The organism is Loktanella fryxellensis, assembly GCF_900110065.1.
Lineage (GTDB): Bacteria > Pseudomonadota > Alphaproteobacteria > Rhodobacterales > Rhodobacteraceae > Loktanella > Loktanella fryxellensis.
In genome coordinates, this window is the sequence record NZ_FOCI01000011.1 from 1 (window position 1) to 56965 (window position 56965).

Annotated in this window: 53 protein-coding genes and 1 pseudogene (1 of these 54 cut by a window edge); 30 read left to right on the forward strand and 24 right to left on the reverse strand. The window is 67.0% G+C overall.

Annotation, left to right across the window (positions count from 1 at the left end):
* On the reverse strand, nucleotides 1-269 hold a 269-nt coding region (locus tag BMX16_RS09660), incomplete at its 3' end, for a transposase (protein WP_177174627.1).
* Nucleotides 270-892: 623 nt separating this feature from the next.
* Between BMX16_RS09660 and BMX16_RS09665 the strand changes: the two genes are divergently transcribed.
* Complete coding sequence (locus tag BMX16_RS09665) at nucleotides 893-1216, forward strand: arsenate reductase family protein (RefSeq protein WP_089902405.1); 324 nt, start codon at nucleotides 893-895, stop codon at nucleotides 1214-1216.
* A gap of 114 nt (nucleotides 1217-1330) precedes the next feature.
* On the opposite strand, the pseudogene thrS reads toward BMX16_RS09665, so the two are convergent.
* Nucleotides 1331-3271 (reverse strand): annotated as a pseudogene (gene thrS, locus BMX16_RS09670) (threonine--tRNA ligase); the annotation flags it as partial.
* Between the two features lie 160 nt (nucleotides 3272-3431).
* On the opposite strand from thrS, the gene BMX16_RS09675 reads away from it, so the two are divergent.
* Both BMX16_RS09675 and BMX16_RS09680 read left to right on the forward strand, forming a co-directional pair.
* Nucleotides 3432-4166, forward strand: a complete 735-nt coding sequence (locus BMX16_RS09675) for an alpha/beta hydrolase (RefSeq protein WP_089902409.1) — start codon at nucleotides 3432-3434, stop codon at nucleotides 4164-4166.
* A gap of 110 nt (nucleotides 4167-4276) precedes the next feature.
* Nucleotides 4277-5011, forward strand: coding sequence for an alpha/beta fold hydrolase (locus tag BMX16_RS09680; RefSeq protein WP_089902411.1), 735 nt, complete (start codon nucleotides 4277-4279; stop codon nucleotides 5009-5011).
* Nucleotides 5012-5018: 7 nt separating this feature from the next.
* Here the strand turns inward: BMX16_RS09680 and phaZ are convergent, their stop codons facing one another.
* Complete coding sequence (gene phaZ, locus BMX16_RS09685; RefSeq protein WP_089902414.1) at nucleotides 5019-6383, reverse strand: polyhydroxyalkanoate depolymerase; 1365 nt, start codon at nucleotides 6381-6383, stop codon at nucleotides 5019-5021.
* 68 nt (nucleotides 6384-6451) lie between these two features.
* Here phaZ and phaC point away from each other — a divergent pair, with 68 nt between their 5' ends.
* The 3 genes from phaC to phaR all read left to right on the forward strand — a co-directional run bounded on the left by phaC (nucleotide 6452) and on the right by phaR (nucleotide 9567).
* Nucleotides 6452-8248 carry a class I poly(R)-hydroxyalkanoic acid synthase gene (gene phaC / locus BMX16_RS09690; protein ID WP_089902418.1) on the forward strand — a complete coding sequence of 599 codons (1797 nt, stop codon included), beginning with the start codon at nucleotides 6452-6454 and terminating at the stop codon, nucleotides 8246-8248.
* Between the two features lie 173 nt (nucleotides 8249-8421).
* A complete protein-coding gene (locus BMX16_RS09695) occupies nucleotides 8422-8871 on the forward strand; it encodes a Phasin (protein WP_089902421.1) in 450 nt (149 codons plus the stop codon).
* Between the two features lie 135 nt (nucleotides 8872-9006).
* Complete coding sequence (phaR, locus tag BMX16_RS09700; protein ID WP_089902424.1) at nucleotides 9007-9567, forward strand: polyhydroxyalkanoate synthesis repressor PhaR; 561 nt, start codon at nucleotides 9007-9009, stop codon at nucleotides 9565-9567.
* Nucleotides 9568-9572: 5 nt separating this feature from the next.
* On the opposite strand, the gene BMX16_RS09705 is transcribed toward phaR, so the two are convergent.
* The 9 genes from BMX16_RS09705 to rlmJ all read right to left on the reverse strand — a co-directional run bounded on the left by BMX16_RS09705 (nucleotide 9573) and on the right by rlmJ (nucleotide 17846).
* The gene (locus tag BMX16_RS09705; protein WP_089902425.1) at nucleotides 9573-10877 is read right to left on the reverse strand and encodes an NAD(P)/FAD-dependent oxidoreductase; all 1305 of its coding nucleotides are present in this window, start codon (nucleotides 10875-10877) and stop codon (nucleotides 9573-9575) included.
* Nucleotides 10878-11009: 132 nt separating this feature from the next.
* The gene (locus BMX16_RS09710; protein WP_089902429.1) at nucleotides 11010-12362 is read right to left on the reverse strand and encodes a glutamine synthetase family protein; all 1353 of its coding nucleotides are present in this window, start codon (nucleotides 12360-12362) and stop codon (nucleotides 11010-11012) included.
* The gene (locus BMX16_RS09715) at nucleotides 12359-13042 is read right to left on the reverse strand and encodes a type 1 glutamine amidotransferase (protein WP_089902432.1); all 684 of its coding nucleotides are present in this window, start codon (nucleotides 13040-13042) and stop codon (nucleotides 12359-12361) included. The genes BMX16_RS09710 and BMX16_RS09715 overlap by 4 nt, the downstream gene beginning before the upstream one ends.
* A 68-nt stretch (nucleotides 13043-13110) precedes the next feature.
* Nucleotides 13111-13917 (reverse strand): ABC transporter permease, encoded by an 807-nt coding sequence (locus BMX16_RS09720; RefSeq protein ID WP_089902435.1) that lies wholly within the window; start codon nucleotides 13915-13917, stop codon nucleotides 13111-13113.
* Complete coding sequence (locus BMX16_RS09725; RefSeq protein WP_089902438.1) at nucleotides 13914-14798, reverse strand: ABC transporter permease; 885 nt, start codon at nucleotides 14796-14798, stop codon at nucleotides 13914-13916. The genes BMX16_RS09720 and BMX16_RS09725 overlap by 4 nt, the downstream gene beginning before the upstream one ends.
* Before the next feature lie 89 nt (nucleotides 14799-14887).
* A complete protein-coding gene (locus BMX16_RS09730) occupies nucleotides 14888-15613 on the reverse strand; it encodes a transporter substrate-binding domain-containing protein (RefSeq protein WP_089902442.1) in 726 nt (241 codons plus the stop codon).
* Nucleotides 15614-15706: 93 nt separating this feature from the next.
* Nucleotides 15707-16519 carry an ABC transporter ATP-binding protein gene (locus BMX16_RS09735; protein WP_089902445.1) on the reverse strand — a complete coding sequence of 271 codons (813 nt, stop codon included), beginning with the start codon at nucleotides 16517-16519 and terminating at the stop codon, nucleotides 15707-15709.
* 64 nt (nucleotides 16520-16583) lie between these two features.
* A complete protein-coding gene (locus tag BMX16_RS09740) occupies nucleotides 16584-17018 on the reverse strand; it encodes a tellurite resistance TerB family protein (protein ID WP_089902448.1) in 435 nt (144 codons plus the stop codon).
* Between the two features lie 45 nt (nucleotides 17019-17063).
* Nucleotides 17064-17846 carry a 23S rRNA (adenine(2030)-N(6))-methyltransferase RlmJ gene (rlmJ, locus tag BMX16_RS09745; RefSeq protein WP_089902451.1) on the reverse strand — a complete coding sequence of 261 codons (783 nt, stop codon included), beginning with the start codon at nucleotides 17844-17846 and terminating at the stop codon, nucleotides 17064-17066.
* Between the two features lie 103 nt (nucleotides 17847-17949).
* Here rlmJ and BMX16_RS09750 point away from each other — a divergent pair, with 103 nt between their 5' ends.
* On the forward strand, nucleotides 17950-18708 hold the full coding sequence (locus tag BMX16_RS09750) for a MipA/OmpV family protein (RefSeq protein WP_089902454.1): 759 nt from the start codon (nucleotides 17950-17952) through the stop codon (nucleotides 18706-18708).
* A gap of 616 nt (nucleotides 18709-19324) precedes the next feature.
* Here BMX16_RS09750 and BMX16_RS09755 read toward each other — a convergent pair.
* Nucleotides 19325-20968: a CTP synthase gene (locus BMX16_RS09755; protein ID WP_089902457.1), complete on the reverse strand. Its 1644-nt coding sequence runs from the start codon at nucleotides 20966-20968 to the stop codon at nucleotides 19325-19327.
* 169 nt (nucleotides 20969-21137) lie between these two features.
* Nucleotides 21138-21506, reverse strand: a complete 369-nt coding sequence (gene secG / locus BMX16_RS09760; RefSeq protein WP_089902460.1) for a preprotein translocase subunit SecG — start codon at nucleotides 21504-21506, stop codon at nucleotides 21138-21140.
* Nucleotides 21507-21689: 183 nt separating this feature from the next.
* Between secG and BMX16_RS09765 the strand changes: the two genes are divergently transcribed.
* A complete protein-coding gene (locus BMX16_RS09765; RefSeq protein ID WP_089902463.1) occupies nucleotides 21690-22985 on the forward strand; it encodes an adenylosuccinate synthase in 1296 nt (431 codons plus the stop codon).
* A complete protein-coding gene (locus tag BMX16_RS09770; protein WP_089902466.1) occupies nucleotides 22982-23239 on the forward strand; it encodes a DUF2842 domain-containing protein in 258 nt (85 codons plus the stop codon). The genes BMX16_RS09765 and BMX16_RS09770 overlap by 4 nt, the downstream gene beginning before the upstream one ends.
* A 78-nt stretch (nucleotides 23240-23317) precedes the next feature.
* Here BMX16_RS09770 and BMX16_RS09775 read toward each other — a convergent pair whose 3' ends face one another.
* Nucleotides 23318-25861 (reverse strand): hypothetical protein, encoded by a 2544-nt coding sequence (locus BMX16_RS09775; protein WP_089902469.1) that lies wholly within the window; start codon nucleotides 25859-25861, stop codon nucleotides 23318-23320.
* 140 nt (nucleotides 25862-26001) lie between these two features.
* Here BMX16_RS09775 and BMX16_RS09780 point away from each other — a divergent pair, with 140 nt between their 5' ends.
* From BMX16_RS09780 to BMX16_RS09805, 6 genes are all read left to right on the forward strand, one after another.
* Entirely contained in the window at nucleotides 26002-26667 is a 666-nt protein-coding gene (locus tag BMX16_RS09780) for a thiamine diphosphokinase (RefSeq protein WP_177174628.1), read from the forward strand.
* 94 nt (nucleotides 26668-26761) lie between these two features.
* Nucleotides 26762-27550 (forward strand): ribose-5-phosphate isomerase RpiA, encoded by a 789-nt coding sequence (gene rpiA, locus BMX16_RS09785; RefSeq protein WP_089902475.1) that lies wholly within the window; start codon nucleotides 26762-26764, stop codon nucleotides 27548-27550.
* 97 nt (nucleotides 27551-27647) lie between these two features.
* Nucleotides 27648-29141 (forward strand): FAD-dependent oxidoreductase, encoded by a 1494-nt coding sequence (locus BMX16_RS09790; protein ID WP_089902478.1) that lies wholly within the window; start codon nucleotides 27648-27650, stop codon nucleotides 29139-29141.
* A gap of 74 nt (nucleotides 29142-29215) precedes the next feature.
* A complete protein-coding gene (gene hflK, locus BMX16_RS09795; protein WP_089902481.1) occupies nucleotides 29216-30451 on the forward strand; it encodes an FtsH protease activity modulator HflK in 1236 nt (411 codons plus the stop codon).
* Nucleotides 30451-31464 carry a protease modulator HflC gene (gene hflC, locus BMX16_RS09800; protein WP_089902484.1) on the forward strand — a complete coding sequence of 338 codons (1014 nt, stop codon included), beginning with the start codon at nucleotides 30451-30453 and terminating at the stop codon, nucleotides 31462-31464. Before hflK ends, hflC begins: the two co-directional genes overlap by 1 nt.
* A 300-nt stretch (nucleotides 31465-31764) precedes the next feature.
* Nucleotides 31765-33324: a trypsin-like peptidase domain-containing protein gene (locus BMX16_RS09805; RefSeq protein ID WP_425434020.1), complete on the forward strand. Its 1560-nt coding sequence runs from the start codon at nucleotides 31765-31767 to the stop codon at nucleotides 33322-33324.
* 29 nt (nucleotides 33325-33353) lie between these two features.
* On the opposite strand, the gene BMX16_RS09810 is transcribed toward BMX16_RS09805, so the two are convergent.
* Entirely contained in the window at nucleotides 33354-33881 is a 528-nt protein-coding gene (locus BMX16_RS09810) for a peptidoglycan-binding domain-containing protein (RefSeq protein ID WP_177174629.1), read from the reverse strand.
* Between the two features lie 164 nt (nucleotides 33882-34045).
* On the opposite strand from BMX16_RS09810, the gene BMX16_RS09815 reads away from it, so the two are divergent.
* Nucleotides 34046-34369, forward strand: coding sequence for a 2Fe-2S iron-sulfur cluster-binding protein (locus tag BMX16_RS09815; protein WP_089902490.1), 324 nt, complete (start codon nucleotides 34046-34048; stop codon nucleotides 34367-34369).
* Nucleotides 34370-34513: 144 nt separating this feature from the next.
* On the opposite strand, the gene BMX16_RS09820 is transcribed toward BMX16_RS09815, so the two are convergent.
* A complete protein-coding gene (locus BMX16_RS09820; RefSeq protein WP_089902493.1) occupies nucleotides 34514-36406 on the reverse strand; it encodes a monovalent cation:proton antiporter-2 (CPA2) family protein in 1893 nt (630 codons plus the stop codon).
* A 103-nt stretch (nucleotides 36407-36509) separates the two neighbouring features.
* A complete protein-coding gene (locus BMX16_RS09825; protein WP_089902496.1) occupies nucleotides 36510-39461 on the reverse strand; it encodes a hypothetical protein in 2952 nt (983 codons plus the stop codon).
* Between the two features lie 146 nt (nucleotides 39462-39607).
* Here BMX16_RS09825 and BMX16_RS09830 point away from each other — a divergent pair, with 146 nt between their 5' ends.
* Together BMX16_RS09830 and BMX16_RS09835 are read left to right on the forward strand one after the other, a co-directional pair.
* On the forward strand, nucleotides 39608-40354 hold the full coding sequence (locus BMX16_RS09830) for an SIMPL domain-containing protein (RefSeq protein WP_089902499.1): 747 nt from the start codon (nucleotides 39608-39610) through the stop codon (nucleotides 40352-40354).
* A gap of 151 nt (nucleotides 40355-40505) precedes the next feature.
* Nucleotides 40506-40919 carry a VOC family protein gene (locus BMX16_RS09835; RefSeq protein ID WP_089902502.1) on the forward strand — a complete coding sequence of 138 codons (414 nt, stop codon included), beginning with the start codon at nucleotides 40506-40508 and terminating at the stop codon, nucleotides 40917-40919.
* 106 nt (nucleotides 40920-41025) lie between these two features.
* Here the strand turns inward: BMX16_RS09835 and BMX16_RS09840 are convergent, their stop codons facing one another.
* From BMX16_RS09840 to BMX16_RS09860, 5 genes are all read right to left on the reverse strand, one after another.
* A complete protein-coding gene (locus BMX16_RS09840; protein WP_089902506.1) occupies nucleotides 41026-42021 on the reverse strand; it encodes a hypothetical protein in 996 nt (331 codons plus the stop codon).
* Nucleotides 42022-42129: 108 nt separating this feature from the next.
* Nucleotides 42130-43497, reverse strand: coding sequence for an alpha,alpha-trehalose-phosphate synthase (UDP-forming) (locus tag BMX16_RS09845; protein WP_089902511.1), 1368 nt, complete (start codon nucleotides 43495-43497; stop codon nucleotides 42130-42132).
* Nucleotides 43494-44231, reverse strand: coding sequence for a trehalose-phosphatase (gene otsB / locus BMX16_RS09850; protein WP_089902514.1), 738 nt, complete (start codon nucleotides 44229-44231; stop codon nucleotides 43494-43496). The genes BMX16_RS09845 and otsB overlap by 4 nt, the downstream gene beginning before the upstream one ends.
* Before the next feature lie 194 nt (nucleotides 44232-44425).
* Nucleotides 44426-45337 carry a DUF6635 family protein gene (locus tag BMX16_RS09855; protein WP_089902517.1) on the reverse strand — a complete coding sequence of 304 codons (912 nt, stop codon included), beginning with the start codon at nucleotides 45335-45337 and terminating at the stop codon, nucleotides 44426-44428.
* Entirely contained in the window at nucleotides 45334-45633 is a 300-nt protein-coding gene (locus BMX16_RS09860; RefSeq protein ID WP_089902520.1) for a hypothetical protein, read from the reverse strand. Before BMX16_RS09860 ends, BMX16_RS09855 begins: the two co-directional genes overlap by 4 nt.
* A 103-nt stretch (nucleotides 45634-45736) precedes the next feature.
* Here BMX16_RS09860 and BMX16_RS09865 point away from each other — a divergent pair, with 103 nt between their 5' ends.
* From BMX16_RS09865 to BMX16_RS09900, 8 genes are all read left to right on the forward strand, one after another.
* Nucleotides 45737-46123: a winged helix-turn-helix domain-containing protein gene (locus BMX16_RS09865; protein ID WP_089902523.1), complete on the forward strand. Its 387-nt coding sequence runs from the start codon at nucleotides 45737-45739 to the stop codon at nucleotides 46121-46123.
* A gap of 63 nt (nucleotides 46124-46186) precedes the next feature.
* Nucleotides 46187-46951, forward strand: a complete 765-nt coding sequence (gene modA, locus BMX16_RS09870; protein WP_089902526.1) for a molybdate ABC transporter substrate-binding protein — start codon at nucleotides 46187-46189, stop codon at nucleotides 46949-46951.
* A 47-nt stretch (nucleotides 46952-46998) separates the two neighbouring features.
* Nucleotides 46999-47697 carry a molybdate ABC transporter permease subunit gene (modB, locus tag BMX16_RS09875; protein ID WP_089902529.1) on the forward strand — a complete coding sequence of 233 codons (699 nt, stop codon included), beginning with the start codon at nucleotides 46999-47001 and terminating at the stop codon, nucleotides 47695-47697.
* Nucleotides 47697-48773, forward strand: coding sequence for a molybdenum ABC transporter ATP-binding protein (gene modC, locus BMX16_RS09880; protein WP_089902716.1), 1077 nt, complete (start codon nucleotides 47697-47699; stop codon nucleotides 48771-48773). Before modB ends, modC begins: the two co-directional genes overlap by 1 nt.
* A gap of 235 nt (nucleotides 48774-49008) precedes the next feature.
* On the forward strand, nucleotides 49009-50232 hold the full coding sequence (locus tag BMX16_RS09885; protein ID WP_089902533.1) for a tyrosine-type recombinase/integrase: 1224 nt from the start codon (nucleotides 49009-49011) through the stop codon (nucleotides 50230-50232).
* Nucleotides 50233-50406: 174 nt separating this feature from the next.
* Nucleotides 50407-50664: a helix-turn-helix transcriptional regulator gene (locus BMX16_RS09890; protein ID WP_089902536.1), complete on the forward strand. Its 258-nt coding sequence runs from the start codon at nucleotides 50407-50409 to the stop codon at nucleotides 50662-50664.
* Between the two features lie 146 nt (nucleotides 50665-50810).
* Complete coding sequence (locus BMX16_RS09895; RefSeq protein ID WP_143058011.1) at nucleotides 50811-53192, forward strand: DNA primase family protein; 2382 nt, start codon at nucleotides 50811-50813, stop codon at nucleotides 53190-53192.
* Between the two features lie 605 nt (nucleotides 53193-53797).
* A complete protein-coding gene (locus BMX16_RS09900) occupies nucleotides 53798-54640 on the forward strand; it encodes a hypothetical protein (RefSeq protein WP_089902542.1) in 843 nt (280 codons plus the stop codon).
* A 68-nt stretch (nucleotides 54641-54708) separates the two neighbouring features.
* Here BMX16_RS09900 and BMX16_RS09905 read toward each other — a convergent pair whose 3' ends face one another.
* Nucleotides 54709-55113 carry a hypothetical protein gene (locus BMX16_RS09905; RefSeq protein WP_089902545.1) on the reverse strand — a complete coding sequence of 135 codons (405 nt, stop codon included), beginning with the start codon at nucleotides 55111-55113 and terminating at the stop codon, nucleotides 54709-54711.
* On the opposite strand from BMX16_RS09905, the gene BMX16_RS09910 reads away from it, so the two are divergent.
* From BMX16_RS09910 to BMX16_RS09920, 4 genes are all read left to right on the forward strand, one after another.
* The gene (locus tag BMX16_RS09910; RefSeq protein ID WP_245731465.1) at nucleotides 55100-55768 is read left to right on the forward strand and encodes a recombinase family protein; all 669 of its coding nucleotides are present in this window, start codon (nucleotides 55100-55102) and stop codon (nucleotides 55766-55768) included. The genes BMX16_RS09905 and BMX16_RS09910 overlap by 14 nt on opposite strands.
* Entirely contained in the window at nucleotides 55761-56372 is a 612-nt protein-coding gene (locus BMX16_RS09915; RefSeq protein WP_089902551.1) for a hypothetical protein, read from the forward strand. The genes BMX16_RS09910 and BMX16_RS09915 overlap by 8 nt, the downstream gene beginning before the upstream one ends.
* On the forward strand, nucleotides 56372-56635 hold the full coding sequence (locus BMX16_RS17320; protein ID WP_143058012.1) for a hypothetical protein: 264 nt from the start codon (nucleotides 56372-56374) through the stop codon (nucleotides 56633-56635). Before BMX16_RS09915 ends, BMX16_RS17320 begins: the two co-directional genes overlap by 1 nt.
* 101 nt (nucleotides 56636-56736) lie before the next feature.
* A protein-coding gene (locus BMX16_RS09920; RefSeq protein WP_089902555.1) for a hypothetical protein crosses the window boundary here: on the forward strand, nucleotides 56737-56965 show its 5' end (the start). Its footprint extends 527 nt past the window's final position; only the first 229 of its 756 coding nucleotides appear in the window; its start codon is at nucleotides 56737-56739; its stop codon lies off the right edge, out of view.

The window sequence follows — 56965 nt, forward strand, 5'->3', positions numbered from 1 at the left end:
ACGACCCAGTCCAGCCCCGTGAGCCGCAGCAGGCTCTCGACGAAGCCCGTCGTCTGCCGAAGCGCCATCCCGAAAAGCACTTTCATGGTCAGACACGTCTGGATGGCGGCGTCACTGAAGGTCCGCGACCTGCCCCTCTTGCCGGAAGGTTCGGCATCCCAGTTCATCTCGGGATCGAACCAGATCGTCAGTGATCCGCGGCGCTTCAGCGCCGCGTTGTAATCAGCCCAGTTCGTCGTCTTGTAGGTAAGTGATGTCGGTTTGCTCATGCGGGCCAGCTACCACACTGGATTCACAACATGAATCCCTCTCGGATTTGTGCAACAGAGCCGGTAAATCGTACCTTGGCTGCCTTGTTTGATCCTGACCTCTCAGAGGACCAACAGAACGTCAAGGCTTCAAACATTATGGCGAAATATGATTGGAGTCTTACAACGCCGATATTTGATTTAGCCGTTCTTTGTCTTAAAAGAGATTTTACAACGTTGATTCCCGCCGCAATGCGCGCGGCCGAATCTGGCCTGAGCTACGCTGACGCGAGAACGTTTGTGGTCTTTAGAGAGGCTAGAGAAAGGGATGGCTTTTTAGAATGTTTTCCTAGATCGGCACTCATGCTTCCTTTGATAGTAGACGAGAACTGAAGAAGCTCTTAAATCCTTCACAGCTCTCCCGCCATCTTCCGCCCATCCCGTCTCTCGGCCAGCTGATACCCGATCGGTTGGTCGTGGTTAAACCGGTAATTCCGGCGCTCCACCGCTGAGAACGAAAACGTCAGGCCCGCCGCCATCGCGCCCGATGACACCAAAGTTCGTAACCGCCGCCGCAATCGCCCCTCTTGCCATCCGCCCCCACACCCCAGTCGCGATTGCCACCTTCCTCCCGAAAGCCCCCCATGCGCATCTTTGCCCTCAAATCCTGCGACACCTGCCGCAAAGCCATCAAGGCCCTCCGCGCGGCAGGCCGTGACCCGCAGATCATCGACGTGCGCAGCGACGGGCTGAGCGACGAGGACCGCACCGCGATCCTCGTCCACTTCGGGGATGCGGCGATCAACAGGTCATCGACCACGTGGCGGGCGCTGGCCGAGGCGGAAAAGGCGCAGCCGACCGCCACCCTCCTGCAGCAGCATCCGACCCTGATGAAGCGGCCCGTGATCCAGAACGGCGAGGCATGGACCATCGGCTGGAAAGCCGACGCGCAGGCGGCGCATCTGTAACGCAGCGGGGCGACCCAAGGGCCGCCCCAGCACCGCTTAGGCCAGAGCGTCGACCTCGGTCACTGGCACATCCACGTCCGCCGCGACGGCAGGCCCGTGGCCCGCACCCGCGCGCAGGTCGGGCGCCGTCGCTTCCGCAGCGAGTTGCGCCACGATCGCGTCCAGCGTCATGACGCGGGTCTGCGCCTCGCCCAGACGGCGGACGGAGGCGGTGCGCTCCTCCACCTCTCGGCCACCCAGTGCGAGGATCACGGGTACGCGGCCGACGGAGTGTTCGCGGACCTTGTAGTTGATCTTCTCGTTGCGGGTGTCCGCCTCGGCCCGGATGCCGCGCGCGCGCAAGGCCGCAACCACCTCGAACGCGTAGTTGTCCGCGTCCGACACAATGGTGGCCACGACGACCTGACGCGGGGCCAGCCAGAACGGCAGCTTGCCCGCGTGCTCCTCGATCAGGATGCCGATGAACCGCTCGAAGCTGCCCAGCACGGCGCGGTGCAGCATGACGGGGCGGTGCTTGGCCCCGTCCTGTGCGACATAGTTCGCGTCCAGACGGTCCGGCAGGTTGGGATCCACCTGCAGCGTGCCGCACTGCCATTCGCGCCCGATGGCGTCGGTCAGCGTGAATTCCAGCTTCGGGCCATAGAAGGCACCTTCGCCCGGCAGCAGGGTGAAGTCGTAGCCCGCCGCCTTGCAGGCATCGCCCAGCGCCGCCTCGACCCGGTCCCAGCTCTCATCCGACCCGATGCGCTGGTCGGGGCGCGTGGACAGCTTGATCGTCCAGTCGTGAAAGCCGAGGTCGGCATAGACGGAGGCGAGCAGCTTGATGAACTTCTCCGTCTCGGCCACGATCTGGTCGTCGGTGCAGAAGATGTGCGCGTCGTCCTGCGTGAACCCGCGCACGCGCATGATGCCGTGCAGCGCGCCGGACGGCTCATACCGGTTGCAGGACCCGAATTCGGCCATGCGCAGGGGCAGGTCACGGTAGGACTTCAGCCCCTGATTGAAGATCTGCACGTGGCAGGGGCAGTTCATCGGTTTCAGCGCGTTGACGGTCTTCTCGCGCGCGTGATCCTCGTCCACTTCGACGATGAACATGTGGTCCTGATAGTTGTCCCAGTGGCCGGACTTCTCCCACAGCACGCGGTTCACGACCTGCGGGGTGTTCACCTCCACATAGCCATCTGACCGCTGTTTGCGGCGCATGTAGTCCTGCAGCGTGGTGTAGATCGTCCAGCCGTTCGGGTGCCAGAACACCTGACCCGGCGCTTCCTCCTGCATGTGGTACAGGTCCATCTCGCGCCCCAGCTTGCGGTGGTCGCGCTTGGCGGCCTCCTCCAGCATGTGCAGGTGGGCCTTCAGGTCGTCCTTGTTGGCGAAGGCCACGCCATAGATGCGCTGCAGCATCTGGCGGTTGCTGTCGCCGCGCCAGTAGGCCCCGGCGATGGACATGAGCTTGAAGCCATCGGCGGGCACCTGCCCGGTGTTCTGCAGGTGCGGGCCGCGGCACAGGTCCTGCCAGTCGCCGTGCCAGTACATGCGCAGCGGCTCATTGCCCGGGATGCTCTCGATCAGCTCGACCTTGTAGGGCTCGGCCCGGTCGCGGTAATGCTGAATCGCGCGGTCGCGGTCCCAGATTTCCGTGCGGACATCATCGCGGGCGTTGATGATCTCCTTCATCTTCTTCTCGATGGTGGAAAGGTCGTCCGGCGTGAACGGCTCGCTCCGGTAAAAGTCGTAATACCAGCCGTCCTTGATGACCGGGCCGATCGTGACCTGAGTGTCGGGCCAGATCGCCTGCACGGCGCGGGCCATGATGTGCGCAAGGTCGTGGCGGATCAACTCGAGCGCGGGGACCGCGTCCTTGAGCGTGTTGATGGCGATGCTAGCATCAGCGTCGATGGGCCAGGCGAGGTCCCAGTGCGCCCCGTCCACGGTGGCGCTGATCGCCTTCTTGCGCAAGCTGGGCGAAATGTCGGCGGCCACGTCGGCGGCGGTGATGCCTGCGTCGTAATGGCGTGCATTGCCATCGGGGAATGTCAGGGTGATCTGGGCCATGTGTCTGGCTCCTCATCGGTTTGGCGCCCACGGAACGCCCGGTTGCGGGATATGTGTGCCGCTTCCATGCCGTGCGCGGCCAAGGGGGTCAAGAGCGGGGTCTTGCAGGTCGGTGTCCGCCATGCTGTCCTGCGCGTCCACAGCAAGGGAGGGCAGGGCCATGCCGCAGATGCTGACCACACCGCAGGGGCGCACCATCGCCCATCACCGCACGCCCGGCACAGGGCCGACCGTCGTGTTCCTTGGCGGGTTCAAGTCCGACATGGGCGGCACCAAGGCGGTGCATCTTGAAGCCTGGGCGCAGGCGCGGGGGCAGGCCTTCGTCCGCTTCGACTATTCCGGCCATGGCGAGAGTGGTGGTGCCTTCGAGGAGGGCTGCATCGGCGACTGGCTGGCCGACGCGCGGGCCGTACTCGACACCATCGACGGCCCGCTGCTGCTGGTCGGCTCCTCCATGGGCGGTTGGATCTCGCTGCTGTGCGCGCGTGCGATGCCGGAGCGGATCGCGGGGCTGGTCACGATCGCCGCCGCCCCCGATTTCACCGAGGACAGCATGTGGGCCCGGTTCGATGCGGACCAACGCGCGGCGCTGGCGCGTGACGGCCGTGTGGCGCTGCCGTCGGAATATGGCGCGCCTTACGTCATCACTGAACGGCTGATCGTCGATGGTCGCGATCATCTGGTGCTGCGCACCCCGCTGCACCTGCCGTTCCCGGTGCGGTTCCTGCAGGGGTCGGCGGATGTGGATGTGCCTGTCGGCGTGGCGCAGCACCTGCTGGACCATGCCAGCGGGCCTGACATGCGGCTGACGCTGGTGAAGGGTGCGGATCACCGGTTTTCCGATGACGCCTGCCTTAGGTTGCTGACACGGACCGTGGAACAGCTGCTGGGTTAAGCGACCTGCCGGGGCCCCGCCCGGCGGCGGTCTACACGGTGATGGACCTGCGGGTTGCGGTCCGGGCCTGTGCCTGACATGCAGGGCCTGACCGATGGACAGGACGTGACATGACGCGCGACCCACTGGTGCTGATCCCGCCGATGCTGTGCGATGCGCGGATCTTTGGTCCGATCATGGCGGGCCTGTCGCCGCACCACGCCGTGACAATCATGCCCACCGCTGGGGCCGAGCGGATCGAGGACATGGCGAGCCGCATCCTCGACTGGGCGCCTGCGCGCTTTGCGTTGCTGGGCCTGTCGATGGGCGGCAGCGTGGCGCTGGAGGTGATCCGCCGCGCCCCCGACCGGGTGACGCGCATCGCGCTGCTGGACTGCACCGCGCAGGCGGAAACGCCGCAGGTCGCCGCTGCGCGCGAGCCGCTGATCGTGGCCGCCCGGTCGGGCCGGTTCGCCGACGTGATCGCACAGGAGATCCCGCTGGCCTGCCTTGCGCCCAGCCCGTATCGGCGCGGCATCCGTGCGCTGCTGGCCGACATGGCGGCGGCACTGGGGCCGGAGGCCTATGTGGCGCAGGCCCGCGCGATGATGCGCAGACGGGATCAGGCGGCCACCTTGCGGCAGATCAGGGCGCCAGCGCTGGTGATGTGCGGCGAGCTCGACCCGATCTGGACCGTGCGCCGTCATCAGTTCATGGCCGAGATGATCCCCCGCGCGCGGCTGGAGGTGATTGCCGACGCGGGTCACCTGCCGCCGCTGGAACAGCCGGAGGCGACGCTGGAAGTGCTGCGCGACTGGCTGACGTGGCCGGTGCCGAAGCCAGGCCCACCGCCGCCCGGTCGCTGACCGCGCCTCAGGTGGCGGCGGATTTGCGCGTCTTGGCCTTTGGCGTGATCGGCGTCACGTTCGACGGCGCGCTATTGCGCTTGGCCACGGTGGTGGCCGCTGGGGCCGCGTCCGCCGCCTTGCGCACGGTGACCCGGTCGTCGCCCGCGTTGGCGTCGATGAAGGCGAGCACCAGCGGGCGGATGTTCTTGCGCCACTTGGCCCCGGCGAAGATGCCGTAGTGGCCCGCGCCCGGTTCCAGATGCGACGCCTTTTTCGCATCGGGCAGCCCGGTCATCAGGGCGAGTGCCGCAAGGCACTGGCCGGGGGCCGAGATGTCGTCCTTCTCGCCCTCGACCACCTTGACCGCGACGGTCGTGATCTTGCCGATGTCCACCGGCTTGCCCGCCACGACGAAGGCGTTGCGCGCGATATCGCGGTTCTTGAACACCCGCTCGACCGTGGAGAGGTAGAACTCTGCCGGCATGTCCATAACGGCGAGGTATTCGTCGTAGAATTCGTTGTGCTTGTCGTGATCCGACGCCTCGCCCTTGGCGGTCGCGATGATCTGGTCGCGGAACGCCTTGGTGTGCAGTTCGCGGTTCATCGAGATAAAGGACGACAGCTGCAGCAGGCCCGGATAGACCTTGCGGCCCACGCCCTTGAACTTGAAGCCGACGCGCTGGATCATCGCGCTTTCCAGTTGTCCCATGCTGACCGAATGGCCGAATTCCGTCACGGCGGTCGGGTTCGCATCCGGGTCGATGGGACCGCCGATCAGCGTCATGGACCGGGGCTGGGCGTCGGGGTTCTCCTCGGCCAGATAGGCGACGGCGGCGAGCGTCAGGGGGGCGGGCTGGCACACGGCGATGATGTGCAGGTCGGGGCCCAGCGTCTTCATGAACTCGACGAGGTAGAGGGTGTAATCCTCCACGTCGAACTTGCCGGCACTGACGGGAATGTCGCGGGCGTTGTGCCAGTCGGTGACGAAGACCTCGCAGTCCGGCAGCAACGAGATCACGGTCTTCTTTACCAGCGTCGCGTAGTGGCCGGACATGGGGGCGACCAGCAGGACGCGCCGCTTCATGTCGTCACGTCCGCCCACGTCGAAGTGGATCAGATTGCCGAACGGCTTTTCCAGCACCGTGTCGATGGTCACGATCTGATCGGTGCCGTCTGCGGCGGTCTGGACGGGGATGTTCCAGTCGGGCCGCACCACCATGCGCGAAAACGCGCGTTCCGTCACCTCGCCCCAGGCGCCGACCCATTCCATGAACGGATTGGCCGTCATCGCCATCGCCGGATAGCTCGCCATCGCGCGGGCGGTGGACCCCAGCCACTGGTTGGTGTTCCGCATGCTTTCCATCAGGTCGTAGGTCATCATATACTTCAAGGGGGAGAGCTCCTGATGTGGATATGCGGCAAATGCTGCAGCTGCAAAGCTAGGGCTGGGGGGACGACATGACAACACAAGATATGACGGAGGCGGAAACGACCGCCAAGAATCTGGCCGTTCTGGAAAAGAATCTTGCGCATGTGGAGGCGCTGACACAGCGCCTGATCGCCGCCTTGGCCAAGGGGCGCGCCGTGCCGCAGGCCCTGCAAGGGCCCAGCCACGACCTCTATGCTAAGGCGGCCGGGGCCTATTGGGCCGAAATGATCAACAACCCCGCCAAGCTGATCGAACATCAGCTGTCGTTCTGGTCCAAGTCCGTGACCCATTTCGTCGAGGCGCAGGCCCTGCTGGCGAAGGGTCACATCGCCGCGCCCGAGGATCGCACCCCCGACGACCGGCGGTTCAGCCATCCGCTGTGGAAGACGAACCCCTATTTCAACTTCGTCAAGCAGCAGTACATGATCAACGCCGCAGCGATCACCACCGCCATCGAGGATGTGGATACGCTGGATGCGGCCGAAAAGAAGCGGCTGCGCTATTTCGGGCAGCAGATCGTCGATCTGTTCAGCCCGACCAACTTTCTCGCCACCAACCCCGAGGCGCTGAGCCTTGCGGTGGAAACCGACGGCGAGTCGCTGATCCGCGGGCTGGAGAACATGGTCCGCGATCTGGAGGACAACGATGGCGACCTGATCGTGACGCTTGCGGACAAGAACGCCTTTACCGTGGGACAGAACCTTGCGACGACGCCGGGCAAGGTCGTGTGCCGCAACCACCTGTTCGAGTTGATCCAGTACACGCCCACCACGGCATCGGTGCATGCGGTGCCGCTGCTGATCTTTCCGCCGTGGATCAACCGCTTCTACATCCTCGACCTGAAGCCCGAGAATTCGATGATCCGCTGGATCGTCGCGCAGGGCTATACGCTGTTCGTCGTCTCATGGGTGAACCCGGATGCCAGCTATGCGGGCACCACGATGACAAACTACGTGCAGGACGGGTTCCTGCGGGCGATCCAGACGGTGAAGGACATCTGCGGTGTCAGCCAGGTCAATGCGGTGGGCTACTGCATCGCGGGCACCACCCTGTCGCTGACGCTGGCGCTGCTGGCGCAGCGGGGCGATACCTCGGTCAAGTCGGCGACGCTGTTCACCGCGCTGACCGACTTTTCCGACCGGGGCGAGGTGGGCGTGTTCCTCGAGGAGGATTTCGTCGGCGGGATCGAGCGCGAAACCTCCGAGACGGGGATTCTCGACAAATACTACATGTCGCGGACCTTCAGCTTTCTGCGGTCCAACGACCTGATCTATGGCCCCGCGATCCGCAGCTACATGATGGGCAAGGCCCCGCCTGCCTTCGATCTGTTGTTCTGGAACGGCGACGCGACCAACCTGCCTGGCAGGATGGCCCAGCAATACCTGCGCGGGCTGTGCCAGCGGGACGAGTTCGCGCAGGGCGGCTACGACGTGGCGGGGGCGACCGTGCATCTGTCGCAGGTCGACGTGCCCGTTTGCGCCATCGCCTGCGAAACGGACCACATCGCCGCATGGAAAAGCAGCTTTCGCGGCGTGCAGAAGATGGGGTCAGGGGACAAGACCTTTATCCTGTCCGGGTCGGGTCACATCGCTGGCATCGTCAATCCGCCCGCCAAGAAGAAGTACGGCCACTGGACCAACCCCGACATGACCGCCACCCCCGACGACTGGAAGGCGCAGGCCACGCCGCACGACGGCAGCTGGTGGCCCCTGTGGGACGGCTGGCTGGCCCCGCGGTCGGGCCGTCAGGTGGCCGCGCGCACGCCCGGCACCGACACCTATCCCGTCCTGTGCGATGCCCCCGGCACCTATGTCATCGGGGCGTGACCCGCACACGTCATGATTAATCAACGGCAACAGTCGTTTGGATGAAACCTGCCGGGCATTATGCTGCAGTGCAGAAAAAACTTGAAATGCTGCAGTGCAGCATCTATATCGGGTTCAGACGAAAACAGGCGTCAGACGGTTCTGGTGCCACTTCTTGAAAAAGGATTGATCCAATGGCCAAGACCCAAGATTTCACCAACGTATTCAAAGACATGATGGGGTCGTTCCCGATCGACACCAAGTCGATGGAAGACGCCTACAAGTCGCAGGCCACGCTGGCAGAGAAGCTGTCCACCGTGTCGCTGACCGCTGCACAGGAATCCGCACAGCTGTCCGCCAAATGGGCTCAGGACACGCTGGCCAAGATGCAGGACATGACGAAAGCCAAGTCCGAGCCCGCCGACTATGCCAAGTCGATGACCGACTTCACCACGGCGACCGCCGAATCGGCTGCCGAGCACATGGCCGCCTTTGCCGAGATCGCCAAGCGCGTGCAGACACAGACGCTTGAGCTGATGATGGCCGCCGGCAAGGACATGTCCGAGGACATGACCACCGCAGCCAAGAAGGCGCAGGACGACATGTCCGCGGCCGCCAAGAAGGCCACGAACGCCGCCAAGTAAGCGGACAATGTTCAGACGAGATCAGGCGCGTCCCCGTAAGGGGCGCGCCTTTTTGCATCCGGCAGTTTTCCTTGTCTGTTTCGCAGGCGCGGCATAGCTTTGCTGCATCGCATCACGCCTAGGGAAGGGCAGTCCATGGCCGCCATCGACAAACCGCTGCTCATCAAGCGTTATGCCAGCCGCCGGCTGTATAATACCGAAACCAGCGACTACGTGACGCTGGACGATATCGCTGGCTTCATCCGCGCGGGCCGCGAGGTGCAGATCGTGGACCTCAAGTCCGGCGACGACCTGACCCGGCAGTATCTGCTGCAAATCATCGCCGAACACGAAAGCCGTGGTGAAAGCGTGCTTGGCGTCGACCTGCTGACCGACCTCGTGCGCAGCTATACCACGCAGGCCGCGTCCGTCGTGCCACAGTTCCTGACCGCCAGCTTCGAGATGCTGCGCGACGGGCAAAGCAAGGCGATGGAGAACATGACCAAGACGAACCCGCTGATGAACATGCCGGGGTTCGAGGCGATGCGCGTCCAGCAGGAGGCGTTCTTCAAGGCGATGACCGGCGGGCTGATCCCCGGCGTGTCACGCGACGCTGCCAAAACGGCCACGGCCCCGGACGAGGACCTTGACGCGATCAAGGCGGAACTGGCGCAGATGCAGGCCCGCCTTGCCCGGATGGGCAAGACCGGCGGCTGACGCCGCTACAGCCCCAGCCTGTCGCGCAGCGCGAACCACGTCATCGCCAGCGTCAGCAGCGGCGCGCGAAAGGCGGGACCGCCCGGAAAGTTCGGGACGGGCAGTTTTGACATCACGTCGAACCGGTCGGTCTGGCCGATGATCGCCTCGGCCATGACGCGACCGGCAAAGCCCGACAGGGCCACCCCGTGGCCCGAGAATCCGGCCCCAGACCACATGTTGCTGCCGACCTTCTGCAAGGCGGGCAGGCGGGTCATCGTGATGCCCAGCGTGCCACCCCAGACGTGATCCAGACGCACCTGTGCCAGTTGCGGGAACAGCGACACCATGCGGTGGTGCAACGCGCCAGAGATGTCCTCCGGGTAGGCCAGCGAATAGCTTTCGCGGCCACCGAACAGCAGGCGTCGATCCTCTGAAAAACGGTAGTAGTTCACCACGAACTTGCTGTCGGCGACGGCCACGTCGCGGGTCAGCACCTCGTCCGCCAGATCGCCAAGCGGCTCCGTCGCCCCGATGAACGAGTTGATCGGCATCACCTTGGCCGCGACCGTGCGGTTCAGCCCCGGCAGATACCCGTTGCCCGCAAGGATGACATTGTCCGCGATGACCCGCCCGCGCCCGGTCTGTACCGTCGCGGGCCGCCCGCGCGCGATGCGGTGCACCTCCGACCCTTCGTGGATCACGACGCCCGCCGCCTCTGCGGCAGTCGCCAAGCCCACGGCATAGCGCAGCGGATGGATATGCGCCGCACCCATGTCGAGCCAGCCACCGGCATAGGCCCGCGTCCGCACGATATCGCGCAGCCCGGCGCGGTCCAGCGGGACGATCTTGTCGTAGCCATAGGTTTTCGACAGATACGCGGCCTCGGAATGCAGGGCGCGGGTGGCCTGCGCCTTGTAGGTGCCAAAGGCGACCCCGGGCGTCCAGCGGGCGTCCGGCGCGTGGGTCGCGACCAGATCGTGCAGGTCGGCCTTGGATTGCTCCGCCGCCTCCCACAACCGGCGCGCCGCGTCATCGCCCAGCTTCTTCGCCAGATCGCTTTGCGCCCAGTTGTAGCCGGACCCGACCTGACCGCCGTTGCGTCCCGATGCCCCGAACCCCGCGCGATGCGCCTCGAGCACGATGACCTTTCGCCCGGCGCGGGCCAGCCGCAGGGCCGCGGTCAGTCCGGTATAGCCGGCGCCGACGATGCATACGTCGGCCCGGTGCGTGCCACGCAGGTCGCTGCGCTGCGGCGGCAATCGCGTGGTCGCGGCGTACCAGCTATCCGGATACTGCCCGGGGCGATCGTTACGATAGAGGGGGTTCATGACTTCAACACGGCAAGGACTGGGGACGGGTACAGGGTCTTGCGACGCCGGAACTATATGAAAGAATAGGTCCAACGCCGGGAGAGGCAAACCGGTGACAACCATGCACAGGACCTGTGCGGTGGTCGGACACTAGACATTCAGCAGCAGATGCTCCCGCTCCCACGGGCTGATCACCTGCAGGAACTCGTTGTATTCCGCATGCTTTACGATCGAATAAACGCGGGCGAATTCCTCTCCCAGCACGCCGTGGATCTCCTTGGCCTTGTCGAACAGCATCAAGGCATCGTGAAGACCCTCCGGGATCGCGGCCTCGGCGTCGTAGGCGTCGCCGCGATAGCTTTTCGCGGGCCAGATCTCGTTCTTCATGCCCAGATAGCCGCAGGCGAGGCTGGCCGCGATGCACAGGTAGGGGTTGCAATCCATCCCCGCGAGGCGGTTTTCGACGCGCCGCGCCTCTGGCGGGCTGATCGGGATGCGGATACCGGTGGTGCGGTTGTCGCGGCCCCATTCGAGGTTGATGGGGGCCGCATGGTCGCGCACGTAGCGGCGATAGCTGTTCACGTAAGGTGCTATCACGGCGACAACCGACGGCATGTGCTGCTGCAATCCGCCGATGAAGTGGAAGAAATCGTCCGTCTCGCCGCCCGCTGGCCCGCAGAAGATGTTGCGGCCCTTTGAATCGAGCACAGAGTGGTGGACGTGCATCGCAGATCCGGGCTCGCCTTCGATCGGTTTGGCCATGAAGGTGGCGGTGCAGTCGTGCTTCAGCGCCGCCTCGCGCAGCAGGCGCTTGAAGAAGAACACCTCGTCCGCGAGCTTGACCGGGTCGCCGTGGCGCAGGTTGATCTCGAGCTGACCTGCGCCGCCTTCCTGCGTGATGCCGTCGATCTCGATCCCCTGGATCTCGGCGTATTCGTAGATGTCGTCGATGACGGGGCCGTAGTCGTCGACGGCGGACATCGAATAGGCCTGACGTGCCGCCGCCGGACGGCCCGTGCGGCCCATCATGGGCGCGATGGGTTTGGCGGGGTCGATGTTGCGCCCCACCAGATAGAATTCCATCTCGGGTGCGATGACGGGCGTCCAGCCTTCGGCCTTGTAGAGGTCGCAGACCCGTTTCAGCACGTTGCGCGGACTGCAGCCCACGGGGCGGCCCTTCTGGTCGAAGGCATCGTGGATCACCTGCAGGGTGCCATCCTTGGTCCAGGGTGCCGCGGTCGCGGTGGACAGGTCGGGACGCAGGATCATGTCGGGTTCCAGGAACCCGTCAGGGCCCGCAGCCTCGCCCCATTCGCCGGTGATGGTCTGAAAGAAGATGCTGTTGGGCAGGTGGAAATGCGGCTGCTTGTCCCATTTCGCCGCAGGCACCGCCTTGCCACGGGCGATCCCCGGCAGGTCGGCGATGACGCATTCCACCTCGTCCAGGCGGTTGCCGTCCAGATAGACGCGGGCGGCCTCTGGGATTTCGTCCATCCAGCTCATGCGCGTGCCCCCGCCTGCAGGAACTGCGCCATGCGGTCGGCGATCAGCGCGTTGTCGATGGGGTCGTGTTCGGTCATGCGCGCCTGCGTCAGCAGGTCCGGCGGCACAACGCCTTCGCCGCGCGTATCGCCAAGGCGGCGGGTGAAGGCGCTGTCGAATTCGGGATGCGCCTGCACCGTCAGGATGCGGTCGCCGTAGACCAGCGCTGCATTGGCGCAATGGGCGTTCGACGCGATGACCTGTGCGCCTTCCGGCGCCTCCACCACCTGATCCTGATGCCACGCGTTCAGGGCGACGGTTTCACCCTGCCAGTCGTAGGTCTGCCGCCCCACGGCCCAGCCGCCCGCGAACTTCTCGACCCGGCCACCCAGCGCCTGTGCGACGATCTGATGGCCAAAGCAGATGCCGACCATCGGCACGGCGGCGGCATAGGCGTCGCGGATGAACGTCTCGAGCGGGGCGATGAAAGGGTGATCCTCGTAGGCGCCGTGCTTCGATCCGGTGATCAGCCACCCTTGCGCCGCGTGGACGCCGTCGGGGAACTGCATGTCCACCACGTCCCATGTCGTGAAGTCGAAGTCGTGGCCGCCCAGCAGACGCTGGAACAGGTCCGCGTAGTCGCCCGTATCCGGTCGCATCGCGTCGGGCGCGTGACCGGTCTGTAGTATTCCGATGTGCATGGATCACCTGTGTTGATGCGCGAACGTAAGGCGGCCCCGCGACCGTGGCAACCCGGCCAGAGGGCCGATCAGCGGATGATCTGGGGGCGGATGCGCAGGCGTTTGCGCCCGTCCTGCGGCAGGTGCCGGTTCAGGCGTGCGTTCATCAGGCCGAACCCCGCGATCACCGCCAGCGTCAGCAGGATGAAATAGAACGCAAGGATCGGGTAGGGGATGAACGGGTTGAACGTGCGGTCCGCGAAGTAGGTCGCGTAATACAGCGCGTCCCCCCGCTGCTGCAGCGCCGGAAAGCCCGAAAAAAACACCAGCGTGGTGGCGTGGAACAGAAAGATCGCCTCGTTCGTGTAGGCGGGCCAGGCCAGGCGCAGCATCGTGGGCCAGACCACGCGGCGGAACCGCGACCAGCCGGACAGGCCGTAGGCGTCAGCCGCCTCCGTCTCGCCCTTGGGGATCGACAGCAGTGCACCGTGAAAGATTTCCGCTGAATAGGCGGCGGTGTTGAAGAACAGCACGACCAGCGCGCCTGCCCAGGCAGAGGTGAACACGCCGAAGACGGGTGCAACCCCTTTCAGCGACAGGAACAGGAAGTAGGCGAAGAAGAACTGGATGAAGAGCGGCGAGCCGCGAAACACGAAGATGAAGGCGTTGCACGGCCGCCGCAGCCAGCCGCGCGGCGATGCCTTGCCCAGTGCCAGTGCGGTGGCCAGCAGGAACCCCGCCGCAAGGGCCACTGCCCCCAGCAGGACGTTCCAGATCATGCCCGATCCGATCAGCGTGAACTGCTGGCACAGAGTGAAATCGCTGCGCGGCAGCAGGCGTTCGCCGATGCCGATGCTGCGCAATCCGTAGGCGGTGATGGTGTCCCAGCAGCTCATGCGGTGGCCTTGCGCTGCGCTTCACCACCCGCGGTGGCCTGACCGCGGGTCAAACGGTCCATGACCCGGCCGAGGACCGTCTCCGACACCTTTGTCAGCGCCAGGTAGAACACCAGCAGCGCCAGGAAATACCACATGCGCCAGTCGCCATGCGGATAGTCGGTGAAGTTGGGCGTCTTGGTGCTGCCAAGCTCGCGCGCCCAGTAGACGATATCCTCGACACCCAGCAGGAACAGCAGGGGCGTCGCCTTGATCAGGACCATCCACAGGTTCGACAGGCCGGGCAGGGCATAGACCCACATCTGCGGCACGAGGATGCGGCGCGTCACCTGACGGCGCGACATGCCGTAAGCCTCTGCCGTCTCCAACTGGCCGCGCGGCACGGCACGCATCGCCCCGAACAGCACATTGCCCGCGAAGGCCCCGAACACGATGGAGAAGGTCAGCACCGCCAGCGCGAAGCTGTAGGTGTCGTGGACCCAGGCGGGCGCATTGCCCAAGGGCACCTTGGCCGCGGTGCAGACGACGAAATCGTTGCCCTGCCGCACCGGCATGTCCCAGTCGGGGCAGATCGCCTTGTGGCGCAGGTATTCGATCGCCTGATCTAGGGCGATCACGAAGAACAGGAAGAACGCGATGTCCGGCACGCCACGCACCAGTGCCATGTAGCTTTTGCCGAACCAGCGCAGGGGTGCCGCCCGGCTGCGCGCGGCGGTGGCCCCGCCATAGCCGAACAGCAGTGCTATGGGTGCGGTGATCGCCAGCAGCAGCAGCACCGTGCCCACGGCCCAGTAGATGCCCAGATGCTTGCCCGTGGTCAGGTAGCATGACAGCCATGCAAGGCCGTCGAGGCTGGCCGGATCTGTGCAAAAACTGAAGATGGCGCGATCCCTGCCTGCGGCTTTTCGAGTTTATCTTGTCAGATGAAGGGCAGGCGTCGCGCAACAGGGGTTGCGCGACGCCCGGACGATCAGAACGTGGCGGAACCGGGCAGCTGCTCGGTGATCAGCGTGTTCAGGGTGCCGTCGTCCTTCATCGACTGGATCGCGGCGTCGAACTTGGCCTTCAGCTCGGTGTCGCTTTCGCGGATGCCGGCACCGATGCCGCCGCCGATCAGCACGTCCTCGCCGACCATGGCAAGGCTGGCGTCAGCCTCGACGATGGGCACAAGGAACGCCTTGTCGGCCAGCACCGCGTCGGCTTCGCCGTTGCGGACGGCGGCGACGGCTTCTTCCGGGGTGGCAAATTCCAGCAGGGTCGCGCCGGACAGGTCTGTGGCGACATAGCCCGCCTGGATGGTGCCGGTCTGGGCCGCGATGATGGCGCTGTCCAATGCCACATCCGCATTCATGCCGACGAAGGCGCTGGGATCGGGCTGGGTGTAGGGTTCGGAGAAGTCGATGACGTCGTCACGTTCCGGCGTGATCGACATGCCCGCCATGATGACGTCGTAGTTGCCGGACACGAGGTTCGGGATGATGCTGTCCCAGTCGTTCGTCACCCAGGTGCAGGTCAGTTCGGCCCGCGCGCACAGCTCGTCGCCCAGAACCCGCTCGAATCCGTCCACTTCGCCCGCGTCGTTGAGGAAGTTGTACGGAGGGTAGGCGCCTTCGGTGCCGATGCGCACCACGTCCTGCGCCATGGCGGTACCCGCCAACAGGACAAGGGCCGCAGTCGTCAATGTCAGTTTGGTCATCGTCGTCTCCCGGTTGATGGGCCGTCATCGCGGCCCTTTGCGGTAAAAGGGTTAAGCGAAACGTCGCCCATGGCAAGCGGATAAGGTCAGGCCTCAGACCGTGGCGGGCGCGTGGGCGGCCATTTGGGCGGGCAGGGTGGCCGACAGGAACCCACGCAGACGGTCGGTCTGCGGATCGGTCAGGATCCGGCCCGGCGGCCCCTGTTCCTCGATCCGGCCCTGATGCAGGAACACCACGTGATCGCTGACGTCGGCGGCCATGCGCATGTCGTGGGTCACGATCAGCATGGTGCGGCCTTCCTCGGCCAGCGCCTGGATGACGCGGACCACCTCCTGCTCCAGCTCCGGGTCGAGGGCGGAGGTCGGCTCGTCGAACAGCAGCGCCTTGGGTTCCATGCAGAGCGCACGGGCGATCGCCGCGCGCTGCTGCTGACCGCCCGATAATTGGGCAGGAAACGCATCGGCCTTGTCCGCGATGCCCACCTTGGCAAGGTAGCCGCGCGCCACCGATTCGACCTGCGCGCGGTCGCGCTTCAGCACCGTGACCGGCGCCTCCATCACGTTTTGCAGCACGGTCATGTGCGCCCACAGGTTGAACTGCTGGAACACCATCGACAGGTTCGTGCGGATGCGGATCATCTGCGCGTGATCGGCGGGGCGGCGGTTCGCCCCCGCCCCCTTCCAGCGCACGGGGTCGCCGTCGAAGATAATGTCGCCCTGCTGGCTGTCCTCCAGCAGGTTGGCGCAGCGCAGCAGGGTGGACTTGCCGGATCCGGACGAGCCGATCAGCGACACCACCTGTCCCGCATGGGCAGTGATATCGACGCCCTTCAACACCTCGAGAGAGCCATAGGCCTTGTGCAGGTTGCGAATCGCGATGACGGGCGTGGCGGATGATGTGTTCATGGCTGCGGATTACGCCGCAGATCATGACCAAATGCAACCGGGCCATTCCGGCGAGAGTGCGCGGTCAGTGCGCACCCTCGATCCGGCGGCGGGCGGCATTGCTGTCCTGATCGGTGACGCCCAGCATCGGGGCGACCATGCGCATGATGCTGTCCTCGGCCGCGTCGCGGCTGCCGTCGGCCAGCACGATCTGCCACATGGCGCTGATCACGCCCAGCCGGTCGTCGTAATCCACCGCGTCCTTGATCGCGCGGGTGAAACGGACGGTGTCGGGGGCCTCTACCTCCAGCGCCTCGCACTGCTGGCGCAGGGCGGCTGCGTCGGGCACGGCATAGCGGGCGGACAGGATCGCCTCGATCCGGGCCTGCTCGGTCGGGCTGTAATCGCCGTCCGCACGGGCAAGCCGAACCAGCAGGGCACCGAGGGCCAGTCGCGCATCGGCGTCTGGCATCCGGTCGGGGGCGGGGGCGGTCATGCGCCTAAGGAGTTCTGCAAACATGACCCGATGGTAGGGCGCAGATGCGCCGTGGCCAAGGGTGCCGCGTCAGGTCTGCGGGGACACGCGCGCAAAAAGCCGTGACAGAGCGCGGGCCTCGTCCTCGAACCCGTAGGGCGGGTTGATCACGAACAGGCCGGATCCGACCATGCCGTGACCGGGCCGCGCCGGCGGAAAGGCCACCGTATGCGCCATGGCGTCGGGGAATTGCCGGTGCAGCGCGCGCAGCATGGGGCGGTGGCGGGCATCGGCCAGCACCGGATACCACAGGGCAAGGATACCGACCGGCCAGCGGCGGTGCAGCTTGCGCAGGAACTCCGGCACGTCGTCATAATCCGACTTCACCTCCCAGCTCGGGTCGCACAGCAGCAGGCCACGGCGCGGGTCGGGCGGGCAGCGCGACAGGGCCATGGCGAAGCCGTCGGTCTGGCTGACGGTGATGCCGGGCAGGGTGGCGCGCAGCGCATCCGCCTCGGCGGGGTGCAGCTCGGCCAGCGTCACCTCGTCCTCGAACCGCAGCAGGTCCATCGCGATCTGCGGACTGCCGGGATAGGCGTGGCGCCCGTGACGCGCCTGCGTGGCCGCCAGTGCGCGGGCATAGGGGTGATCGGCGGCGAACCAGTCGCGGGCAACGGTGATGCCCCGTGCCGCCTCGCCGGTCTTGCTCGCTTCCGGCCCAGACAGGTCATAGACCGCGCGGCCCGCATGGGTTTCCAGATAGGACAGCGCTTTGGGTTTTTGCACCATGTAGTCCAGCATCCACGCGAGCAATGCATGTTTGTGGACGTCGGCCATGTTCCCGGCGTGATAGGCATGTTGATATGACAGCATCACTTTGCACTAATCGCATTTTCGCGTGTCGTGAAGCCTTGGCCTTAACGCGGCGTTCACATACGTTCGGGATAACAGATTTGAATTGCCGAAAGTGCACCTGATGACCCTGACCCGCCTGGCGCTTGCCGCTTCCGTCGCCGCCTTGCTGCCTGCCGCAGCGATGGCGCAGAACACGCTGTCGTTCGGGATCGGTCCGCAATCGGCCCCCGAATACTTCGGCAGCGATGGGAATACCTCCGGCGTCGCGGCGACCGTCGACATCGAACAGCTCAACCTCGGCCCGTTGCGTTTCGGCAATGGCCCCGACGGCCCGGCTTACGGCATCGGCTTTACCGGGTCGTTCCGCTATATCGCCGAACGCAATGCGCTGGACTATCCCGAACTGGCCGGCACCGACACGATCGACGCAGCCCTCGAGGTCGGTGGCGGCGTGACCTATTCGGCAGCGAATTACTATGTCTTCGCGCTGGCCCGCTATGGCATCACCGGACATGATTCGCTGGTCGGTGAACTGGGCGCCGATGCGGTCGTCCGCCCGACGGCACAGACCGAATTGCGCTTCGGCCCGCGCCTGTTCTTTGCCGACGACGACTATGCGCAGACCTACTTCGGCCTGGGCGCGTCCGAGACGGGCGGCGCGAACGACGCATTCGCCGCGCCATACGACGCCGCCGGTGGCCTGTTGTCACGCGGGGTCGAGGCGAGTGCTTCCTACTCCTTCTCGCCCGACTGGGCATTGCGCGGTGTGGTCCGTTACGACGAGTTCACAAATGACGCCGCCGACAGCCCCATCGTGCTGCAGGGCAGCGACAGCGCAACCAGCCTCAGCCTGATGGCGACGCGCCGCTTCAGCTTCTGATCCGTCGGAACGTGTTTGCTGCAAAGGGCGGCCCCGGTAACGGGGCCGCCCTTTGCACGACCGGTGCGTGATCTCGTTGCGTCGCGATGCGTCGTCCGTGACCACGCTCCGCGGGTTGCAAGGGGGCGATGCCTTGCGAGGGTCTGGCATGTCGGGCCGGGTCAGACCTCATCCCGATGTGCCATACGAGATTGGCCGACATGCGTGACGGCGGTCATTGCGATGGGTCGCCACTTGCCGCGGCATCCCCCGGTGTCAGACCCGCGATGCGTCGTCCGTGACCACGCTTCGCGGGTCGCGAGGGGTCGATGCCTTGCGAGGGTCTGGAAGGTCGGGCCGGGTCAAACCTCATCCCGATGTGCCGTACGAGATTGGCCGACATGCGTGACGGCGGTCGTTGCGGTCGGTCGCCCGTTGCGCTGGCATCCCCCTGTGCCAGAACCGCTGCCCGAATGGTGCGTTCGTGCGGGTACCGATCACAAAGGGCAGATTCGCAGGAATGACGGGCATCCTGATCCTAACCCAGTCCGTCCGCCGATGATCCCCACGTGCGTGATCGACGGGCAAGGGGCGGGCCCTGCGACAGACCCGCGCCTTGCGCCGTCGAAACCCGGTGTCAGACCAGCCGCGAGTTTTCCACTGCGGCGCGCACGAAATCCGCAAACAGCGGGTGCGGCGCGAAGGGCTTGGATTTCAGCTCGGGGTGGAACTGCACGCCGATGAACCACGGATGGTCGGTCCATTCCACGATCTCGGGCAGTTTGCCGTCGGGCGACATGCCGGTAAAGCACAGGCCAGCCGCCTCCAGTTTGTCGCGATACTTGGTGTCCACCTCGTAGCGGTGGCGGTGGCGTTCCTCGATCGCGGTGCCGCCATAGATGTCGGCGACGCGGCTGCCGTCGCGCAGCACGGCGTCGTAGGATCCCAGCCGCATGGTGCCGCCCTTGGCGTCGCCCTGTTTGCGCGCGACGGTCTGGTTGCCCTGCACCCATTCCTTGAGGTGATAGACGACCGGCTCGAACCGTTTGACGCCCGCCTCGTGGTCGAATTCCTCGGACCCCGCGGTGGTCAGGCCCGCCACGTTGCGCGCGGCCTCGATCACCGCCATCTGCATGCCCAGACAGATGCCCAGATAGGGCACGCGCTTTTCGCGGGCGAACTGTGCGGCCTTGATCTTGCCTTCGGTACCCCGCTCGCCGAACCCGCCGGGCACGAGGATCGCGTGGAAGCCCTCCAGATAGGGTGCAGCGTCGGCGCGGTCGAAGAGTTCCGCGTCGACCCAGTCGATCCGCACCTTCACCCGGTTCGCCATGCCGCCATGGGTCAGCGCCTCGGCGATGGATTTGTAGGCATCCTCAAGCTGCGTGTATTTGCCGACGATGGCCACGCGGACCTCGCCTTCCGGGTTGTGGATCCGGTCCGCCACGTCGTGCCAGATCGTAAGATCCGGTTTCGGTGCTGGCGAGATGCCGAACGCATCCAACACCGCCTGATCGAGGCCCTGCGCGTGATAGGCGAGCGGTGCCTCGTAGATCGACTTCAGGTCGTAGGCCGCGATCACCGCATCCTTGCGGACGTTGCAGAACAGGCCGATCTTCTCGCGCTCGCGTTCGGGAATCGGATGCTCCGACCGGCAGACGAGGATGTCAGGTGCCAGACCGATGCTGCGCAATTCCTTGACGCTGTGCTGGGTGGGCTTGGTCTTCAACTCGCCGCTGGCCGCCAGATAGGGCAGCAGCGTCAGGTGCATGAAGATGCATTGACCGCGCGCCTTGTCTTGCGCAAACTGGCGGATCGCCTCGAAGAAGGGCAGGCCCTCGATGTCGCCGACCGTGCCGCCGATCTCGCACAGCATGAAGTCGACCTCATCCTCGCCGATGCGGATGAAGTCCTTGATCTCGTTCGTGACGTGCGGAATGACCTGGATCGTCTTGCCGAGGTAGTCGCCACGACGCTCCTTCTCCAGCACTGTGGAATAGACCCGGCCGGAGGAGATGGAATCGCTCATCCGCGCGGCAACCCCGGTGAACCGCTCATAATGGCCCAGATCGAGGTCGGTTTCCGCGCCGTCGTCGGTGACGAAGACCTCGCCGTGCTCGAACGGGCTCATCGTGCCGGGATCGACGTTGAGGTAGGGGTCGAGCTTGCGCAGACGCACCGTATAGCCGCGCGCCTGCAGCAGCGCACCCAGTGCGGCGGACGCCAGACCCTTGCCCAAAGAGGACACAACCCCACCCGTGATGAAGATAAACCGTGCCATGGTGGGCCCCCGTGTTCGACACCAACGGTGTCACAATTGTCGATTTCCGACCCTTTCGGATCGCATCATCACGGGATTAGAGGATAGCCGGAAACGGCCACCCGCCGCAACCCGTGACGCTGGAAGGGATGGAGGTCGCGGCGCACCGCGACCGGATCGTCATGACGGCTCAGTCGCCCGACGGCACCAGCGGCACGTCGGACGCGGACGGCGGCAGCAGGTCGCCGCCCAACCCGCTGTCCGTCGCGGGTGCGCCGTCCGTGTCCGTCGCCGCAGGCGCATCCCGCAGGCGGTCCACGACGGACGATCCGGCGGCATTTTCTGCGGCGATGATGGTTAGTGCGATCGACGTGGCGATGAACGCCAGTGCCAGGATCCACGTCACACGCGCCATGGCCGTGGGGGCAGGACGGCTGCCTGCCGGACCACCTGCGCCACCGCCGATGCCCAGTCCACCACCTTCGGACCGCTGCACCAGCACGGTGCCGATCAGCGCAAGCGCCAGGATCAGGTGGATGACGAGGACGACGTTTTCCATGGCGGATGGCCTGCGGTTATAGTGGTTCGGCGCTGTCTATGCGACCGGCCCTCATGCCGCAACCCCAAAGGCCGCAGGGGTCCGGTGGCTGGCGTGCCGCATCCCGATCGGGCGGTTTTCGGTTTCCGCCGCCGCCCCCGCCCGTTATAGCGGTCGGCGGATTATCCGGCACAGGACAGTATCATGGCAAACGTCGTCGTCGTCGGCGCCCAGTGGGGCGACGAAGGAAAGGGCAAGATCGTCGATTGGCTCTCGGAGCGGGCCGACGTGGTCGCCCGCTTTCAGGGTGGGCACAATGCCGGTCACACGCTGGTCATCGACGGCAAGGTCTACAAGCTGCACGCGCTGCCCAGCGGCGTGGTGCGCGGCGGCAAGCTGAGCGTGATCGGCAACGGCGTCGTCCTCGACCCCTGGCACCTGCTGAAGGAGATCGAGGGTCTGCGCGGCCAAGGCGTGGAGATCACGCCGGACACGCTGATGATCGCCGAGAACACGCCGCTGATCCTGCCGTTCCACGGCGAACTCGACCGCGCGCGCGAGGCGCAGGCGGACGTGGCCAAGATCGGCACCACCGGGCGCGGCATCGGTCCGTGTTACGAGGACAAGGTGGGGCGTCGGGTGATCCGCGTCGCCGATCTGGCCGACGCCGCGACGCTTGAACTGCGTGTGGATCGCGCGCTGGTGCATCACGACGCGCTGCGCCGGGGGCTCGGCCTTGCCCCCATCGACCGGGATGCGCTGCTGGACAGCCTGCGGGCCATCGCGCCTGCGATCCTCGAATACGCCGCCCCGGTGTGGAAGGTCCTGTCCGACGCCCGCAAGGCCGGCAAGCGCATCCTGTTCGAAGGTGCGCAGGGCGCGCTGCTGGATATCGACTTCGGCACCTATCCCTATGTCACTTCGTCCAACGTGATCGCGGGGCAGGCGGCGACGGGCACCGGCGTGGGGCCGGGGGCCATCGATTTCGTCCTTGGCATCGTCAAGGCCTATACCACCCGCGTGGGCGAAGGCCCGTTCCCGACCGAACTGCTGGATGCGGACGGCGACAAACTGGGCGAGCGCGGCCACGAGTTCGGCACCACCACGGGCCGTAAGCGGCGCTGCGGCTGGTTCGATGCGGCCCTCGTGCGGCAGACCTGTGCCACGTCCGGCGTGTCCGGCATCTCGCTGACGAAGCTCGACGTGCTCGACGGGTTCGAGACGCTGAAGATCTGCACGGGTTACGATCTGGACGGGCAGGTGCTGGATTATCTTCCGACCGCCGCCGATCAACAGGCGCGTTGCAGACCGATCTACGAGGAAATGCCCGGCTGGTCCGAATCGACAGAAGGTGCGCGGTCGTGGAACGACCTGCCCGCGCAGGCGATCAAGTACGTCCGCCGGATCGAGGAGCTGATCGACTGCCCCGTGGCCCTCGTCTCCACCTCGCCAGAGCGCGAGGACACGATTCTCGTCACCGACCCGTTCGCCGCCCGATGAACGGCTGGTTTTCAAACCTCAGCTACAAGGCGCGCAAGCGCTGGGCGCTGTTCATCCTCGTGGTGGGTCTGCCCGCCTACATCGTCGTGGCGGTCACGATCACGTCGACGCTGGACCGCCCGTCGTTCCTGACGGAGCTGTTCATCTACGTGGGCCTCGGGATCCTGTGGGCTTATCCGTTCCGCAGCATCTTCAAGGGGATCGGTCAGGCCGACCCGGACGAGACGGGTCCCGACAGCGACCGCCGCGACTGAGACTTCGGGTTACGCAAACACAAATGGGCGCGGGGATGATCCCCGCGCCCGTTTGCCTTCGTCCGTTGATACCGAAGGTTACCGGCCGTCGGCGGCGATCTGGTCCGGCTTGAACCGGATCTGGTCGGACACCGCGAAGCGGCCATTGCGGACCCGTTCGATCCGGCCCTGCCGCAGCAGCGTGCCGAACGACCGCAAGCCATCCTCGCGGCTGAACTCGGTGTCCGAGGTTTCGCGCACCTTCTGCATGATGTGTGGCCGCGAGAAATCCTCCGACCGTTCGACGAAGGCGGTATAGGCGGCGGCCGCTTCCAGCAGATCGGGCAGGCCGGTGGCACCCATCGCCTTGGCATAGGCAGAGAAGGAGGTCGCGGTTTCGGCTGACGTCCCGGCTGCCGCAGGCTGGGCTGGCGTCCCCGGCCCGACCGACACCCGGCGCGGCTGCACCAGCGGTTGACGCGTGGCGGTCGCGTCCTGATCCAGGTCGATGCGCTGGCTGGCCACCAGTTTCAGGGGTGCGGGGCGGGGGCGGTCGGTCGCGGCGTCGGGGCGCGGTTCGGCCCGGCGCGGGCGCACCACTTGATCGAGGTCCTGACGGAACACGCCCTCGGTGCTGTCGCGGCCTGGGCCTGCCTCGCCCAGTTGGCGCGCCGCTTCGGTTGCGGCCACGGCGGCCTTGAGATGCGCGATGGCGTCCCGCCGGCGGCTGGCACCGGGATCGGCCAGTTGCGCATCGGCCTGCGTCATGATGCGCGACATCTCGGCCTCGGATGCGCCGTGCAGCGGCTCGCGCCGGTTGCGGCCCTCGGCGGCGATGTCGCGGGCGACGCGGGGGGTGGATGGCTGGCTCACGCTGATACCGCTGAGCGCAGCGAGGGTGCGCTGGAGGTCGGCCTCGTCGTGATCCGACAGGGTGCTGGGGGCTGCGGTGTCAAAGCCGGTCAGATCGTCGGCCCCGTCGAGGGTCGCGACCGAAACTGCGGCCGGTGCTGCCGGTACGACATACTCGGCCTGCCAATCCTCCTCCGGATCCGCGTCCAGATCGGCGTCGCGCGCGTCGTCCAGATCGTCGATCTGCGCGTCGTCCGTTTCGTCGGGCTGGTCGTCGGCGGACAGATCCACAGGCTGCGCGGCCTGCTCGTCTGCTACGGCGTCGGACGGGTCCGTGTCACGCTGCATCAGATCGGTCGTGGCATCCGCCGCTGCGGTCATCTGCGGCGTGGCGGGGCGTGCTGCTGCCGCGACCGCATCCAGAACCGCGTCGTGATCGGCGGCAACCGCGGCCGCCGCATCTGCCGGGGCCACCACACCGGGGGCCGCATCGTCCACGGGGCGCGGACGGCGGGTGACGCGCAGGATCCGGGCGCGCGGCGTGACGGGGTTCACTGACGCTTCCCGCGCCTGCGGCAGCGCAGGCATTTCCGCAGGCTCGGCGGTGACGGCTGGCGTGTCGTCGGATGTGCCGGTCCGCTCCGCGTCGTCCTGTGCCGCCCCAGTATGAGCTGCACCGTTCTGGTCCGCATCGTCGCGGCGCGTCTGCCGCAGCCCGGCCCGTTCGAGGTTGCGCAGCACCGCGTCGATCTGGTCGTCGGTGTCGTCTGCCGTCGTGCGGGGTGCCTCCGGCGCGGCGGGGGCAGACGGGTGCTGCGGCAGATGTGCGTCGCTCGACGGCGTTTCTCTTGCTGCTGTGTCCGTGCCATGCGGCGTTTGTGCGTCGTCGAACGTGGCGATAGCCCGCGCGATGGCAGCGTCCGTTTCAGCCTCTGACAAGGGCGAAGGTTGCGTGGCCGCATCGGGCACGGCGTCTTGGTCGGCCACCATCGGGATTGCCGCAGGTGCCGTCGCGGCGATGGTGGCGACGGGGTCGGACGGTGCGGCGGGGGTCGGGTCCGCCACCTGCGCAAACGCCGCGTCCAGGTCTGCCGCAACCGGGTCGGGCGTGGCAGCAAACGGTGCGGTCGGCGGCGCTGCGGCGTCGGGCACCTCCTGCGCGTCCTCGATATCCTCGGCATACACGTCCGCCTGCGATGCGGGTTGCGATGCCGTGTGGCCGACGGCGGCACGGATGCGCTGCAGTTTTGCTGCGACGCTTTCGGGGTCGGGATGGGCCGGAGCCTCTGTCCGCGTCTGGGTCTGCGTCTGCGCCGGCGCTGCGACCTGTGCCGCGACGCGGGGCAGCGGTGCCTGCGGCACCGGCGGCATCGCGGGCCGGGTCTGCGCTGCCGGCGCAGGCGTGCCGACATCAGCCTCGGCCTCCGGCGTCGCTGCTGCGGCGGCTGGCGCTGGGGTCGGCACCGCCATCTCGTCCGCCGCTGCCGTTGTTTCCGCGGGATGCCGGGTCTGGGGTGCTGCTGTCGCAGGCTTCGCATCCAGGGCGCGCAGCACGATTCCGTCGCCGCTGGTGCGCATTTCCACACGCCGCGCGATCTCGCGCTCGGCGATGCGGGTCAACATCTCGGCGTCCGGGGTCGGCGGTTCCGCCCCGAAGTAACGGTCGCCGGCGGCAAGATCGCGGAAATATTCCGCAATCGCCTTCATCGTCGAGAAGGAATCGTCGAATCCCTCCAGCGTGCACGAGAAGGTGCCATAGGAAACCGTAAGAATCTTGCTCGAGTCGACCATGATGTCGTTCGCTTTCTGCCAGTGCCGGTGATTGCGTGTTTACCACCAATTGGTTCGCAATGCGGCACCGGGTCGGGGTGGCGCGGGGTTGTTTTCGTGTCCCTTTCAAGGCAAGCCGCCAGCGGGGGGACAATACCGCCATGATCGATTGGATTGTGCACACAGCGTCACCAGTCACTGTGCTGGGTGGTGCCGATATAGACGACAATCAGCTTAGCATCTGCTTGGCCGCTGCGCCAATCGTCGTGGCGGCGGATGGCGGGGCCGACCATGCCCTGAAAGCCGGTCTGACACCGCTGGCGGTGATCGGCGACATGGATTCGGCCAGTCCCGCGGCGCGGGTGGCCTTTGCAAACGTCCTTCATCCCGTCGCCGAACAGGACAGTACCGATTTCGAAAAGGTCCTCTCAAGGGTGGACGCGCCACTGATCATGGCGGCGGGGTTCCTTGGCGGGCGGCTGGATCATACGCTGGCGGTGTTGGGCGTGCTGGCGCGGCGCGGGGCGGGTCATGTCGTGCTGATCTCTGACAGCGATGCCTGCGTTTTGTTGCCACAGGGCGAAAGCGCGTGGGACCTGCCGCGCGGTGCACGTGCGGCCCTGCTGCCGCTGGGACTGTCGCGGGTCACCAGTCGCGGCCTGCGCTGGGACCTGGACGATGCAGCCATGGCGCCTGACGGTCTGGTCAGCAGTTCCAATCAGGTGGGCCCCGGCCCGGTGCGATTTCACGTGACCGGGCCGGTCCTACTGACCGTGCCGCAGGCGGCATGGCCCGGCATCGTCGCAGGGGTCCCGCAGGGCCGCTGACGGGTGCGCCATCGCCCCGATCCGTCGTTTTTCACTGTCGCGGCGGCTGTGCCCTGCCTATAACCGCGCCATCGCATCGCAGGAGATCAGCCCCATGCCCGCCGACCTGTCCCCCATCGACAAGGCCAAGTTCGTCGCCGCCAAGCGGGCCTGCACCTATGTCGAGAGCGGCATGAAGCTCGGCCTCGGCACCGGGTCTACGGCGGCGTGGCTGGTGCGCTGCCTGGGCGAGATGGTGCGCGACGACGGGTTGCGCGTCACCGGTGTGCCCACGTCGCGGCGCACGGCGGATCTGGCGCAGGCGGCTGGCATTCCCGTCATCTCGCTGGACGAGGCGCGCTGGCTGGACCTGACGATCGACGGCGCGGACGAATACGACGGCGCGCTGAACCTGATCAAGGGCGGCGGCGGGGCGCTGTTGCAGGAAAAGATCGTGGCGACGGCCAGCGACCGCATGATCGTGATCGCCGACATCTCGAAAAAGGTCGAGACTCTGGGCGCCTTTCCCCTGCCGGTCGAGGTGATCCCCTTCGGCTGGCAAACGTCCAAGGCGCTGGTCGAGGAGGCGCTCGTCGGCCTTGACGTGATGGGCACCACCGCGTCGCTGCGGATGAACGGTCAGACGCCGTTCGTGACCGACGAAGGCAACCACATCCTCGACCTGCACCTGACGCGGATCGGCAACGCCCGGCAGCTGGCGCTGGTGCTGAACCAGATCCCCGGCGTGGTCGAGAACGGGCTGTTCATCGACATCTGCGACATCGTGATCACGGGGTATGGCGATGGCCGCGTGACGGTGCACGACATCAACGCGGGCACCCAGCAAGAGACGCGCTACGACGTGCAGGACAATGACAATCTGTTCGCCGATCTGGACGACTGATCCACCCCGTACGCGGTGCAACCCGCCGCTGCCCAGGGCGTTGGCCTTTCCCCCGGTTAGACGCTAGGCTGCCGGTCACATCCGAAAAAGGTGCCACATGTCATTCGATTACGACCTCTTTGTGATAGGCGGCGGGTCCGGCGGCGTCCGTGCGGCCCGCATGGCAGCTGAAACCGGCGCCCGCGTCGGTCTGGCCGAGGAAAGCCGCATGGGCGGCACCTGCGTCATCCGCGGCTGCGTGCCGAAAAAGCTGATGGTCTATGCGTCCGGCTATCCCGATCAGGTCGCGGCGGCGCAGGCCTACGGGTGGGACGCGACGTTGGGCGATTTCGACTGGACCCGGTTCCGGGGCAAGCTGCACGCCGAACTCGACCGCCTGGAGGCGGTGTATCGCAAGCTTCTGCACGGCTCCAAGGTCGAGATCCACGACGCCCGCGCGGTGTTGGAGGATCCGCATACCGTGCGGATCGGCGACGACAAAACTGTGACGGCCAAGCACATCCTGATCGCCACGGGCGGCCATCCGGTCCGTCCGGACGTGACCGGCGCGAAATGGGGTCTCGTCTCCAACGACATGTTCCTTTTGGACCGCCTGCCAGAGACCCTGCTGATCGTCGGCGGCGGCTATATCGCATGCGAATTCGCCTGCATCATGGCGGGTCTTGGGGTGAAGGTGACGATGTATGTGCGCGGCGCGCAGATCCTCAAGGGCTTCGACGACGAGGCGCGCGGGCTGCTGGCCGAGGCGATGCGCCACCGCGGCATCGACATCCACACCGGCACGTCGCTGACCGAGATGACCCGCGAAGGCGACAGGCCGGGCGGGCCCGTGCCGTCGGGGTCGGACGCGGCCAGCGGCGGCGTGGCGACGATGGGGCTGCCGGCGGGTGAACGCCCCGTGGCCGATGACGAACGTCCCGACGCGGCCGATGCGTCACGCAGGGCGGGGCCGATCTGGACCCGCGCCACCAACGGGACCTCAGCGGTCTTCGATCACGTGCTGTTCGCCACGGGCCGTGCGCCCAACACCGACAACCTCGGGCTGGACGATGCGGGCGTCACCCTCGGCCGGCACCACGAGATCGTGGTGGACGACTACAGCCAGACCAACGTGCCGTCCGTCTATGCGATCGGCGACGTGACCGACCGGGTGCAACTGACCCCCGTCGCGATCCGAGAGGGCATGGCCTTTGTCGAGACGGTGTTCAAGGGCAAGCCCACGGCGGTGGACCACGAACTGATCGCCAGCGCGGTGTTCACGCAGCCCGAACTGGGCAGCATCGGAGAGACGGAAGAACAGGTCGCCGCGCGCGGCGAGGCGGCGGAGATCTATGCCACCACGTTCCGCCCGATGCAGACCGCGTTCATCGACGGGCCGGGCCGCGTCATGATGAAGCTGGTCGTCAGCGCCGAGACGCGCAAGGTGCTGGGGTGTCACATCGTCGCGGACCACGCCGGCGAGATGATCCAGATGGCGGCCATCGCCATCAGGATGGGCGCCACGAAAGAGGATTTCGACCGCACCTGTGCCGTCCATCCGACCATGGCCGAGGAAATGGTCACCATGCGACATCCGGTGCGCAAGACTTGAAAACGCAGGGCTTTGGCCCGATGTGAACTAGGACGGTCCACGACGGATCACAACGATGGGAAGACTGACACACGATGGCAGGTAATGGCGGGGGCCCCTGGGGGGGCGGCGGCGGTGACAATCGCGGCGGCAACGGCGGCAATGGCGGCAGCAACGGCGGCGGCAACCCGCCGCCACGTCCGCCGCGCAGGCCGGGCGAAGGCCCGCAGATCCCTGAAATCGACGATCTGATGAACCGTGGCCGCGAACAGCTGCGGGTGCTGATGGGCGGTCGCGGCGGCGGCACCGGCAACGGCGGCCCGATGGGCGGCGGCGGGCCGAAGATGACCCGGGGCACCATCGGTCTGGGCGTGCTGGGTCTGGCCGTTCTGTGGGGCTTTGCGTCCTTCTACACCGTGCGCCCGGACGAGCAGTCGGTCGAGCTGATGTTCGGCCGCTACCAGTCCACCAACGGACCCGGTCTGAACTTTGCCCCCTGGCCCATCGTGACGCGCGAAGTGATCCCGGTCACGACCGAACGCTCCTTCGACGTGGGCGAAGGGCAGACCGGCATGGAAGCGGGCCTGATGCTGACCGGCGACGAGAACATCGTCGATATCGACTTTCAGGTGGTCTGGAACGTGAAGGACGCGGAAAACTTCGTGTTCACCCTCGCCGATCCGGCCGTGACGGTGCAAGCCGTTGCCGAATCCGCCATGCGCGAGATCATCGCGCAGACCGACCTTGCGCCGATCCTGAACCGCGACCGCGGCACGATCGAAAGCCGGTTGTGGAACGACATCCAGACGACGTTGGACACCTATAACTCCGGCATCAACATCGTGCGGGTGAACTTCGACCGCGCCGATCCGCCGGAGCCGGTGATCGCATCCTTCCGTCAGGTGCAGGACGCCGAGCAGGAGCGCGACCGCCTGCGCAACGTGGCCGACGCCTATGCAAACCGGGTCGAGGCCGAGGCCCGCGGTCAGGCCGACCAGATCGTGCAGGAGGCCGAAGGTTACCGTGCGCGCGTCGTGAACGAAGCCGCCGGTGAAGCGTCGCGCTTCACCTCGGTTCTGACCGAATACGCGCTGGCGCCCGAAGTGACGCGCAAGCGCATCTATCTGGAAACGATGGAAGGTGTCCTTGGCGGCGTCGATACCATCATCCTCGACGATGCGGGCGGACAAGGTGTCGTGCCCTATCTGCCGCTGAACGAGTTGGGGTCCGGCAACCGGGCCGCCAATCCGGCTGCGGCCCCCGCAGCCGTGAACAACACGGGCATCGCCACGCCCACCGCGACGACCCCCGCCACCGGAGGAACCAACTGATGCGCAAGTCCATCGTCCTGCTGCCGGTTCTGCTGGTATTGCTCGTGACCGGCATTTCGTCGGTCTATATCGTGGACGAGCGCCAGAAGGCGCTGGTCCTGCAATTCGGCCAGATCGTGAAAGTTCAGGAAAGCCCCGGTCTGGGCTTCAAGATCCCGTTCATCCAGAACGTCGTGCGCTATGACGACCGGATTCTGTCGCGCGATCTGGAACCGCTGGAGGTGACGCCGTCCGACGACCGGCGTCTGATTGTCGATGCCTTTGCGCGGTACCGCATCGCGGACGTGGAACAGTTCCGTCAGGCCGTCGGTGCCGGTGGCGAAGAAATCGCCGCACAGCGTCTGGATGGCATCCTGCGCACCGTGACCCGGAACGTGCTGGGTACCGTGGCCAGCAACGACATCCTGTCGGTGGACCGGGCAGCACTGATGCTGCGCATCCGCAACGGCGCGATCACGCAGGCCGAAGCGCTGGGGATCGAAGTCATCGACGTTCGGCTCAAGCGCACGGACCTGCCGGCCGAGAACCTGAACGCCACTTACGAGCGGATGATGGCGGAGCGTCAGCGCGAGGCTGCAGACGAGATCGCCCGTGGTAACGAGGCAGCACAGCAGACCCGCTCTGCCGCCGACCGGACCGTGGTGGAACTGGTGTCGGACGCCCAGCGTCAGGCCGAAATCACCCGAGGCGAGGCCGACGCCGAGCGCAACGCGATCTTCGCCGGTGCCTTCGGTGCGGACCCCGAGTTCTTCGAGTTCTACCGCTCGATGACCGCCTATCAGCGGTTCGCCGCACAGGGCCGGTCGTCGATGGTGCTGTCGCCGGATTCTGAGTTCTTCGACTATCTCGGTTCCGATGTGGGACGTGACGGCGGAGCGGCCACGGCGGCAGCCGATCCGGCCCCTGCGGGTGCCGATGCCGCCCCTGCGGCAGAACCGGAAGCGCAGCTTGCACCGGACCTGGCCCCGGCCCCGGGTGGCGCGCAACCCGATACGGCGACCGCATCGAACTGATGCAGGCGTGACAAGGCCGCCGACCTTTCGGGGGCGGCGGCACGGAAGACGGGGTCGGTGCATGCACCGGCCCCGTTGCGTTTTTACGGCTCCGTTGGGTTTTTCACGGCGCCGTGCGTGCCTGCGGCCCGCCCGCGTCGTGCATCAGGCCACCCTTGGCCGGACAAAGGGTCACGTTCCGGTCACAAACCGCAATGACACTTTGCGTCCGCCCGTTTGCGGCCTAGCTTATGCCGCAACACAACATCTGCGCCCCTGCGACACCCGTCGCATCCCGCATCCCCATCAAGGAGTCCGCCCGTGAGGATCACCGCCATCGCCCGTTCCACCACCGATCCCCGCAGCCTTCTGGCGGGTCTGGCGCTGTCCACGGCGCTGGTGCTGTCGCAGACCCTGCCCGCTGCCGCACAGGTCGATCCCGCGACCACCCCGGCCGAGACGACCGAGGCGCTGCCCGGCTCCGTCGCAGACCGTCCGCTGACCTTTGCCGATCTTGCCGCACAGGTCAGCCCGTCCGTGGTGAACATCACCACCTCCACGACGGTCGCGGGCAACGACGGCCTTCAGGGCATCGTGCCCGAAGGGTCGCCGTTCGAGGATTTCTTCAACGACCTCGAAAACGGCCCCGGCGGCGGCGGACCGCAGCGGTCCAGCGCGCTGGGCTCCGGCTTCGTCATTTCCGAGGACGGGTTCATCGTGACCAACAACCACGTCATCGAGGGTGCCGACGAGATCGAGATCGAGTTCTTTCCCGGCTCTGGTCAGCCGTCGGAGCTGCTGCCTGCCACGCTGGTCGGCACGGACCCCAACACCGACATCGCCCTGCTGAAGGTCGAGTATCCCGATCCGCTGAAGTTCGTCGAATTCGGTGACAGCAACGGTATCGGCGCGCAGGTCGGCGACTGGGTCATGGCGATGGGCAACCCGCTGGGGCAGGGCTTCTCGGTCAGCGCGGGCATCGTCTCGGCGCGCAACCGGGCACTGTCGGGCACCTACGACGACTACATCCAGACCGACGCCGCGATCAACCGCGGCAACTCCGGCGGACCGCTGTTCAACATGGAAGGGCAGGTGATCGGCGTGAACACAGCGATCCTGTCGCCCAACGGCGGGTCCATCGGCATCGGTTTCGCGATGTCGGCCGAGGTCGTGGGCACCGTGATCGACCAGTTGCAGGAATTCGGCGAAACCCGCCGGGGCTGGCTGGGCGTGCGGATTCAGGACCTGACGCCGGACATGGTCAGCGCCATCGACGGGCTGGACACCGCGCGCGGCGCGATGGTCACCGACGTGCCGCCGGGCCCTGCGGAAGAGGCGGGTCTGGAATCCGGCGACGTGATCCTGACCTATGAGGGCACCGAAATCGCCGATACCCGCGAGTTGGTACGGATGGTCGGCAATTCCGCAGTCGGTGCCGTCGTGCCGATGCAGGTGCTGCGCGCTGGCGAGGAGATCACGATCGACGTGACGTTGGGCCGCCGCGAGACGGACGAGGCGACCGCCTTCCCGGGCTCCGACACCGAGGAGGAGGCCCCCGCAGAAAGTGGCGGCGAAATCCTGGGTCTGACCCTGTCGCCGGTCACGCCGGAACTGACCGAAGAATACAGTCTCGACGACCGCGCAGGTCTGGTCATCACCGCCGTCGATCCCGCATCGGATGCGGCATCCAAGGGGTTGGTCGCAGGTGATCTGCTGACCGATGCGGGCCAGCAGCCTGTCACCACCATCGAGGAGTTGCAGGCCCGGATCGACGATGCGGTCGATGCGGGGCAGACCTCCGTGCTGCTGCTGGTCCGCCGTGGCGGCGACCCGCGGTTTTTGGCGCTGTCGCTGGATGATGGTTCCACCGACAGCGAGTGATCGCGGCGGCGCGCCGCCGTTCTGCGCCCTCAGGTGCGCGGGACGGCGGTGATGCCCAGATCGCGGGCGACATCGACGGACAGCAACGAACTGTCGATATCGCGGTTGCGTTGGAACGCCGCGACAGCCTCGCGTGTCGCGGTATCGTACTGCCCTGTGATCGGACCCGCATAGGAGCGACGGATCAGCAGGGCGCGCTGCAGGGTCTGTACGAAGGCGACCGTGTAGGCGGGCGGGCAAAGCGTTTCGAACCGCGCGCCGGGACCAACCGCCACCGTCTGCGGTCGCGACACACGGCGCAACACAGCGGCCTGCGTAACGGTACCATCAGCCGCGCGCTGGGCAGGCACGACTTCGACCGTGTCCTCTACGATGTTGGTCTGCGTCTGCGGGGCGGTCATGGCAAAGCAGCGGCCAGCCGCATCCGTCTCGATCTCTCCCATCGCGATGACGATGGGGGCGGATTGTGCATCGGGGCCTTGTGCCGCACCGCAGGCGGTCAGCAGGACCATGGCAGCGGTCTGGCCCAGTCGGCAAAGCTGTGACGGTGCATGCATCTGAAATCCCTCGCGCCTTACATAATCGGGCCGCCCTGCGGACGATAGGGGGTGGCGTGGGTCGCCCGCGCGCTGCGGCGGATTTGTGACGGCTGAAATGTGACTGGCAGGGGGCGGGGCCATCCCCTAGAACGGGACCGTTACAGTCGCAGAAGGAACAGCGCATGGCCCGGATCACCTATGTCGAACACGGCGGCAAGGAACACGTCGTCGAAGTCAGGTCCGGCCTGACCGTGATGGAAGGGGCGCGCGACAATGGCATCCCCGGAATCGAGGCCGACTGCGGCGGTGCCTGCGCCTGTTCCACCTGCCACGTCTATGTCGATCCGGCCTGGGTCGACAGGTTGCCCGCCAAGGACGCGATGGAAGAGGACATGCTGGATTTCGCCTATCAGCCCGATCCCAGCCGGTCGCGCCTGACCTGTCAGCTGAAGGTCAGCGATGCGCTGGACGGCCTGCGGGTGCAGATGCCCGAACGGCAGATCTGACGCTGCCTGCACCAGACGAAAACTGCGGCACCGGTCCGTGGTTCTTCGCGGGTGCTCACGGTGTTTGCGAACGCAAAGGCGCAGCACTGACGCAACGGTCGGTGCTGCGTGCGGTCTGCACCGCACACGTGGCGTGTCGGTGCGTCAGTCGGCGCGACGGTTCTGGTCCGCAGCGGTCCCGTCACCGGGGATGACGGTCCCGCCATCCTCGCCGCTTTGCGCACGGGCGGCGAGGGCGGTTTCCAGATCCGCATTCAGCTGCCGTGCCCGGGCGACGTAGGCGGCATTCTGCGCGACCGGGACCCCGGGTTTCCACAGTGTCGCCAGTTCCCGCACCATGGCCCGGTCGGATTGATAGAAGATCGCCTGCACCTCTGCCGCCTCGAAGGCGCTCAGACCCAGCGTCTCCAGCGCATAGCGACCAGCGCGGAGCGAGCTGTCGAACATCTCGCGCACGATGTCGTCGGCACCCGCCGCATAGAGTTCATAGACATGCACCCGGTCGCGGGCCCGGGCGATGATGCGGATGTCGGGTCTGATCCGCCGCACATAGGCCACGAGGCGCGTCGCCGCATCCTTGTCGTCCACTGCGACCATCATCACGCGGGCTGTCCCGATCCCTGCGGCGGCCAGCAGGTCGGGACGCGTCGGATCGCCGAAATACCCGTGGATGCCAAAGGTGCGCAGCGTTTCGATCGTCGCCGGATCGTTGTCGATGACGACGGTGGTGAACCCGGCGGACCGGATCAGCCGGTTCGCCATCTGCCCAAAGCGCCCGGTGCCCGCGATGATGACCGTGCCGTGTTCCGCGATCTCGTCCGCGTCGGGCTTGGGGTCGTCGTCGTCCATCCGCGCGCTGAGCCAGCCGTAACCGAGGAACAGCAGCGGCGTGGCCAGCATGCTGAGTGCTATGACCAGAAGCAGCATCTGTCCCATGCCCGGGTCCAGAACGGCCCGCTGGGTGGCGAAGGACACCAGCACGAAACCGAACTCGCCCGCCTGCGCCAGCCCCAGCGTGAACAGCCAGCGGTCCTTGCCGCCCATGCGGAACAGCCGCGACAGCGCATAAAGGATGCCGCCCTTGATCGCGATCAGGCCGGCCACGGCCGCCGCGATAGCCAGCGGTTGCGCCGCCAGCAGCGCAAAGTCGATTCCGGCCCCCACGGTGATGAAGAAAAGCCCCAGCAGCAGCCCCTTGAACGGCTGCAGATCGCTTTCCAGCTCGTGCCGGAACTCCGAGTTGGCCAGCACGACACCGGCCAGGAACGCGCCGAGGGCGGGCGACAGGCCGACGGTGCCCATCAGCACGGCGATGCCCACGACGATCAGCAGCGCGAGTGCGGTGTACATCTCTCTCAGATGGGCGTGATGGATATAGCGAAATACGGGCCGGGTCAGATAGATGCCCGTCAGCACCACCGCCGCGACGGCGGCCACGGTGACGAGCGTGACGCCCCAACCGGGCAGCCCGTCGACCAATGACAGGGCGGCGTGCGCCTCTGCATCCGCGACGGGTGTGCCGTCGGCAATCGCCAGCAGCGGCAACAGCGCCAGCATCGGGATCACGGCGATGTCCTGCGTCAACAGCACCGAGAAGGTGGAGCGTCCGCCCTGCGTGCGCATCAGGTTCTTTTCGGTCAGGGTTTGCAGGACGATGGCGGTCGACGACAGCGCCAGGATCAGCCCGATCGCCAGCCCGGTCTGCGGCGCATACCCAAGCCATGTGCAGACGCCCGCGATCACGGCCGTCGTCAGCAGGACCTGCAACCCGCCAAGCCCGATCAGACGGTCGCGCATGCCCCACAGGGTGCGCGGCTCCAGCTCCAGCCCGATGAGGAACAGCATCATCACGACGCCGAACTCCGCGAAATGCTGGATGTCCTGCGCCTCCGATCCCACGAGGCCGGTCAGCGGGCCGATGACGATCCCGGCCGCGAGGTAGCCCAGCACCGATCCCAGTCCCAGACGCGCCGCCAGCGGCACCGCGATGACCGCCGCACCGAGGTAGATCGTCGCCTGCAACAGAAAGGTTTCCATAGCCCAGCTATCGCAAGCGGTCGCAGCCGGTGCAATGGCTGTCGCGCGGCTGCCGTTTCAGGATGCGGCGCGTACGGATGTGCTGGGGCAGGCGTGTCGCCCGTCAGCCCGGCAGGACCAGCGCATAGGTGCGGCCGCGCTTGACGAAGTTCAGGGCGTTGTCGCCGATCGCCGTGACCTGACCGCCATCCAGCGCGCTGCCGATCTCGACCTTTACATAACGCCCATTGCCCAAGCGGATCAGTGCGCGGCGCTGGTTCGGTTTGCCGTAGACCCCGACGAGGTTCATCTGCCGCAGGTTCATCGCATCGTTGCGCGTCGCAGCCTGCGCCACGCCGCCGGGCACGGGTCCGCTGGGGGCCACCGTGGTGGCAGCGACCGGTGTGGCGGCGGGGGCAGAGGCTGGCGCTGCGGCGGCGGCGGCAGGCGGCGGTGCAGCCGCTTCTTGCGCGCGGGCCACGACCTGCGCAAAGTTGCGCGGGCGCGTGTCCGGCCTGCGCGCCACGCTGACGGCCAGCGCCGTGCGGTTCACGAAACTGCTGCGCTCCGGGGCTGCGGCGGCAATGGCTGCGGCGACCGCGTTGATGTCGGCGGCCGGGGCCTCTGCCTCTGCTGCCGCGGCGGCCACGGCGTCCTCGATGGCGGGGTCCGCAGGGACTGCGTCGGGGGCAAGGCCAGCCGGGCGCAGCACGGGCCGCGATCCGGTATAGGCGGCAATCGCCACCGCAGCCGCCGGTGGCGCCAGCCCGGCGGGCCGGAGCACCGGACGGACATCGGCGAAGGCTGCGGGCGGCGGGGCGGGTGGCAATGCCGCCTCCTCTGCCGCAGCGGGGCGCAGGACAGGCCGCAGCGGCGGTGGCCCGGCGATGACGGTCACGTCCCCCGGCGCCGTCGTGTCGGTGGCGGCGGGCGGCGTGGTCACCGTCACGCCACCGGCTGCCAGCGCTGCGGGCCGTGCGACGGGCGCGATCGGCGGTGCGGCGGATGTGCTGTCTGCGACGGTAGCGCCCTGCGGGCGGGCGACGGGGCGCAGATCGGGGCTGCCTGCGATCACCACCACACCCTGCGGCGTCACCGTGCCCTCTGGCGTCGCGGCGATGTTGCCACGCGCGTCGCGGACAAAGGTGTCCGTGGGGGCCGGTGGTACCGCCTGCGGGGGGATGACCGCGTCCGGCGTGGCCAGCGCCATAGCCAGCGGTGCGGGCTGTTCTGCGGTGGCGGGCGGTGGCACGGAGGCCACCGGCGCCACATCGCCAAGGGCGGCGCTGCGCGGCATGACCGCGATCCGGGGCGCCCGCTGATAGACGCCGGTCGCCGCATAGATCCGGTCGGCCTCGTCCGGGGTCAGCACCTGACCCGTCGTGGTGGGGATGGCCGTGGTGGTGGCGGTGTCGTCGGCCACGGCAACGGGCATGTCTGTGTCCACTGCGGTCACGGGTTCCGCCGCAGCCGCCGCGCCCGGTGGCGGGGTGGTCACGGCGACACTGACGGGGTCCGGTTGCGTGGTTTCGCTGGCCGTGGCGACGGCGGGATCATCCCCGCGCCACCAGGCGGCGACGCCACCTGCCGGCAGGGTCGAGGCCCAGAGGCCGACGAGCAGCAGCACCAGCAACAGGATGCCGGTCATGATCAACCCGAGGAACCGGGGCTTGCCGCGCGCACCGGCGGTGGTCGCCGTCGCCGCAGCAGCGTCGTCCCGCTGATCTGGCGTGGTGGCGGTCCGCGGTTTGGCGGCCCGGTCCTGGATGGCGCGCGTCGTCGCGGCGCGTGCGGCCTGTGCGAATTGCGCGATGCGCGGCAAGGCGCCCGCCGCTGCGGCCACCGCCGACACCGGCGCGGAGACGGGTGCCCCCGGGGATCCTGTCGCGCGGGCGGCGCCGCGGCGTGGCGACGGTCCCGTCGCAGGCGCGGCACGGGGCGGGGTCGGCATCCGTTCGGCTGTGCCCGCCTTGGCGGTCGCGGCCCCGGCGGTAAAAGTGGATGGCGCACGCACGACGGGTCCGTTCGACGCCGCATGCGGGGCGGCGGGTGTCGGCGGGATATCGCCGGGCGACATGCCCGCACGCGCCGGACCGCCGGTGGCCGCCACCGGGGGCTGCGTCTTGCGATGGCTGAACAGCGGCTCCGGTGCGGGCGGTGGCACGGGCGTTCCACGCGGTGCGGCCTTGGACGCGACGGGGCCGCGGGTGGCGGACGGCCCTGACGGCGCGTCGTTCGGCGTCGTGCTGGCAGGCGGTGCCGCATGCGGGACGGCGGTCTCGGCTATGACACCGTCCCGTGGTGCGGCCGCGCCGATGCTGGCGGCCCAGACACCGGCCGTTCCAGCTACTGCGGGGGCGGTCACGGTTGCGCCGTCCGGTGCCGACCCGGCCGTGGCGGCACCCGCGCCGGTCCGGTTGCGCGAGGCGAAGGTGACGCCATTCTGCACCGCATCCGGTCCCTCCGGTGCGGCGACCGGCTGATCGACGACCGGTGCACTGACTGCCGCCGCCTGCACGGGTGCATCGGACGGCACATCGGCGGCAGCCTTGCCGCTGGCGCCGCCGAAAGTCACGGGGCGGTCGTCGCGGTCGACCTGCGTCACGCCGGCGGCGCGGGTCGTCCCGAAAAAGACTTCGCCCGCGAAGGTGCCGGGTTCCGGCACGGCCACGAAGGCCACCGGATTGAACGCATGTTCGACGGCAAAGGCTTCCGCCTCGTCCAGCGTTTCCTGTGCGACGGCGGCGACATGGGTGCGCCCGCCGGTCACCTCGAAATCCACCGCCAGCTCGTCCAGCGTGTAGGGTGTCTTGCCCTCCAGCGCCGCCTCGACATCGGCGAGGGTCGCGGTGTCGTCCGCCAGCGACATGAACCTGATCTGATCGGCGGGAATCACCAGTTTCGTCCGCAGGCCGCCGGGCGCGCGGGCCAGCGCCGCTTCGCGCAGCCGTCCCAGTGCGGCGCCCAGATCGGGCGCGTCCAGCGGCACCTCGCCCACGGGATACCAGCCGTCTGGCACCCGTTGCAGCAGTGCGATACCGTCGAAGGACAGCGAGAGTGCGAAATTGGGTGTCATCGGCTGGCTATCGGTCCCTGTACGGATCTGGAAAGCGGATGTTTTCCGTGACAACAGGCTAACGCAGAACCCGACAAAGGCCAAGCCGTTCACACACCCGGCGGCGCACCCCCGCCTGTTCAACACCCAATGGAAAGATCACGTTCATGAGATTCCGTCCCATCGCCGCCGCCGTGATGCTGTCCGCCACGGCGCTGCCCGCACTGGCACAGACACCGCCCCCTCCACCCGCACCGACACCGGTCCCGGCGTCCGCGCCGGTCCGTGACGCGACCCTGACGGTCGTCGGCACCGGCGAGGTCCGCGTGGCCCCCGACATGGCGACCATCGCCATCGGCGTCGCCCGTCAGGCCGACACGGCCGCCGACGCGGTGCGCAGCATGAGCGCCGACATGGACGCCGTGCTGACAGCCCTCGCCACCGCCGGCATCGCGACGGACGACATCCAGACCAGCAGCCTGCGGGTCGAGCCGCAGATGCGCTACAACGAGCCCACGCAAAGCTCCAACGTCACCGGCTACCTCGCCGTCACCGACGTCATGGTGCGGGTCATGGACCTGACCGCGCTGGGCCAGTCGCTGGATGCGGTGGTGCAGGACGGGGCGAACCAGATGAACGGCATCACCTTCGATCTGGCCGACCGCAAGCCCGCGCTGGACGAGGCCCGCCGCGCCGCCGTCGCGGACGCGGCGGGCAAGGCCACGCTGTTCGCCGAGGCGGCCGGCCTAAGCCTGGGTCCGGTGCAGAGCCTGACCGAGGGTGCAGCATCCGGCGGGATGCCGCAGCCGATGATGCGCATGGCGATGGACAGCGCCGAGGCGGTGCCCGTCGCCGCAGGCCAGATCACGATCGCAGCCGACGTGACCATGATCTACGGCACCAGCGCCGACTGACCCTGTGGGCGGGGCAGGCGGCGACGCCTGCCCCGCATGCACCTGTTCCTCCGGCGACGGCCGCAGTCCGCGATCATCGCACGGCACTGGGCAACCGCCCGCACAGCCGCTAGGGAAAGCCGACATCATCCTGTCGCAAAGGACCGCCACCATGCCGCACCCGTTCCACCTTGCCTTCCACGTTACCGATCTGGATCAGGCGCGCGAATTCTATACCGGTGCGCTTGGCGCTACAGAGGGCCGGTCCACCGACACCTGGGTCGATTTCGACTTCTTCGGCCACCAGCTGTCGTGCCACCTCGGCACACCCTTCGCCAGTGCCGACACGGGCCGCGTCGGCGATCACATGGTGCCGATGCCGCATTTCGGCGTGGTCCTGCCGCTGACCGACTGGACCCTGCTGGCGGGCCGGCTGGAAGAGCGGCAGACCGATTTCATCCTCGCCCCTTCGGTCCGGTTCAAGGGCGAACCGGGCGAACAATGGACGATGTTCCTGCGCGATCCGTCCGGAAATCCCATCGAGATCAAGGGCTTCGCCGACGACGACCAGCTGTTCGCCAGCTGACGCGCGCGCGCCAGCAGGCCATCGTCCTGTCATTCTTCTGGTCCCAAATATCCCGGGGTCCGGGGCTGGCCCCGGTCAACGCCGCTACTCGCCATCTGGCTGCGCCTTACCGGACCCAGTATCCCGCCGCCTTGATCTGGTTCCGGATCTGCGCCTCGCGGCGGGGCAGGGCGTCGCGGTCGAACATCGCCCGCACCTTCTGGCCGCGACCCTGATAGATCATCCGCTTGAAGGCCTCGTGACCCTTGAGGTGCTTCTTGATCCGGTTGGGGGCGGTCACCGCCTCCATCACCTGCACGGCGCGGTCGCTTTCGCGGGCATAGAACAGCGGCAGCACGCGGTAGTGGCAGGTCACGTCACCGTCCAGACCCGACAGGTCCGGCCCCGGTCGCCCGCCGCCGAAGCTGTGGATCACCAGCGGCAGCACCACCTGGTCCAGCCACGGGTCGAGCGGCTGGATCACCAGTTCCGGCGGGGCATCGTCGCGCACCGCGACCGCCCAGTCCAGAAAGCGGCGGTGGAACGCCACGGGATCCGCGCCAAAGAACCAGCCCGCATTGAAATAGAGATAGCGTTCCCAATGGTCCTCGGGCTGCGACAGATCGAGGCTCGACGCGAAATCCAGCCCGAACTTGTCATAAAGCGACTTCCACACCGCCGTGTGACCCGGCCAGTACAATTCTTCGACCGGCCATGTGCCCTCGCGCCGCATGGACGCGGCCGGGCGGTTGAAATCGAACGGCATCGCCGCCAGATCGCCGGTCACCAGCGTATCCGTGTCGAAGAACACGAAGGGCTCGTCCGCAGGCAGCGTCACCAGCCCCTCGATCTTGTTGCCATAGGGATAGCTGCTGCCAAAGGCGTGGCTCTCGAACCCCACGACTTCGGCGCCCAATTCGGTCAGGGCCGCGCGAAAGGTGTCGTCCATCCGTGGATCGTCGTCCCAGCGCGGGCCGGGTTGCGGTTCGGCGACGATGAGGCGCCCTGCGAAACCCGGAGACATCTCGCGCAGGGACGCCGCGAACAGCAGCGCCTCGTGCTGCAACCGCCCCCCCTGTCCCACGATCATGATGTTGAAGCGGTCTGCGGCCGTCGCTGTCATCGTCACTCTCTCGCCGCCTGCATGGCGCGCCATGTCCCAGCATAGGGTCGCCGCCGGACCCTGACCAGCCGTCGTGCTGCTCTCACGCTGCCGAAGGGCCCGTCCCCGTCACGCCTTTGCATCCGCCAGACGGGTCATGCGGCGCAGATAGCTGTCGGTCCAGTGCGCCACGTCCTCTTGCATCACACCCGACAGCAACTCTGCATGGCGCGCCTGCCGCTCGGGCCGGGGCATGACCAGCGCGTCCGCCAGTGCCGTGGCCATCTCCTCGATGTCATATGGATTGACGAGCAGCGCCTGCGACATCTGTTCGGCGGCCCCGGCAAAGCGCGACAGGATCAGCACGCCGGGATCGTCCGGGTCCTGAGCGGCCACGAACTCCTTGGCGACCAGGTTCATCCCGTCGCAGAACGGCGTCACGAATCCCACGTCCGCCGCGCGATAGAGCGCGGCCAGCGTGGCGCGCGGGATGCCGCGATGGATGTAGCGGATCGGAGTCCAGTCCAGATCCGAATGCAGCCCGTTCACCTGTCCCGTGATGCGTTCCAGATCGTCGCGAATCTGGGCATAGGCCGCGACCTCTTCGCGCGTGGGCGGTGCGATCTGCAGCATCGACGCGCGGACGCTGTCGTCCGCCCGCGCCTGCAGGAACGTGCCGAAGGCGCGCAGGCGGTTGTCCAGCCCCTTGGAATAATCCAGCCGGTCGACGCCGATCACGAGCCGCTCGGCAGGGGCGAGGTTCAGCAGCGCCCGGCCATCGCCGTGACCCGCGTCCGCCGCAAAGGACCGTGCGTCGATCCCGATGGGAAAGCTGCGCACCTCGAACCTGCGTCCGCCATAGTGCAGTGCGCCGTCGCGCAGGTGTTCAGCCCCGGCCAGATTGCGCACCATCTCGAGCGCTGCCGCCACATCGCGGCCGGTCTGCAGGCCCACCAGATCATAGGCCGCGATCCAGCCCGGAAAGGCGTCGTGTTCGGGCAGGGCCAACAGGTCGTGGACGGCGGGAAACGGGATGTGGTGGAAATAGCCGATCGTGGCCGTCACACCGGCCTCGCGAAGGCAGGCGGCCAGCGGCAGGAAATGGTAATCGTGGATCCAGACAAGGTCGTTGGGGCGCAGTTCCGCCGCCATCATCTGCGCCAGCCTGCGGTTGACCCCAAGATAGGCGTCGAAGTCACCGGCCTGCAACGCCATCAGGTCCGCCCGCCGGTGGCACAGCGGCCACAGGACCGAATTGGCGTAGCCCAGATAATAGCGGTCGTATTCGTCCTGCGTCAGATCGAACGTGCGGATCGCATAGCCGTCGCCCGGCACGTCGTCGAAGGTGTCGCGCGGCGCATCTGCGATCTGGCCGGACGTACCATACCACACCCCGCCGCGTGCCCGCAGGCAGTCGTGCAGGGCCACGACCAGCCCGCCCGACGGCGGACCATCCGACGGCACCCGGTTCGACACGATGACGGTGCGCCCGGTCACGTCCTGTCCGCCCACAACGTCAGCAGGTCCAGAACCGCGCCGGGGTCGTCCAGCCGCCACCGGGCGACACTTTCGCCCGGACCGACGCGCACGCCGGCCCCGCCCAGTGCCATGGCGCGGACCATCGCCGCCTCGTCGGTCAGGTCGTCGCCGATCATCAGCGGGACCAGACCGGGGGACTGCCCGGCCATCGCCCGCGCCACGGCGTCCGCCTTGCCCACGTCGTCGGGCCGGATCTCGTACGCCAGCTTGGACGGATGCAGTTCCATCCCCGGCGCATCGGCCACAATCATCTGTGCGATGGCACGCGCATGGGGTTCTGCTGCGGGCACCGCGCGGTAGTGGATCACGACGCCGGTGCGCTTCGTCTCGATGGTCAGGCCGGGCAGGGAACCGGCGGCGGCCTGCGCCTGCGCCTGTGCGGCACGCACCACGCTGCCCTCCGCCATCGGGTGCGCGGTGTAGGTGCCGCCCATCCGCCATTCCGCACCATGCGCCCCGTGGATGTCACCGGGATAGCCCGGGATGAACCCGTCCAGCACCGCAACCTCGCGCCCCGATATCAGGGCCAGTCGGCCGTCCAGCCGCGCATGCAGGCGGGTCAGTAGCGACGGCAGTCCGGCAGGGACGGCGATGCCGTCCGGCGTGGGCGCAAGATCCACCAGCGTGCCGTCGAAGTCGAGGAACAGGCACAACGTGTCGAGGTCAATGTCGGTCAGTGTCCCGTCGGTCATGGGCGCCTGTCCGAGGGTTGGGCTTGATGTCTGCCGCAGGGCCGTTGCGGCATGGGGCACCTGTCGTCAGGTCTTGGCATGGGCCGTTCCTCCGGTCGTGTGTCCTGATCATGTCATGCGACCAACGTATCGGGACAGGCCGGTGTTCCCACGTTTTCGGATTGCTGGCCATGGCGCCGCCCTGCACCGCCGGGTCAGCCGCGGAACGACCGCAGCACCAGCAGCAGGGCGTCCCACAGGTCGAACACCCGCACCGCGAGGTGCTCATGGGTTGCGAAGGGGCGGTCGGTGGCGCCTTCGGTCGCGGCGTCGCAGGTGGCGAGCAGACGCAGCAGACGGCGGCGATGCAGGCCCGTCCACACCTGCACCGGGTCCGCCAGCACCCCGGCAAAGGCCGCGACCAGCGAAGCGGCGGCGATCAGCGCCACCAGCAACGCCAGCGTCAGCCACAGCGGCGTGCCCACCGGAAACGCCCCATACCAGACGCCGCCCAGCGTATCGCCCAAGGGAAAGGCCGCGATGGCCGCGACCTTGCTCATCGCGCCTGCCAGCCGTGGCGCGATCGAGATGGCACCCGGCGTCACCGCATGAAACGCGATGGCACCCAGGATCAGCGTCAGAAGGGCGGTCGTTATTTCCGACAAGGCGGCGCGCGTGCCGGAATAGTCGGCGACGGCTGTCACGATGCGGTCGGCCATGCCCCGCGCGCCCGCCACGTCGCCGCACCTGCGCACCGCGTCCCGCAACGCGGGTGCCGCCAGCACCGCCTGCGCCAGAGCCGCCCGGTCGGATGCGGCTGTGCGGGCGTCGAGCGGCACGTCCAGCAGATCGGCCAGCACCAGCGCCTCGACCCGGGCGGCGACGGCGGTGCGCAGCAGCAGGCGGGGACGGCGCAGCATCGCCGCCGCGCGTGGCAGACGCAGGCGGGTCAGCACCCAAGCCAGGGCCCGCAGCACCAGCGCAACGGGCGCCAGCAGCACGTTGACGGGCGCGCGCAGGATGTCCCAGCCCAGCGCCTGCCGGTGCAGGCGCAGGGTGCCGGGCCACAGGAAATGGCGCCGGGCAAAGGCATCGACGCGGGCCGTGCGGGAGGCCGGGTGCGTCACAGCACGCTCAACACGGCCATCAGCGCGATGACGGTGCCCCGCGCCAGATCCGCGTGCAGGGGCAACCCGTCGTGGCGCGCGGCGGACCGCCAGACGCCGATGACGGCCACGATGTTGTAAGGGACCGAACAGCCATACCCCAGCGCCAGCGCCAGCCACGGCTGGTCGCGGCTGACCAGCCACAGAAAGAGCAGTGTGGTGGTGACGTTGACGGTCAGTCCGCCGCGCACCGCCCAGCCCCAGAAGGCGTCGCGCAGGGGCAGATCGCCCAGCCAGAGGGATCGCAGCTTGTCCATGTCGACGGGTCTAGAACCTTGGCCGGGTCCGCACCAGTGGCTGCCTGCGGCCGCTGGTGCAAGGGACTTGCCAGATCCGTCACCGCTCTGGCATCACCGGGTCATGCCCGATGACGCCGCGCCCGACGACACCCGCCAGCCCCGCCTGCGCATCCGCATCGCCCTGGGGGCGGCGGGGGCGATGGGGCCGGGCAAGGCGGAATTGCTGGACCGCATCGCCGCGACAGGGTCCATCGCGGCGGCGGGGCGCGGGATGGGCATGAGCTACAAGCGCGCGTGGGAACTGATCGGCACGCTGAACGCGATGTTCAGCGCCCCCGTCGTCACCAGCACGCGCGGCGGGCCGGGCGGTGGTGGCGCGGTGCTGACCGACACAGGGCGTGCGGTGCTGGATCACTACCGCGCGGTCGAAGCGGCTGCGGCGCAGGCCGGTGCGGCGGAACTGGCGGCCTTCTCCGCGCTGCTGGCGGATATTCCCGATGGGAAATAACGCTTGCGCGACGCCCTGTGGCCGGTCGATATGTTTCGTGAAACATATCAACGGAGGCCGCCGATGAACCGCACCGCACCGCTGATCTCCGCCTGGGTGGTCGGGCTGGCGCTGACCCCCACGCCCAGTCGCGCCGAAGAGGTGGTGGTGTTCGCCGCGGCCTCGCTCAAGACCGCGCTGGATGCGGTCGCTGCGGAGTTCGAGGCGACGACGGGTCACACCGTGACCGTCAGCTATGCCGGATCGAACCAGCTTGCCATGCAGATCATCGCCGGTGCGCCTGCCGACATCTTTCTGTCGGCGGCGGTCAACTGGATGGACGAGGTCGAGGGCGCGGGCCTGACAGCACCCGGCACGCGGGCCGACCTCTTCGGCAACACGCTGGTGCTGGTGGGCGGGCCCGATGCCGGCCCCGTCGATCTTGTGCCCGGCGTCGATCTGGCGGGGCTCTTGGGCGACGGCAAGCTGGCGATGGCGTTGGTGGACAGCGTGCCCGCCGGGCAATACGGCAAGGCGGCGCTGGACACCCTCGGCGCGTGGGAGGCGGTCGCGCCGGAGGTGGCACAAGCCGACAACGTGCGCGCGGCCCTCGCCTTTGTCGCGTTGGGCGAGGCACCTTACGGCATCGTCTATGGCAGCGACGCGGTGGCCGAACCCGGCGTGCAAGTCGTCGGCACGTTTCCCGCAGACAACCATCCGCCCATCGTCTACCCCGGCGCACTGCTGACCGGCGCCGCCGACGCTGCCGACAGCGCCTTTCTTGCTGCCCTGACCGAAAATGCGGCCGACGCGGTGTTCGCGGCGCAGGGATTCGTGGTCCTGCCATGACGGCCAGCTTTCCATGACGGACCGCTTTCCATGACGGCCCGCTTTCCATGATTGACTGGCTGCCCCCCGACGCGTGGCAGGCCGTCGCCCTGTCGGTGCAGGTGTCGGTCTGGGCCGTACTGTGCAGCCTGCCGCTGGGCATCCTTGTGGCCTATGCGCTGGCCCGGTGGGAGTTTCCGGGCAAGCAGGTGCTGAACGGCCTCGTCCTTTTGCCGCTGATCCTGCCGCCGGTCGTCACCGGCTATCTGCTGCTGACGACCTTCGGCCGTCAGGGGGCCGTGGGCCGCATGCTGGAGGAGTGGTTCGGCATCGTCGTGGCCTTTCGCTGGACGGGCGCCGCACTGGCCGCCGCCGTGATGGCGTTCCCGCTGATGGTGCGCGCCATCCGGCTGGCGATCGAGGCGGTGGACCCCCGGATCGAGCAGGCGGCGGCGACGCTGGGGGCATCACCCGCATGGGTCTTTGCCACCGTCACGCTGCCGCTGATCCTGCCGGGCGTGATCGCCGGCTTGATCCTCGCCTTTGCCAAGGCGATGGGCGAATTCGGCGCGACGATCACCTTCGTGTCGAACATCCCCGGCCAGACGCAGACCCTGCCGTCGGCGATCTACAGCGTCCTTCAGGTGCCCGGCGGCGATGCGCAGGCGGCACGGCTGGTCGTCGTCGCCATCGTGATCGCGATGGCGGCGCTGCTGCTGTCCGAATGGGTCAGCCGCGCCGTCGCCCGCCGGATCGCGGGGGCCTGATGCTGCGGGTGGCGCTGACCCACCGCCAGGGGGATTTCGAACTGGACGTGTCCTTCGACGCAGCCCCCGGCGTCACCGTCCTGTTCGGGCGGTCGGGGTCCGGCAAGACGACCATCGTCAACGCCGTGGCAGGCCTTTTGCGCCCCGACCGGGGCAGGATCACCGTCGGCGACACCGTGCTGCTGGATACCGACCGGGGCCTGCGCGTGCCGCCGCATCGCCGACGGCTGGGCTACATCTTTCAGGACGGGCGGCTGTTTGCGCATCTTACCGTGCGCCAGAACCTGATCTATGGCGCATGGTTCGCCGGGCTGGGCCGCAGTCCCCGCGCCTTGCCCCACGTGCTCGAGATGCTGGGGATCGGTCCGCTGCTGGCCCGCCGTCCGGCGGGTCTGTCGGGCGGCGAACGCCAGCGCGTGGCCATCGGGCGCGCGCTTCTGGCGCAACCGCGCCTGATCCTTGCGGACGAGCCGTTGTCCGCCCTCGACGACGCGCGCAAGGCCGAGGTCCTGCCCTATCTGGAGCGGTTGCGCGACGAGGTGCAGGTCCCGATCCTGTATGTCAGCCACGCACCCGCCGAGGTGGCGCGGATCGCCACCACCGTCGTGGCGCTGGAAGGGGGCCGGGTGACGGGCATCGGGACGGCAGCGCAGGTGCTGGGCGATCCGGACGTGGCCCCGCTGGGCATCCGCAGCGCCGGTGCGGTGATCGCCGCCACCTTGCGGCGCCATCATGCGGATGGGCTGAGCGAACTCGACGCTGGCGGGATCGCCCTGTTCGTGCCGCGCATCGCCATGGCGCCCGGCACATCGGTCCGCCTGCGGATCGCGGCACATGACGTGATCCTGGCGCGCGACAGGCCAACGGGGCTTTCGGCGCTGAACATCCTGCCCGGCACGATCACTGCCATCCGGCAGGGGCAGGGCCCCGGTGCGATGGTGCGGCTGTCGACCCCTGCGGGCGTGGTCCTTGCCCGGATCACCGCCCGGTCGGCGCAAGCGCTGGACCTTGCGCCCGGCACAACCGCGCATGCCATCATCAAGTCCGTCGCCATCGCCCCCGATGACGTGGGTTAGGCTGCGGCTGCGGTGTGGTGTGACTGGCGATCCCGGGAGGACTCGAACCCCCAACATCCTGATTAGAAGTCGGTCGCCTGCGCCCCTTCACAGCCCTCTCTACACCTTAAAACACTAGCTTTTTCAGGTGTTTGTAGGTAGATTCCCCCTAGGCTGCCCTTACCTTCCCGTTCCGCCCCCGGTTCGTTTACGGTTCGCAGGCAGCGCTCCACACGGTTCGTAAAGGGAATGCGGGATGCCAGAGAAGTTGACGGAAGCGGCGGTGAAGGCCCTGAAATATGAGGGCGCGCCCAGTATCGTGCGTGATGCCAAGGTGACAGGCCTCATGGTCGCGGTGAACAAGACCGGAAAGTCTTACAAGATTCAGCGCGACCTCTGGCAGGGCCAGCGCGGGCGCAAAAAGCTGGTCAAGACGGTGCGCCACACTTTGGGCGGAACCGAGGAGATGACGCTGGACGATGCCCGCAGCAAGGCCACGGCGATGCTGGACCTCATCAAGCGTGGGATTGACCCGAACGCCCCGCCCGCCGATCCTTCGGCTGATGCAGGCGCTTGGACCGTCCAGCGCATGTATGAGGAATACGGGGCCGACATGCGGACCCGCGATTGTGTGGAGCGCAGCATCATCGACATGATGGATCGGCTGGACCGATACCTGCCCAAGTGGTGCGACCTGCCAGTGACCGACATTAAGCGGAGCGCGGCGCGCGAAGAACACCGCCGGATCACGGTCAACCACGGTGCGACCACGGCCAACAAGGCCATGCGCGACTTTCGCGCCGCCTACAATTTCGCCTTGAAGGTGGTCGATGATCCTGACGCCTTGCCCGGCAATCCGGTGGAGGCCGTGACCTTTAACAAGGAACGGGCCAGCAATAAGGTTTTGATGCCTGATGATCTTGCGGGATGGTGGAAGAAGATTTGCGCCATCACCAACCCGCTCCGCCGCGACATGCACGAGTTGGGCCTGTTGTCGGGCCTGCGCCCCGGCACCCTTGTCGGGCTCCGCCGCGAATGGATCAACCTTGATGCCAAGGCCATCTCTATCCCCCGGATGAAGTCGGGCCGCTCCTTTGACCTGCCCTTGTCCGACCGAATGCTGGGCGTCGTTCGGCGCGCGATGGCTGTCGGTGACGTGCTGTTCCCGGGCGCGCCGTGGCTGTTCCCGTCGCGGTCCACCAAGACCTTTGAGGTGATCGCAACGCAGGTCTGGCGCGAAAAGGCGTTGCCGTCTGAGACTGGGCACATCCTGCGCCACACCTACCGCACCGTTGCCCAGCGCGCGGGCATCGACAAGGTGAACGCCCGGCTGTTGCTGGACCATACCGTGCCGGGGATTGATGGCGTCTATATCCACGAGCGGGCGCTGTTCGACACCCTGCTTGCCGACCAAGAGCGGATGACGGCGGCGCTGGCGGCGCTGATTGAGCCGCAGATTGTTGTTGCCGGGGCAACTTAGGGTTTCTTTTGTGCCCCGCCTGATCTATGATGATGCATTGACTATGTATCTGCGGTGGCTGGCTGGGGTGTGCCACTCGCGGGGAGCGCCAGCAAACAAATGGCGCGGGCTGACCCAGTGATGAGCCTGTCACCAATCTGATCGCCCGTTAGCGGTCTGGACTGGTGATGCCAGATGATTGAATGCATTGATGAGCTTGCCGCTGTTGTTGCGGCGCGCGTGATTGAAGCCCTCCCTCGGGTGCGGTTTCCGATCACGCCCGAATACCTGTCTGCCGATCAGGTCACGCAGATGACGGGCTTCTCGCCGAAGTGGTTGGAAGCCCGCCGGGCTGACCGCTCCGGCCCCCCCTACATCAAGATCGGGAACAATGTCCGTTACCGCACCTCAGACGTGCGCGCCTTCATGGAAGCGGGCGAGGTGACGGAATGAGCGGGGGCCAGAACGGGGAACGCCCCCGGCTGGGGACCGGGGGCGCAGGAGACTTTGTTACCCTTGCCAGTGACACTGACGCCCCGAATATAGCGGGGATTGACGGCACGGGCGAGGGCGAAGGCTTGTTGTCGTCAAAGGAGGCCGTGCGCGCGGCGCTCCGGCTGATCCATTCCGAAGGCCCGTGGCACGTCAGCGCCAAGCGGGAGAAGGGCTTCACCGGGAAGGTGTTTGCGCCCGGTTCGGAGGGTGGCGCGGCGGGATGGGCGATTGCCCAGAACCGGACCCTGAACACATATGTGTCGATTGCAGCGCTCCGGGCGGGCTGGCAAGGCGACAAGGCCAAGAAAGAGGACGTGGCAAGTGTCGGGTGGCTCTGGGTGGACCTTGACCCCCGGGCCGGAGAGGAGCTTGACCTTGAACGGGCGCGGCTGTTGGGCTTGCTGACCACCGACCTGCCCAAGGGCGTCCCGCCGCCGACTGTCATCATCGACAGCGGGCGCGGCTTCTGGGGGCTCTGGCGTCTGTCGCAACCCGTGGTGATGCCGCCCGCCGATGACCCTGCATGGGACGCAGCGCGGGCGTCGGTGGAGGACCGGAACCGGGGGCTTGAGTTGGCCTTCGGGGCGGATGCCTGCCACAACCTTGAGCGCGTCTGTCGGCTTCCCGGCACGGTGAACCGCAAGCCCGGCGGGCGCTTGGCGCGCGTCGTGCGGGCGGATGCGTCGGCACATGACCTGCTGGCCTTCCCGCCCGTGTCCGACCCGAAGGCGGGCGGCGCGGTGAAGGTGGCAGGCGGTGGCGCTCCGGTGGCGGGGCGTGTGGCCTTGGCGGGGCCTGTCGGTCGACTGAACAGCCTTGACGACCTCCGGGGCGTGTCCGACCACACCAAGAAGCTGATCGTGCAGGGGCTGGACCCCGACAACCCGGGGAAGTGGGAGGCTGACCGCTCCAACCTCGTGCTGCATGTCTTGTGCGACCTGATCCGGGCCGATGTGTCTGACGACGACATGCTGGCCGTGATCCTTGACCGTGACTTCGGGGTGAGCGCGCACGTCTTGGAACAGCCCAAGCCGGAGAGCTACGCCCGGCGGCAGGTCCAGCGGGCCTTGGAGCGCCAGCCCCGGCCCGGGCCTGTCGTGACGGGCGCGCCGATGCACTGGGCACGGGCATTGCGTGACGCCCGCCGCCCGCGCCTCCTCCACCACCATGAGGAGTTCCTTGACTGGGACGGCGCGGCCTACATCGGCCTGACTGAGGCAACCATCCGGGCGGAGGCTTGGGCCTTCCTTGAAACGTGCCGGATGGAGAGGGACAAGGAGGTGCGCCCCTTCGTGCCGACCCCGGGTGCCGTGTCCGCCGCGCTGGACGCCCTGAAGGCGGTGTCGCACCTGCCGCCGTCGCGGGTGGAACCGCCGCGCTGGCTGGACGGGCGGGCCCGGCCTGACCCGCTGGACCTGCTGCCGACCCGCTCCGGCCTCCTGCACCTGCCGTCTGGCGACCTGCTGCCTGCCACGCCGGAGTTGTTCACGCGCAATGCGCTGGACTTCGCCCACGACCCCGCCGCGCCCGCCCCGGTGCGCTGGCTGGCGTTCCTGAAAGAGGTCTGGCCGGGCGCGGATGAAGCCGACTGCATTGCCGCCTTGCAGGAGTTCATGGGCTACCTGCTGACCCCGGACACCAGCCTACAGAAGGCGCTGTTGATCCCCGGCCCGAAGCGCTCCGGCAAGGGCACCATCGGGCGCATCATGGGCAAGCTAGTGGGGGAGGCCAACACCGTCGCACCGTCCCTGAACAGCCTTGGGCGCAGCGACTTCGGGCTTGAACCCCTGCTGGCAAAGCAGCTTGCGATTGTCTCCGACATGCGGTTGTCCAGCCGCACCGATGAAGCGGCGGTGGCGGAGAACCTCTTGCGGATCACGGGGGAGGACCGGGTCAGCGTGAACCGCAAGCACAGGTCTGCGATGGAGGTGACGCTCCGGGCGCGGTTTGTCGTGATGACCAACGAGGTGCCGAAGTTCGCTGACAGGTCGGGTGCGCTGGTGTCGCGCTTCATCGTGCTGCCCATGCGGCAGTCCTTCTTCGGGCGGGAGGACAGCGGCCTGACCCCGGCCCTGATCGGGGAGCTTCCGGGAATCCTCAACTGGGCGATGGAGGGGTGGCGGCGCGTCCGGGCGAATGGCCGGATCACCCAGCCCGAAGGCGGGCGCGACGTGGCCTTGCAGATGACTGACCTTGCGTCGCCCATCCCGGCCTTCGTGCGCGAATGGTGCGAGGTCGGGGGCGGCCACCGGGTTGCGAAGGACCACCTGTTCACCGCATTCCGGGCGTGGCACCGGGAGCGGATCGGGCACGACTTCGTGGGGAGCTCCAACACCTTCGCGCGCGACCTCTACAGTGCGATGGAGGGCGGGGTTCGGGACGTGAAGCCACGCGACGGGGGCGGGACGCGCGTCCCGTCCTTCGGGGGCATCCGCCTGCGCCCTGATGTGGGGTTCCGGCCCACGGATGCAGAACCGCCGTTCTAGGTCCGGGGTCCCGGTCCGGGTTCCACCCGGGCCATCGCCCAAGATAACAAACACTTAGCGGGGGCGGTCCGGGCGGTCCGGGTTGCCCCCTATTGTGGTCTACATCTGCCCTTCCTCCGTCTCCCCCCTGTTCCCTCTCTCTTTCTTTCCCCGCGTTATGTAGGAGATAACCCGGACCGCCCGGACCGGACGCGGAATAGCGTGGCGGGGATAGGGGTTAGCGGAATGCGACCCCGGACCGAACCCGGACCTATCCCAGACCGGACCCCGGACCGCTCCTGCGGTTGCCCTTGGGCAGGGAGGTGCGGTGCCGGGGTGGTGAAGTCACCAATTTGCGCGCTCTGCGTGTCGCTAAAAGACCATCCACCGCCCGACAGCAAGACCCGGCCAATCTTGTTGTGGTTCGGGCCACCCCGAAAGCCCCACCCGCGCCAGCACCGCCGCACCCCACGTTTATGGGCGGTCCCGCACCCCCTCCCGGCAACCCCGTTTTCGGTCGGTTCTGGGGTGGTTTGCTATAGACGACTGGATGTCGTTCACGCTATGTTCCATCACTGGATACAACCTATAGTTGTGTGCAGCCAACCTTAGAAATGGAGCACGCCATGACGACCTTCGCCACCATCACCGCAAGCGGCGCTTACGCCCTGCACCCGACCGCCGATGTCGCCACCGCCTTTGCAGATGCGAACGACAACCTCTTGGCGTTGTCCGCAGACCACCTGTCCGAATTGACCGGGCCAGTTGCCATCACCCTTTTTGCGCTCACTGCGACCGCTTTGGGCATCCCGCCCGTGAAGCGCTTTGCGACCCGCGACGTTGCCGCCCGCCGCATCTGGACAAACCTCGTTGCACTGTCCGCTGCCGCTCCTGTGGCAGAGGTGCCCGCCGCGCCCGCGCCCCAGCCCGTCGCCCAGACCCTGGGCAAGGCCCAGCCGAAAGCCCAGCGCCGCAGCAAGGGCATCACAATCGCCCCGAAGGCGGAGGCGAAAGCCTGCAAGGCCGGGACCAAGCAAGCTATCCTCGTTGATCTGCTGTTCCGCTCCGGCGGCGCATCCATGGCCGAATTGAGGGAGGCGCTTCACCCTTGGCAGGACAGCACCATCAAGTCGGGTCTGTCTTGGGATATGGGCGCGATCAAGGGTTACGGTATCAGGACCACACACGAAAATGGATACCAGCGCTGGCTTGCGACCGATTACGCTGGGATGGGGACCTTCAAAGGCGATACCCACCCTGACGACAATTCAGAGGCGGAGCGGGCGGCACTGTTGGCCCAGAACCTTGCCGATGGATACGACCCGTCGCAGGTGTTTGCGGTCTATCACATCGTGTTGCCCGAAGGCATGAAAGAACCGGTCCCGCATATCGGGGGACCGCACATCACCGTCGCTGACAAGATGAACCTGTTGGTCTTTGGCGACCCGCTTCCGCCGGGGGCCGAATGATGACCCACCGCGCCGCGATCCGTAGTCTGGACAGCACCGCCGACCAGACCAAAGGCCCCTCTCCTGCGCTATTGGCGGAGTTCAGCAATAGAGCGGGCAGTCCCGTCTTGCGCGAGATACTTCCAGTTGCCATTCCAGACGTTTTCGTTGCCTTCAACTATCGACCGGTTGAGTTGGTTGATTGTCGGGAACCGCTGTCCGTTGTCCGACCGCTTCCAATCCCCTTCTGCCACAGTCGCCTTGTACTGCTTGCCCTTATAGGTCCTCTGGATTTCAAATCCTTCTGTGAAATGTACCCCACTTCGTCCGTCTCTCAGGCCCGCGCCGCTGTCCTCTTTGGCTTCGTGCGGCGCTTCTTGGGGATCGCACTTCAACAACCTACTCAGGATCGCATCCTCCGTTTCTTCGCCGGGCAACCTTTGCGCCCAGATGACTGCGAACACCGATGTAGAAATAGCGATGGTTCTGCTCATTCGAATCTCCTTTTCTCTTCATTCTCTAACTATAGCAAATAGTGCTAAAATTCTCAAGGAGAAACTGATGCAAAGAAGAGCCGCGATCTATGCCCGGGTCAGCACCGCCGACCAGAACACCGAGAACCAACTTCTGCGCCTCCGGGAGGTGGCGGCGCGGGCGGGCTGGGAGATAGTCCAGACCTATACTGAGACGGCCAGCGGGGCCAAGCGCTCCCGCCCGGCGCTGGACGCTATGATGGCAGACGCGGCGCGTCGGAAGTTTGACGTGGTGATGGCATGGGACGTATCGCGCCTTGGGCGATCTTTGCGCGACCTCGTGGACATCTTTGAAACCTTGCGCGCCCTCAAGGTGGACCTGTTCCTTGAACAACAGGCCTTGGACACGTCCACCCCGGCGGGCCGGGCTCTCCTGCAAATGTCGGGTGTCTTTGCCGAGTTTGAACGGGCGATGATCGTGGAACGCACCAAGGCCGGGCTGGCCCATGCAAGGGCGAAGGGGGTTCACTGTGGCCGCCCGCCCGCGTCGGATGGGCTCACCGATGCCATCCGGGCCTTGCGCGTCCAGAAAGTGGGCATGGACCGCATCGCCAAGGAATTGCGCTGCGGCAAGGGCCTTGTCCAGCGTGTTTGTCAGGAGATGGCCAATGTCTGACCCAATCGACAACCTGCCCGTGCGGCTGACCGGACCCGGCAAGGGGGGCGTCGGGCGCTCCTCTTACAAAGTGGGGGCCAAGGGTTTGAAGATCGTGGAGGAGTTGTCGGCCCGGGGGTGCAGCCTGACCACCATCGCCAAGGCTCTGCGGATGAACATTGATACCCTTCGGCTTGTGCGCCAGCGCCAGCCGGAAGTGGATGAAGCCTATCAGCGCGGGCTTGCTGTCGAGCATGACGCCTTGACCCGCAACCTGCGCATCCTCGCAGACGATGGCAATGTGGTCGCCAACCTGTTCTTGCTGAAGACCCGCCACGGATACCGGGAGGGGGAGCCCCTTGAGGTCAAAGTCAGCGTCAACACCGGGGGCGTCCTTGTCGTGCCCGCAGACATGACGGTGGAGCAATACCTTGCCCAGAAGGCGGCGGAGGGCAACATGATCGACGTGACCCCAACCGAACGACCCGCCGCCGCGCTCTATCCGGGCCATTCAATCGCCCCCCCAGAGCCATCCCCAGACCCCGAACCGGAGCCCAGCCGCCCAATCCCATCAGGCACCACCATCGCACCTTTCCCCGGCCCCCGTATCCGGCGGGGCGATTGATGGAAACACGGCTTGAGGTTTTCAAAAATGCCGCCAGGCTCCTCTCCCGTATGGGTTTCAGCGCCATTGCAGAGCCGTCATTCACCCCAGTCGGACAAACAAGGACTGTCATCGCCCTCGTGACGGACGCATCGCCTGTGATTGTCGGATATGCCATCACCTCTGTAACCTCCGATCCAGAGGAATATCTGCCCGAAAGCTCGTTTAAGATTCGCAAGACGAAAAGTTGGGAGTTGGGAGAGCCCAGAGTTGCTTATTGGTGAGCGACAACAATAAACGCCATTAGGCGCGACCACGCAACCCAAGGTATAGTTCCGGCGTAGGGCCACCAATGGCGGTTGGCCCATAGCGCAAGGAGCGCCCCATGGCTCAACCAGCCTTTCCGTTCACCCCGCCTGACCCCAAGTCGCGCGATGTGGACACCACCCCCGCAATCCCATTCAGCAACACCCCGGCGCTTGCGACCGCCGAAGTGATTTCATTGGCCGAAGTAGCAGCCAAGCGCGCGGCGAAGTTCGCCGCGTTGATCGACACGCTGGAGGCCGGACCCGCCGCCCGCGCCGCTGAGGTGGGCCGGAGCCTTGCAGATGCCA

Coding starts and splice junctions, on each gene's coding strand:
- BMX16_RS09665 (WP_089902405.1), top strand. CDS start 893: ATGCGCATCTTTGCCCTCAAATCCTGCGACACCTGCCGCAAAGCCATC.
- BMX16_RS09675 (WP_089902409.1), top strand. CDS start 3,432: ATGCCGCAGATGCTGACCACACCGCAGGGGCGCACCATCGCCCATCAC.
- BMX16_RS09680 (WP_089902411.1), top strand. CDS start 4,277: ATGACGCGCGACCCACTGGTGCTGATCCCGCCGATGCTGTGCGATGCG.
- phaC (WP_089902418.1), top strand. CDS start 6,452: ATGACAACACAAGATATGACGGAGGCGGAAACGACCGCCAAGAATCTG.
- BMX16_RS09695 (WP_089902421.1), top strand. CDS start 8,422: ATGGCCAAGACCCAAGATTTCACCAACGTATTCAAAGACATGATGGGG.
- phaR (WP_089902424.1), top strand. CDS start 9,007: ATGGCCGCCATCGACAAACCGCTGCTCATCAAGCGTTATGCCAGCCGC.
- BMX16_RS09705 (WP_089902425.1), bottom strand. CDS start 10,877: ATGAACCCCCTCTATCGTAACGATCGCCCCGGGCAGTATCCGGATAGC.
- BMX16_RS09710 (WP_089902429.1), bottom strand. CDS start 12,362: ATGAGCTGGATGGACGAAATCCCAGAGGCCGCCCGCGTCTATCTGGAC.
- BMX16_RS09715 (WP_089902432.1), bottom strand. CDS start 13,042: ATGCACATCGGAATACTACAGACCGGTCACGCGCCCGACGCGATGCGA.
- BMX16_RS09720 (WP_089902435.1), bottom strand. CDS start 13,917: ATGAGCTGCTGGGACACCATCACCGCCTACGGATTGCGCAGCATCGGC.
- BMX16_RS09730 (WP_089902442.1), bottom strand. CDS start 15,613: ATGACCAAACTGACATTGACGACTGCGGCCCTTGTCCTGTTGGCGGGT.
- BMX16_RS09735 (WP_089902445.1), bottom strand. CDS start 16,519: ATGAACACATCATCCGCCACGCCCGTCATCGCGATTCGCAACCTGCAC.
- BMX16_RS09740 (WP_089902448.1), bottom strand. CDS start 17,018: ATGTTTGCAGAACTCCTTAGGCGCATGACCGCCCCCGCCCCCGACCGG.
- rlmJ (WP_089902451.1), bottom strand. CDS start 17,846: ATGCTGTCATATCAACATGCCTATCACGCCGGGAACATGGCCGACGTC.
- BMX16_RS09750 (WP_089902454.1), top strand. CDS start 17,950: ATGACCCTGACCCGCCTGGCGCTTGCCGCTTCCGTCGCCGCCTTGCTG.
- BMX16_RS09755 (WP_089902457.1), bottom strand. CDS start 20,968: ATGGCACGGTTTATCTTCATCACGGGTGGGGTTGTGTCCTCTTTGGGC.
- secG (WP_089902460.1), bottom strand. CDS start 21,506: ATGGAAAACGTCGTCCTCGTCATCCACCTGATCCTGGCGCTTGCGCTG.
- BMX16_RS09765 (WP_089902463.1), top strand. CDS start 21,690: ATGGCAAACGTCGTCGTCGTCGGCGCCCAGTGGGGCGACGAAGGAAAG.
- BMX16_RS09770 (WP_089902466.1), top strand. CDS start 22,982: ATGAACGGCTGGTTTTCAAACCTCAGCTACAAGGCGCGCAAGCGCTGG.
- BMX16_RS09775 (WP_089902469.1), bottom strand. CDS start 25,861: ATGGTCGACTCGAGCAAGATTCTTACGGTTTCCTATGGCACCTTCTCG.
- BMX16_RS09780 (WP_177174628.1), top strand. CDS start 26,002: ATGATCGATTGGATTGTGCACACAGCGTCACCAGTCACTGTGCTGGGT.
- rpiA (WP_089902475.1), top strand. CDS start 26,762: ATGCCCGCCGACCTGTCCCCCATCGACAAGGCCAAGTTCGTCGCCGCC.
- BMX16_RS09790 (WP_089902478.1), top strand. CDS start 27,648: ATGTCATTCGATTACGACCTCTTTGTGATAGGCGGCGGGTCCGGCGGC.
- hflK (WP_089902481.1), top strand. CDS start 29,216: ATGGCAGGTAATGGCGGGGGCCCCTGGGGGGGCGGCGGCGGTGACAAT.
- hflC (WP_089902484.1), top strand. CDS start 30,451: ATGCGCAAGTCCATCGTCCTGCTGCCGGTTCTGCTGGTATTGCTCGTG.
- BMX16_RS09810 (WP_177174629.1), bottom strand. CDS start 33,881: ATGCATGCACCGTCACAGCTTTGCCGACTGGGCCAGACCGCTGCCATG.
- BMX16_RS09815 (WP_089902490.1), top strand. CDS start 34,046: ATGGCCCGGATCACCTATGTCGAACACGGCGGCAAGGAACACGTCGTC.
- BMX16_RS09820 (WP_089902493.1), bottom strand. CDS start 36,406: ATGGAAACCTTTCTGTTGCAGGCGACGATCTACCTCGGTGCGGCGGTC.
- BMX16_RS09825 (WP_089902496.1), bottom strand. CDS start 39,461: ATGACACCCAATTTCGCACTCTCGCTGTCCTTCGACGGTATCGCACTG.
- BMX16_RS09830 (WP_089902499.1), top strand. CDS start 39,608: ATGAGATTCCGTCCCATCGCCGCCGCCGTGATGCTGTCCGCCACGGCG.
- BMX16_RS09835 (WP_089902502.1), top strand. CDS start 40,506: ATGCCGCACCCGTTCCACCTTGCCTTCCACGTTACCGATCTGGATCAG.
- BMX16_RS09840 (WP_089902506.1), bottom strand. CDS start 42,021: ATGACAGCGACGGCCGCAGACCGCTTCAACATCATGATCGTGGGACAG.
- otsB (WP_089902514.1), bottom strand. CDS start 44,231: ATGACCGACGGGACACTGACCGACATTGACCTCGACACGTTGTGCCTG.
- BMX16_RS09860 (WP_089902520.1), bottom strand. CDS start 45,633: ATGGACAAGCTGCGATCCCTCTGGCTGGGCGATCTGCCCCTGCGCGAC.
- BMX16_RS09865 (WP_089902523.1), top strand. CDS start 45,737: ATGCCCGATGACGCCGCGCCCGACGACACCCGCCAGCCCCGCCTGCGC.
- modA (WP_089902526.1), top strand. CDS start 46,187: ATGAACCGCACCGCACCGCTGATCTCCGCCTGGGTGGTCGGGCTGGCG.
- modB (WP_089902529.1), top strand. CDS start 46,999: ATGATTGACTGGCTGCCCCCCGACGCGTGGCAGGCCGTCGCCCTGTCG.
- modC (WP_089902716.1), top strand. CDS start 47,697: ATGCTGCGGGTGGCGCTGACCCACCGCCAGGGGGATTTCGAACTGGAC.
- BMX16_RS09885 (WP_089902533.1), top strand. CDS start 49,009: ATGCCAGAGAAGTTGACGGAAGCGGCGGTGAAGGCCCTGAAATATGAG.
- BMX16_RS09890 (WP_089902536.1), top strand. CDS start 50,407: ATGATTGAATGCATTGATGAGCTTGCCGCTGTTGTTGCGGCGCGCGTG.
- BMX16_RS09900 (WP_089902542.1), top strand. CDS start 53,798: ATGACGACCTTCGCCACCATCACCGCAAGCGGCGCTTACGCCCTGCAC.
- BMX16_RS09910 (WP_245731465.1), top strand. CDS start 55,100: ATGGTTCTGCTCATTCGAATCTCCTTTTCTCTTCATTCTCTAACTATA.
- BMX16_RS09905 (WP_089902545.1), bottom strand. CDS start 55,113: ATGAGCAGAACCATCGCTATTTCTACATCGGTGTTCGCAGTCATCTGG.
- BMX16_RS09915 (WP_089902551.1), top strand. CDS start 55,761: ATGTCTGACCCAATCGACAACCTGCCCGTGCGGCTGACCGGACCCGGC.
- BMX16_RS17320 (WP_143058012.1), top strand. CDS start 56,372: ATGGAAACACGGCTTGAGGTTTTCAAAAATGCCGCCAGGCTCCTCTCC.